32 protein-coding genes and 1 pseudogene (1 of these 33 running past the window's edge) are annotated in these 51,115 nt (G+C 52.0%); 12 read left to right on the top strand and 21 right to left on the bottom strand.

What is annotated here, in order from left to right; translation table 11 throughout:
* Positions 1-224: 224 nt before the first annotated feature.
* Both CSR04_RS24945 and CSR04_RS25235 read left to right on the top strand, forming a co-directional pair.
* The gene (locus tag CSR04_RS24945) at positions 225-365 is read left to right on the top strand and encodes a hypothetical protein (protein WP_172449340.1); all 141 of its coding nucleotides are present in this window, start codon (positions 225-227) and stop codon (positions 363-365) included.
* A 301-nt stretch (positions 366-666) separates the two neighbouring features.
* Positions 667-813, top strand: a pseudogene (locus tag CSR04_RS25235) (IS4 family transposase); the annotation flags it as partial.
* 70 nt (positions 814-883) lie between these two features.
* Here the strand turns inward: CSR04_RS25235 and CSR04_RS11995 are convergent.
* Together CSR04_RS11995 and CSR04_RS11990 are read right to left on the bottom strand one after the other, a co-directional pair.
* Positions 884-2,638 (bottom strand): caspase family protein, encoded by a 1,755-nt coding sequence (locus CSR04_RS11995; protein WP_102796532.1) that lies wholly within the window; start codon positions 2,636-2,638, stop codon positions 884-886.
* Positions 2,639-2,726: 88 nt separating this feature from the next.
* Entirely contained in the window at positions 2,727-4,514 is a 1,788-nt protein-coding gene (locus CSR04_RS11990; protein ID WP_102796531.1) for an ATP-binding protein, read from the bottom strand.
* Between the two features lie 946 nt (positions 4,515-5,460).
* On the opposite strand from CSR04_RS11990, the gene CSR04_RS11980 reads away from it, so the two are divergent.
* Positions 5,461-6,615: a P1 family peptidase gene (locus CSR04_RS11980; RefSeq protein WP_102796529.1), complete on the top strand. Its 1,155-nt coding sequence runs from the start codon at positions 5,461-5,463 to the stop codon at positions 6,613-6,615.
* Between the two features lie 750 nt (positions 6,616-7,365).
* Positions 7,366-7,821: a DUF6998 domain-containing protein gene (locus CSR04_RS11975; RefSeq protein WP_102796528.1), complete on the top strand. Its 456-nt coding sequence runs from the start codon at positions 7,366-7,368 to the stop codon at positions 7,819-7,821.
* A 276-nt stretch (positions 7,822-8,097) separates the two neighbouring features.
* Here CSR04_RS11975 and CSR04_RS11970 read toward each other — a convergent pair whose 3' ends face one another.
* The 5 genes from CSR04_RS11970 to CSR04_RS11950 form a co-directional block, all read right to left on the bottom strand.
* Positions 8,098-9,132, bottom strand: coding sequence for a FecR family protein (locus tag CSR04_RS11970; RefSeq protein WP_102796527.1), 1,035 nt, complete (start codon positions 9,130-9,132; stop codon positions 8,098-8,100).
* Complete coding sequence (locus CSR04_RS11965; RefSeq protein WP_102796526.1) at positions 9,119-9,688, bottom strand: RNA polymerase sigma factor; 570 nt, start codon at positions 9,686-9,688, stop codon at positions 9,119-9,121. The genes CSR04_RS11970 and CSR04_RS11965 overlap by 14 nt, the downstream gene beginning before the upstream one ends.
* Positions 9,663-10,970: an aminotransferase class V-fold PLP-dependent enzyme gene (locus CSR04_RS11960; RefSeq protein WP_102796525.1), complete on the bottom strand. Its 1,308-nt coding sequence runs from the start codon at positions 10,968-10,970 to the stop codon at positions 9,663-9,665. Before CSR04_RS11960 ends, CSR04_RS11965 begins: the two co-directional genes overlap by 26 nt.
* A gap of 126 nt (positions 10,971-11,096) precedes the next feature.
* Positions 11,097-13,514 (bottom strand): TonB-dependent receptor plug domain-containing protein, encoded by a 2,418-nt coding sequence (locus tag CSR04_RS11955; protein ID WP_102796524.1) that lies wholly within the window; start codon positions 13,512-13,514, stop codon positions 11,097-11,099.
* A gap of 165 nt (positions 13,515-13,679) precedes the next feature.
* Complete coding sequence (locus CSR04_RS11950; protein ID WP_245921571.1) at positions 13,680-16,343, bottom strand: TonB-dependent receptor plug domain-containing protein; 2,664 nt, start codon at positions 16,341-16,343, stop codon at positions 13,680-13,682.
* A 193-nt stretch (positions 16,344-16,536) separates the two neighbouring features.
* Here CSR04_RS11950 and CSR04_RS11945 point away from each other — a divergent pair, with 193 nt between their 5' ends.
* Positions 16,537-18,909, top strand: coding sequence for a heavy metal translocating P-type ATPase (locus CSR04_RS11945; RefSeq protein ID WP_102796522.1), 2,373 nt, complete (start codon positions 16,537-16,539; stop codon positions 18,907-18,909).
* A complete protein-coding gene (gene cueR, locus CSR04_RS11940; protein WP_102796521.1) occupies positions 18,902-19,309 on the top strand; it encodes a Cu(I)-responsive transcriptional regulator in 408 nt (135 codons plus the stop codon). Before CSR04_RS11945 ends, cueR begins: the two co-directional genes overlap by 8 nt.
* A 68-nt stretch (positions 19,310-19,377) precedes the next feature.
* On the opposite strand, the gene katG is transcribed toward cueR, so the two are convergent.
* From katG to CSR04_RS11920, 4 genes are all read right to left on the bottom strand, one after another.
* Positions 19,378-21,603, bottom strand: coding sequence for a catalase/peroxidase HPI (katG, locus tag CSR04_RS11935; protein WP_102796520.1), 2,226 nt, complete (start codon positions 21,601-21,603; stop codon positions 19,378-19,380).
* A gap of 134 nt (positions 21,604-21,737) precedes the next feature.
* Positions 21,738-24,584: a TonB-dependent receptor gene (locus CSR04_RS11930; RefSeq protein ID WP_102796519.1), complete on the bottom strand. Its 2,847-nt coding sequence runs from the start codon at positions 24,582-24,584 to the stop codon at positions 21,738-21,740.
* 46 nt (positions 24,585-24,630) lie between these two features.
* On the bottom strand, positions 24,631-25,521 hold the full coding sequence (locus CSR04_RS11925) for a FecR family protein (protein WP_172449339.1): 891 nt from the start codon (positions 25,519-25,521) through the stop codon (positions 24,631-24,633).
* Positions 25,522-25,527: 6 nt separating this feature from the next.
* Positions 25,528-26,109 carry an RNA polymerase sigma factor gene (locus CSR04_RS11920; RefSeq protein ID WP_102796517.1) on the bottom strand — a complete coding sequence of 194 codons (582 nt, stop codon included), beginning with the start codon at positions 26,107-26,109 and terminating at the stop codon, positions 25,528-25,530.
* Positions 26,110-26,326: 217 nt separating this feature from the next.
* Here CSR04_RS11920 and CSR04_RS11915 point away from each other — a divergent pair, with 217 nt between their 5' ends.
* From CSR04_RS11915 to CSR04_RS25390, 3 genes are all read left to right on the top strand, one after another.
* Positions 26,327-29,083 carry a TonB-dependent receptor gene (locus tag CSR04_RS11915; RefSeq protein ID WP_102796516.1) on the top strand — a complete coding sequence of 919 codons (2,757 nt, stop codon included), beginning with the start codon at positions 26,327-26,329 and terminating at the stop codon, positions 29,081-29,083.
* Positions 29,084-29,139: 56 nt separating this feature from the next.
* A complete protein-coding gene (locus CSR04_RS11910) occupies positions 29,140-31,107 on the top strand; it encodes a metallophosphoesterase (protein ID WP_102796515.1) in 1,968 nt (655 codons plus the stop codon).
* Positions 31,108-31,195: 88 nt separating this feature from the next.
* Positions 31,196-33,646: a helix-turn-helix domain-containing protein gene (locus CSR04_RS25390; RefSeq protein WP_172449338.1), complete on the top strand. Its 2,451-nt coding sequence runs from the start codon at positions 31,196-31,198 to the stop codon at positions 33,644-33,646.
* Positions 33,647-33,673: 27 nt separating this feature from the next.
* On the opposite strand, the gene CSR04_RS11900 is transcribed toward CSR04_RS25390, so the two are convergent.
* The 8 genes from CSR04_RS11900 to CSR04_RS11865 form a co-directional block, all read right to left on the bottom strand.
* Entirely contained in the window at positions 33,674-34,033 is a 360-nt protein-coding gene (locus CSR04_RS11900) for a VOC family protein (protein WP_102796513.1), read from the bottom strand.
* Between the two features lie 59 nt (positions 34,034-34,092).
* Entirely contained in the window at positions 34,093-34,524 is a 432-nt protein-coding gene (locus CSR04_RS11895; protein WP_102796512.1) for an AraC family transcriptional regulator, read from the bottom strand.
* A gap of 125 nt (positions 34,525-34,649) precedes the next feature.
* Positions 34,650-35,282 carry a peptidylprolyl isomerase gene (locus CSR04_RS11890; RefSeq protein WP_216362558.1) on the bottom strand — a complete coding sequence of 211 codons (633 nt, stop codon included), beginning with the start codon at positions 35,280-35,282 and terminating at the stop codon, positions 34,650-34,652.
* Between the two features lie 2 nt (positions 35,283-35,284).
* A complete protein-coding gene (locus tag CSR04_RS11885; protein WP_102796511.1) occupies positions 35,285-37,642 on the bottom strand; it encodes a S9 family peptidase in 2,358 nt (785 codons plus the stop codon).
* A 54-nt stretch (positions 37,643-37,696) separates the two neighbouring features.
* A complete protein-coding gene (locus tag CSR04_RS11880) occupies positions 37,697-40,786 on the bottom strand; it encodes a TonB-dependent receptor (RefSeq protein WP_102796510.1) in 3,090 nt (1,029 codons plus the stop codon).
* A 96-nt stretch (positions 40,787-40,882) separates the two neighbouring features.
* Positions 40,883-41,890 (bottom strand): FecR family protein, encoded by a 1,008-nt coding sequence (locus CSR04_RS11875; protein WP_102796509.1) that lies wholly within the window; start codon positions 41,888-41,890, stop codon positions 40,883-40,885.
* Positions 41,887-42,441, bottom strand: coding sequence for an RNA polymerase sigma factor (locus CSR04_RS11870; RefSeq protein WP_172449337.1), 555 nt, complete (start codon positions 42,439-42,441; stop codon positions 41,887-41,889). Before CSR04_RS11870 ends, CSR04_RS11875 begins: the two co-directional genes overlap by 4 nt.
* Positions 42,442-42,539: 98 nt before the next feature.
* Positions 42,540-42,989 carry a MarR family winged helix-turn-helix transcriptional regulator gene (locus tag CSR04_RS11865; RefSeq protein ID WP_216362557.1) on the bottom strand — a complete coding sequence of 150 codons (450 nt, stop codon included), beginning with the start codon at positions 42,987-42,989 and terminating at the stop codon, positions 42,540-42,542.
* A 126-nt stretch (positions 42,990-43,115) separates the two neighbouring features.
* On the opposite strand from CSR04_RS11865, the gene hppD reads away from it, so the two are divergent.
* From hppD to CSR04_RS11850, 3 genes are read left to right on the top strand one after another with little or no spacing between them, the layout of a single operon-like run.
* Complete coding sequence (gene hppD, locus CSR04_RS11860; RefSeq protein ID WP_102796506.1) at positions 43,116-44,204, top strand: 4-hydroxyphenylpyruvate dioxygenase; 1,089 nt, start codon at positions 43,116-43,118, stop codon at positions 44,202-44,204.
* A gap of 22 nt (positions 44,205-44,226) precedes the next feature.
* Complete coding sequence (locus CSR04_RS11855; protein ID WP_102796505.1) at positions 44,227-44,775, top strand: VOC family protein; 549 nt, start codon at positions 44,227-44,229, stop codon at positions 44,773-44,775.
* Positions 44,772-45,779 carry a fumarylacetoacetate hydrolase family protein gene (locus tag CSR04_RS11850; RefSeq protein ID WP_102796504.1) on the top strand — a complete coding sequence of 336 codons (1,008 nt, stop codon included), beginning with the start codon at positions 44,772-44,774 and terminating at the stop codon, positions 45,777-45,779. The genes CSR04_RS11855 and CSR04_RS11850 overlap by 4 nt, the downstream gene beginning before the upstream one ends.
* 767 nt (positions 45,780-46,546) lie before the next feature.
* Here CSR04_RS11850 and gabT read toward each other — a convergent pair.
* A complete protein-coding gene (gene gabT, locus CSR04_RS11835) occupies positions 46,547-47,845 on the bottom strand; it encodes a 4-aminobutyrate--2-oxoglutarate transaminase (protein WP_102796501.1) in 1,299 nt (432 codons plus the stop codon).
* A 383-nt stretch (positions 47,846-48,228) separates the two neighbouring features.
* On the bottom strand, positions 48,229-51,115 hold the 3' portion of the coding sequence (locus CSR04_RS11830) for an efflux RND transporter permease subunit (protein ID WP_102796500.1). The gene runs 266 nt beyond the window's last position; 2,887 of the gene's 3,153 nt are visible here — the last part of the coding sequence; the start codon falls outside the window, past its right edge; its stop codon occupies positions 48,229-48,231.

Raw genomic sequence — 51,115 nt, 5'->3', positions numbered from 1 at the left:
CACAGTTTTAATGCGGGGCTGCCACCAGTGAAAGCAGAACAACCTAAACTGGTGTCTGGAAATAGTTGACCACTACACTTGATGTTTGGAGGTATAAATATTGACAAAACCAACTCTCACATTCTTGTAGGGGATCACGGGGCTAACAACTAACGAATGATATGGACTCCCCCTTTCCCGGAGTTTTGCCAAACTTATATGGCAACCATTGAGGAGAACTGTCCATGTCTGATTTCAACTATTTCTATGGCATTGATTTAGCCAAACTGAGTTTCAGTATCCATGGTGAAGACTGTCGTGGCAAGGCGGGGGTTATTTATTGTAGATTAGGACAACAAACAGGCGCTTTTGCAGCCCTGACTTAGTACCTCCATGTTCTTTATGACACGCCGTCCGTGGCGCGCCAGTCCCATTTCTTTACTACGCGGTAAAGAAACGAGACGCAAAGAAAGCGCGCCCGCTGGATTCCAAACAACGTCAGTCCAGGCCACTACTAAAAGGCGGTCGTGAAAACGACGTTCCAGACGCGTCTTCCACTCAATTTGCTCCCAGCAAATTGCCCACCTTTTAGCAGCACCCTGAACCGACCGGGAATTTTTAAGCGGGGTCAAAGCGGCTTGGGCCGCTTAGGGGGAATGTTTCAACAACACTGACCCTTTGATTCCCGTATCTCATCGTCTGGTGTTATCGGTGGTCAGACTCGGCAAAGAAGTCAGGAAACGCGCCAACTACCCCATTCCTGCACAACGATTGTGCTGGGCACTACAGGAGTATTCCCGACTTGTACATTCGTTGGGGAGACCTGAATTATGAGGGGATCCTCCAGCGCCCGCATAATAGGCGCGCGCTTGCGAGCGTCCTAATTGACGCGTTTGTTAGAGCTCTACCACCAATTAAGGCGCCCAAGAACACCTTTGAATTCGTTTGCAGCTTTTTCATAGCGTTCGTATGAGCCTCCAAACATGCCTGCTTTTATCGGTGGCCAATGTTCTTTTAAATTAGCGGCTTCAGTCGCAAGCATTACAAAAGGAGAATTTTCTCCTCTGCTAGAAAACTTCCATCCAAACCTACCTATCGGCCCCCACATACCGTGTCCATCTTGCAGTCTGAGGTCCGCTACTACTAAGGCGTACAATATTTCAAACTCATCAAAGCTGGATTCATATCCCTTACCCAAAAAAAACAAGTCATCTATTACAGGCTGAACTTGCTTAAACAAATATTCGCTTATAGGTGTATATTGTCGCTCATGCCCCGGAATCCGCTTAAATATATCAGTTCTTGTAAGCTCAAGAATTCCGCTAGATAGCTTTTGGGCAAAATAAGGATTACTATTGCCATAGTTTGACTCGCCCAATTTCGTGTAAAGGATTGCCGATAGAGCTTGGTAGTTTTTACTTTCTACAGCCGCGATTCCAGCTTGATAAAGCAGTAATAACAAAGGGTACCACCGGAGATTTAACCAGATAGTCAGTCCCCCTTGCGATTCAATCAGCCTATCGCTAGCTCTTGATATAATTTTACGTAACACCTCAAATTCTGCCTCAGTCGCCCAATATGCCATTACGGCAAATATTGCGCCAAGGTCTCTGGTGTACTTCTCGTAAGAAGATATTCGATCCAAGAACTCTTCGTCAGAATAGCTACCACTTACTGCAAAATTATCTTCGCTAGTTCTTGAGAGAAATAAGCGCACTTCTTCAATTCCAAAATCATGGAGCTTGATGTGCGACTTTTGGGAAGATAAAAGCTCTTTAACGTAATCGACTTTTTCTTCTAGCGTTACAATACTCCTCGCCACCTCCGTATAAGGCACTGATATAAGCTCATCTATATCCTTCTTCTCATCACCTGAAAGCTCATCAATATTCGGCGCAACAATTATAAAGTCGCCATCTCCATCAAACTGCCCATAATGTGGAGTTTGCTCAGAGTTTAGATCGTTGGCTACTTTTGTGTACACATAGGCCATAAGACCGCTAGCTGTAATTACACCATGTTCATTTGCAGCTTTGCCGCGAATGCCCTCAATTAGATGGCCTGTGAAGACAGAGTGATCAGGTATCGGGCCTCCTGAGTCAGAAACAACTTCATTTGCTTTTCCCGCTGTTATTACTTGGCGAGAAAATCTTTGGTACATATCTTTTAGAAATCGACTACTTCCAGCTTGGATGTCTCTATTAACGGCCAAGCCGCCGTAGCATGCATCCATAATAAATAATATATGCTTCGCTCTGATAAGCTCTGCATTTCTCGTAAGCTCGTCCCAGCGTATGAATGAAGAGTAATCATTCATATCTGCATCGTAAGGGACTAAATAACCAACTTCTCCTCGAAACCCTGCTTTAGTGTGTCCGTGACCAGCAAAAAAAACGAGTAACCTGTCATCGACCTTCACACGTTCTGATGTGAAAGAAAGGAATGATTTTAGGATGTTTGATTTGGTTGCATCACTATCAGTAAGGTAAGTAACATTTTCGGCTTCAAAGCCCAGCTCTCCAATGAGAATGTCCCTTATTTCTTTTGCGTCATTTACGGCATATCCAAGTGGAGAGACATTCTGATATTTATTTATGCCTATAATCAAAGCTCTGCTGCTTTCATAGCTCTGCTTTAATACGTATTTTAAATCTCGCATCCACTCTCTCCTAGAGCTTTAACGCCGCGCTCTGCGGCAAGTTTGTAGCGCAGCGAAAAACTTGTCCGACAGCAGCGTCTTGTTAGACTTAGCTGCATCTCTGCAATATTTCATTAAACCAGCCAAGTATTTCACCATTTTGGTCTCTTTCATCAAGCCTTTCTTTAGTCATTTTCTTGGCTGCAACTCGATTTAGTCTTCTTTTTGCGGTTCTATCATTCACTCCAAGCGCAGCGCCTACGAGTGACGGCACATCACAGTCATCTGTGTATGTAACACTTATATTTAAGGCTTCTTGAATCGCATCTGGATGGAGATAGTTTTCGGCTTCTCGCTTGGTCGTAATAAATGCTATGGAACCATCGCCTCTAGCATTTACTGCATCACAAGTTTCTTGATATTTGGGTGGATTCTGATCATCCCGATCATAAATATGTACTTCTGGCTTCCCGATATTTTTAAGGTAGTGGCCATTGACCCAATCTCTAAGAGTGTCTCCACCCAAGGGAAGTAATACTATTCTTGGATCATTTTCAAAGTCAGGGGCCATATGGCCTTCATCGAGTAAAAGTGCTGATAGATTTTTAAAGAACGCTATGTCATTTGGACCTTCAACGCAAACTATCACCTGCGCTCTGCTATCAGGAAGAACACCTAAGTCTTTAGCTATAAGCTTAAATACATCCTCTTGGTTAAAGTTGACCTCAATCTCGCCTTCTTTGTTCTTGAAAATATGCCTTATGCATTTGATAGGTAATTGCTCAGCGAGTGCTGGAACATGAGTGGTAATAACTATTTGGCACCCATCTTTATCAGCCATTTCAGAAAAGGCTTCAACGAGAAGCTTTTGCTTATCGGGATGTTGAGATGTTTCGGGTTCTTCAATAGCGTAGATTACACCTCGATCCTGATATTCTCGCTTAATGCGTTCTGCCTCTGCTTTGAAAAAGCTAATCAGTACTAATCGTCTTACTCCGCTACCTCTTTTATTTATGGGGATATCATCGTCGCCAGCTAATGACAACTTAAAAATACCTTCCCATTTTGGATCTGCCTTAAAGTCTGGAGTTAGTGACATAGCGAGTTCAGGGTCTAAATCGGCCAAATGCGACAAAGTACTATTTGCGACAGCAAGAGCTCTTTGTTTAACTTGATCTTTAATGTCTTCTAGCTGTGGGGATATATCTTCAATTGCTTGAGATATTGCAACTTTCATTGGATCTTGAACTTCGGCTTCTTCATCAGTGCTAGGTCTATCTGCTCTAAATAGTGCGAAGTGCGGCAAGTGATTTTGAATTTGTTCTAAAATAGCTTTTCCATCTTCTTTCGATAAAGCTACAGATTGTTCCTTAAGCTTTAGGTCACCAACAGAACCATAGATAGCTTCTCGCAAGCTTACATTAGATCGATTGTCTTCCGCTGCAATTCCAAGCGACTGAGCAATAGATTTCAATTCATCATTCTTTTTTAAAAGAATTCCCTTAGCGTTTCTGGCGCTCGGATGAACACAATTAGCTACGTAGGCTCCGACTCCCTTTCCTTTTTTGAATACTTTCGATAACGAAAGTGTCCCCTCATCGGTTAACAAAAACTCACGATCTAAGCTTGTTACAGATGTGGCATCTAGGACTATTTCTTGTGGCAGTTCCTCAAACTCACAGGTGATGATTACATCATCATTTTCACCGGCATAAACACATTTATCCCCAGCTTCATATTTGCATAGCTTATGGCCAAAAAATATTCCCAGCGCATCGAGTATTGATGTTTTTCCAACATCATTTCTGCCAATGAGGCCTGTCATATTGCCGAAGGATATTTCCGTTTCTGTCTGGTAGGCTCGAAAATTCTGAACTTTAAGATTCTTGAGCTTCATATATCTTCCTTGGGGCTGAATTCTTTTTAGGGGCTAACGTTATTAGACGGAACTTATCCGTGTTTAAACACGGATAAGTTCCGTACTTTTACATAGCTATTTTGTAGCATGCTTCTAACCCTTTGCCTAGCAAGCGCTTTTTAGTTTGCTCCAAAATGGTGCCGGGGAAGGCGGATGTGTTCCGTACCATTGCTGTTATACGGCATCGTCTATGAAATCCTTGCATCTGTGATTGATAAAAGCAGTCTGCCCTTTGATGGATTCACTTCATACCAAGTCAACCTATGCCCCCCTTAAGCGGCCCGAGCCGCTTTGACCCCCGCTTAAAAATTCCGGGTCGGTTCAGGGCGCTGCTAAAAGGTGGGCAATTTGCTGGGAGAAAATTGAGTAGAAGACGCGTCTGGAACGTCGTTTTCACGACCGCCTTTTAGTGGTGGCCTGAGCTGACGTTGTTGGGAATCCAGCGGGCGTGTTTCTTTTGGTTACTTTGATTTGCACGATCAAAGACAATCTGGTCTGGAACCAGATTGAACAGCTTTAGCTGGCCTGCAAGGCAACAGGCAGGATGCTTGTTGTAAAAGTGACTGGCGCGCCACGGACGGCGTGTCATATAGGACAAGGAAGTCACATACCCAAACTTTTTACAGGTGACTATTTCTCTACCACGAAGATCAGAAGAACACGAAGAGTGGTCAATCGGTGTTGTCCTTCGAGCACTTCGCGCCCTTCGTGGTGAATATATTTGGGAAAAGTCTGGTCTGGAACCAATTTGAACAGCTTTAGCTCGCCAGCAAGGCAACAGGCAGGATGCTTGTTGTAAAAGTGACTGGCGCTCCACGGATGGAGTGTCATAGAAGCTAGGACGGCGACTCCGTTGTTTCACCCCTTTAGACTTGCAACAAATGATTCCCTCAATTAGCGTAAATCCACAACTAAAGGAGCATTTATGCAGAACAAAGCGGCTTTGGCCTTGTTAGTGGGCGGTTTGTTGGTGGCGGCGCAGGCGCTGGCCGATGATGCCAAACCCCGCAGCCGGGACTTAGGTATAGCACCAGGTATTCTTAAAACCGGCCAGCATAATGCCATTACCGATGTGCAAGGGGTGCTGGTCGGGCAGGTGACTTTGGTGGACGGGCAGGATGTGCGTACCGGCGTCACGGCGATTTTGCCCCATGGCGGCAACCTGTATCAGGACAAAGTGCCCGCCGGGCTGTATGTGGCCAATGGCTATGGCAAGCTCACCGGCATTTCACAAATACAAGAGCTGGGGGAGATTGAAACCCCGATTCTGCTCACCAATACCCTGTCGGTGCCACTGGCCGCCGAGGCCATTATTGGCTGGACCTTAAAGCAACCTGGCAATGAACAGGTGGTGTCGGTAAATGCGGTGGTGGGGGAAACCAACGACAGCCGCTTAAATGATATTCGCAAGCGCGCCCTTAAGGCCGAACATGGTCTGAAAGCTATCTCAAATGCCAGTGACGGGCCGGTGGCCGAAGGGGCGGTGGGGGCTGGCACCGGCACGGTAGCCTTTGGCTGGAAAGGCGGTATTGGCACCAGTTCCCGTGTGCTGCCAGCCAAACTGGGCGGCTATACGGTAGGGGTGTTGGTGCAGTCTAACTACGGCGGGGTATTGCAGATTGCCGGTCAGCCTGTGGGTGAGGCGCTTGGCCAGTATTATCTGAAAGATGCGCTGGACTCTGAGGTGGCCGACGGCTCCATTATGTTGATTGTGGCGACCGATGCGCCTTTGTCGGATCGCAATCTAACCCGTTTAGCTAAAAGAGCGGTGGCAGGCCTAGCCCGCACCGGGGCGTCTTTTACCAATGGCTCAGGGGATTATGTGCTGAGTTTCTCCACCGCCGCGTCGGTACGTCGCACCGCTGAGCGCCGCGGTGAGGTATCCAGCACCGAGTCTGTGCCAAACGGCAGTATGTCGCCCCTGTTCCAGGCGGTTATCGAGGCCAGCGAAGAAGCGATCTATAACTCCATGCTAAAAGCCACCGACACCTGCGGTACCCGCAGTGACACAGGCAAAGCCAACTGCGTAAAAGCCCTGCCGCTAGAGCAACTCAAAGCCCTGCTAACGACATCCAATTAAGGATATCGCCAGCGGTTTTGGCCAGACGCCCAGTGTAAATAGGACCGGCGCGCAATGGAGGGCGTCATATAAGATATGGAGGCCAGTTATTCAAACCTTGTCAGGTAAACTGTCGCCATGGATACTAAAACTCTGTTTGGCTAAATCAATGCCATAGACATAGTTGTCATCGGACATGGTTGGTTCTTCTCAATGGTTGCCAATTAGACGTGGTAGAACTTTGGGAAAAGGGAGTCCATATGATTCGTTATACATTATGGAGGGATAGGTCATTTTAATTAAATCGATAAAGAGCCAGCTCAATCTCAAGCCATACTTCTATGAGAAATCAGCGAAAGTTGGTACTGCCGGTTGCATTCTAGGTGGATTAGTAGCTTATCTTTTGTTTATGAGAGCGTTACCAGTATTCGGCGTCGATCTTGACGTTCCATTAAAGGAATACAGTGATCAAATCGTTTACTCTGTTTTTGGTTGTGGCGCACTGTTACTGTTACTTTGCATATACTTATTTTGTTCGTTCTGTGCAGCGATATACTTTTTCCCCATGGTCAAAAATGGCAGCCTTGAGTTGGAAGATTATATAAATATTGTTTTTAAAAGCCGTTACCCGGCTCACTGGCAGAAAATGTGAAGGTCCGAATGTATAAAAATAGTTATAGTCGCTAACTGGGGCTCTTACACATGGGCGGCGTTACTCCGTTCAGATTCTAGCCTTCGTATTTTTGCCCCTAAGCAGGGTATTAAGCGACAATGATAGATCACGAGAAATTCCAAAATCTTGTAAAGCAGCTCTACACGACAGTGGATGAGCTAGAGGATATGTTTCCTGGCAGGCATTTTACTCCTGATGGCCATATGGTTGGCAGTATTGGCGAGTGTTTGGTTGCCGACGCTTATGGTTTAGAACTTATGCCTGCGTCAAATAAGGGCTTCGATGCCGTTACAAGCTCGGGAGTTAAGGTTGAAATTAAGGCGACTCAATCAAAGTCAGTAGCATTTCGTGGTGAACCAGAGCATACAATTATCATTAAAATATTACCGGACGGTACGTTCGAAGAAGTATTTAATGGCCCTGGCGCTATGGTATGGCAGCAGTTCAGCGGTAAAGCATTACCCTCAAATGGCCAGTATCAAATATCAATTCATAAACTTAAAATACTGAACCAGCAAGTAAAGGTGTTTCAACGTGTGCCAAAAATCGCCTAACAAGGGTGGACAAATCGCCCGAAAGGAGCGTGGGCTGGACTCGCTGGCGCTCCATGGATGGAGTGTCATATAGGACAAGGAAGTCACGTATCCAAGCCTTTTGCAGGTGCCTGTTTCTTTACCACGAAGATCAGAAGAACACGAAGAGTGGCTGGTCTCTTTTGAGCCTTCGTGCGCTTCGTGTCCTTCGTGGTGACGCTATTCTTTTGCCTGTAGTAGCTAATAAATCTGCGCCGAGACCAGCTCGAACAGCTTTGGTTGGCCCGAGAGGCTTACTCAGTCATCAGCCCCCCGTGGCAAACCCAATAAAATCCCCTCAGGGGTTTTCACGCTACGGGTTTGGGTCAACCCCTCCACGCTTTGTACAAAGTCCTCCACATCCTGCAGGTTAAACACCCCGGAAATGGCAAACCCGGCCAGGTCTTTATCCTGTAACACCAGCGGCTGCAGGCTATAGCGGTTGATCTGGCGGATGGCCTGCTCCAGCCGGGTATCATCAAACTGAATACGATGACTGCTCCAGTCCGGTTGACCGGCCTGTAAACCGGGGGGCAGGCGATATCGGCTGAGTTTATTGTCCTGATATTTCAGGCCCCAACCGGCATGCACCGGCGCGGTGCCGCTGAGCGCTCCGCCGCGTACCCCAACCACGCCCTGATAGACCTCCAGCGTCCAGGCGCTGGCCAGCTTTTCCACTGAGTAGGCGGTGCCCAGAGCCACAAACTCGGTACTCTGATTTAGCATCACCACAAACTCCCTGGGCTGATGGGCGACCTGGCTGAAGACCCGGCCCTGGATCAGCTCCACTTCACGGCGGTGTTCCTGCATCTGCACCCGTACCCGGCTGCTGCTGTCCAGATAGAGCGCACTGCTATCGCTAAGCTGCAGCTGTTGAATCTCGCCTTGTTGGGTTTGGTAGGCCAGTATATTGTTTGATGCTGGTGTAGTTGGCAGCAGCGACAGGCTGAACACCAACAGGCACACCGTAGCGGCCAGGGCGGTCAGTACTTTGCTCAGGCTTTTGGCCGGGCGACGTTCTGCTATTGAAATCACCTGGGGCGACGGCGGCACGATTGGCTGGTCCAGGCTGTTTGCGTCAAGGTTTAGCACACCGCCCAGTTGCCAGGTATTGGCCGCATGATTAAAGGCGCGCACATGCTCGGGATGGGCGCGTAACCAGGCTTCAAATTTGGCGGAGGTCAGTATGGCGGGGCTGGCTTCAATATCCAGCAGCCAGTCACAGGCCTCGGCCAGGATCTGTGGGTCGATAACCCTGTTTGGATGGCTATAGCCTTGGTTACTGCTGTTCACGTTGCATACGCCTCTGGGTCAAATGCATCAGAGCGTCGCGCAAATGCCGTCTGACCACCATCACGCCGATGTTCAGTTGGGTGGCAATGTCCTCATAGGACAGGCTCTGGATTCGGTTAAGTAAAAATATCCGCCGGGTCAGGGCGGGGAGTTGTGCAAGATCGGCCTCGGCCTGGGCCACGGCCTGTTGCTGGCTAAGCTGGGCCTCCGGCTCTGGCACCAGGCAGTGGTGCTCATGGTTTGATTCGTCATATTCCACCCACTGGGGCGCATGCTGGTTGCGCCGGTGACGGTCGCGCAACAGATTGACTACCACAGTGCGTAAAAAGGCCATTTCATTATGCAGTTGCGGCAGGTTGTCGTAGTGGGACAAGCGAATAAACAGCTCCTGCACCAGCTCTTCGGCGTCGTGCTGGGAAGCGCCTTTGCTACAGGCGTAGCGCAGCAGCGCCGGGGCATGGCTTTGGTAGAGGCGCTCAAGGTTGCGCTTAGTGCCAGCTGCTGCGCCGGGCCCGGTCAGCGCTGCGTGGTTAAGCAGCAAATCGGCTGACGGCATGGGCAATGGCCTTGGCGGTAAGTTTCAGATCTTCGGCGCTGTTATACAGGCTTGGGGTAATGCGCACGCAACTACCGTTTTGAAGTCCGTCGCGATGTACGCAAAACACTTGGTGCTCGGCCAGCAGATATTCGGCAATGGCGCGGTTTTGTGCGCTGCTGGTGTGGCCCTTAATGCGAAACGAGGTAATACCGGCATGCAGACGCGGGTCTTGCGGGGTGAGAATATCAATGCCCTCAAGCTGGCGTACCTCATCAACCCACAGATTACGTAAGTATTGCAGCCGTGCGGCTTTGGCCCTGGCGCCTATTTGGTCATGAAAGGCAAAGGCATCGGGTACGCTAAGAAAGGCGGCAAAGTTACTGGTGCCGGAGTGAAATTTACCCCAGATGCTGTGTTCCTGACCCGGTGCGGCCGACATATTGGCAGCAATCTGCTCAAGTTTGCCCTGGCGGATATACATCACGCCAACCCCAAGCGGCGCGCCCATCCATTTATGCAGGTTAAAGCCGATAAAATCGGCGCCAAGGTCTGCTACACCAAAGTCCATCTGCCCCCAGGAATGGGCGGCATCCACAATCACGGCGATACCACGCTCCCGTGCGGCGGCAGTGATTTCTTTTACCGGCATCACCAGCCCGGTGCGGTGGCTGATATGGGTAAGCAGCAGCAGTTTGCAATTAGGATGGCGGGCGAAAGCCGCCTGATAAAAGGCTATCAGCCCCTGATGGTCAGCCGGTTCGGGTATGGCCAGCTCGATCACCTCGGCGCCGCATTGGGCGGCCTTAGTGCGCATGGCATCCTGCATGGCGCCATAATCCAGGTCGGCGTACATCAGGGCATCACCTTTTGTTAAGCCGATGAAGCCGCCAATCAGATTTTGCAGGGCTTCGGTGGCTCCGCGGGTTAAGCCGATTTCCTCGGGTTTGGCAGCCAGACGGTCGGCCACGCTGGCGACTATATCTTTTAACAGCGGCCAGTACTGGCGGCGGGAGAAATAGGAGTTATCACGATTGACCCGCTCGGTATGTTTGAAATAGGCCTGCATCACCGGCCTTGCCATAATGCCCCAGTTGCCGTTTTCCACATTGATAATCCCGGGTCGCACATCATACTGGCTGGCAACTTGTGCCCAATAGGCTTCGTCCTGGGCTTGTGCCAGGGCCGATTGTGCAGAGCTTGGCAGTGGCGCTGACCAGCCGGCCGGGGAGGCCAAAAGTGAACCGGCGGCGGCCGATGCCAGACTGGTGGTAAGAAACTGACGCCGGGTAAAGCTGCTCATGATGATACCTCTTGCTTACAACATAATGCCCGGTCAAGGCCGGGCTAATCAGCCTGTCCGGCGCTTGGGCCGGACAGGCGGGTACTCTAGCCAGATAAGGTCACAGTTTTGTGACCATGCCTGGAGTTAGAACTTCATATCCACACGCAGTGAATAGTTGCCGCCGTCTGAGTCGTACGGCGCATTACGCGAGTAAATCAAGCCACGGTTGGCCTGAAAGGTGGCCTCTTCTGGGTAGTTGTCGAACAGGTTTTCCACGTTCAGGCTCAGGGCAATGGCGGGGGTGATATCGTAGTTCAAACCGATATCAAAGAAGGTCTCGGCACCGAACTGCTGGAAAATATCGCCGTCGGCATTGCCGGAGCTGTCTTTCCAGCTACCGTAGTAACGCAGCTTGGCATTCAAGGTGATGTCTGCCCAGCTATAACTGGCGCTGAGGTTACCGGCCTGTTTGGGCAGCCGTTCTTCCAACAGAATGCGCTGGGTTTCATTGCGGCTGATATCGCCGCCGGTTACTTCGGTTTTGTTGTAGTTGTAAGCCGCCACCAGATTCAGGTTGCCTTCGCCCAGTTCGAACTTGCGGCTCAGTACCAGGTCCACACCGGTGGTTTTGGTGTCGTAGTCATTCTGGAAGAAGTTCACACTGGTGATGCTTTCGGCCCCAGTCACTCCCAGTGCGATAAGCTTGGCGCGCTCGTCTGTGGTCAGGCTAAAGGTGGTGGACGTGCCGAAGCGGTCCGAGATGCTGATACGGTAGAAGTCGATGCTGGCGTTCAGGCCGCTGGCATCCTGATAGGTGAAGCCCAGTGACAGGTTGTTGGACTCTTCAGGGGTCAGTGAGGCAATGTTGGCGTCGCTGCGCGCATTAATAATCTGTGCAATCTCGCCCTGCGGGCTGTAACGTCCACGGGTAAAGACTTCCAGGGTATTGGTATCTAAGCCCTGAGACACCCGTTCGCTAAACAGCTGGCCTGGGGTTGGGGCACGAAAGCCGGTGGAGTAAGTAGCACGCAAGGCGGCATGGTCCGACAGGGCATAACGGGTGGAAATCTTACCGTTCTGGGTATCGCCGAATTCGGAGAAGTCTTCGTAACGGGCCGCCAGGCCAATTGTCCAGGCGCTGCTTAGCATGGTTTCCATATCCACATACAAGGCCACGCTGTCCTGATCAAAGTCACCCGACTGGGCCGGGCTGAAACCGAAGAAGCCGTTGGAGCCGGATGGCAGGCCTTCCTTGGCGGCCGGGCCAACCAGATAAGAGGCTTCGTCACCTGAGGATACTTTGTAGGTTTCCTGGCGGTACTCGGCACCGAAGGCAATATTCAGATCATCGGCAAACCAATCGTTTTGCAACAGATAGCTGGCATCCAGGTTGGCGGTAAACTCGTCCTGTTCCAGGCTACCGGCATAAAACGCTGTGGGGCTGTCAGAGCCTAATGAGGCGTTGATGGTATTGGACAACTGATAGTCGATTTTATTGTTGCCCTGGCTGACGGAGGCATCCCAGCTTAACTGGCCCACAATGCCCTTTGCACCCACATAAATCGACAAATCACGATCATCCTGGCCAAAATGTGGGGCGAAACCAGCTGGATACAGATCTTTCAAATCAAAATTCGGGTAGGTTTCGCTTTTGTTGAATACCGAAGACTCAGGATTACGCCAGTTAAAGTCGCTCATGCCGCTGCCTTGGTTGTAGGTACCAAACAGGTAGGCATCGGTGTTGTCGGTCAGGCTGTATTGGGAATTCAGGGCAAAACGCAGGGCATCGCGATCTGGCTGGCCCCAATCCTGTACCGGGTTACGTAAGGTTACTTCCGGGTGAGCGGCCTGATAGGCTTCGGCATCCGGGCGCTGACGGGAACGGGCAGTGCGCTCGGCATCATAGTATTCAAAGGTGGTGGCCAGGTAGCCGCGGTTATTCAGATCCCATCCGCCCTGTACCCCGGCGCGGTAGGCGGTACCGTCCCCTTCAAAATATTGGGAAAACTGACTGAAGGCCTGATAACCGGCCTTGTCATCCAGGATAATATTAATCACCCCGGCAATGGCATCTGAGCCATACTGGGCCGAAGCGCCGTCGCGCAGCACTTCGATACGCTTAATGGCGTAGGAGGGAATAGACGCCAGGTCAGCCGACTGGGCGCCGTTGCTGCCCAGCAGTGCGGCGCGGTGCAGACGTTTGCCATTGACCAGCACCAGCGTATGGTCGGCGGATAAGCCACGTAAGGAGGCCGGGCGCACAAACACCTGACCGTCGGCCATAGGTAAACGCTGCACCTTAAAAGACGGCACTATTTGCGCCACGCTGTCGAGCAAATCTTCTGAGGTGGTGCTGTCGATGGCGGAGGCGTCAATCAAATCAATCGGCGCCATGGAGTCGAATACGGTGCGGTTGGCCTGACGGGTGCCGGTCACAATAATGCTTTCCAGATTAGCGGGGGCTGCACCAGCCACCTCTTGCGCGTGGGCAGACAGGGCCAGGGTGGAGCTGGACGCCAAGACAAGGCAGCCATAGGTGGCGGTTTTATTCAGGTGTTTCATGGTGTTTCCCAGTGTGTGTGGCACAGTTTATTGCGTTGCCGCCCATTGCCTTATGCAAGGGCTTCCTGGGTAAAGACGCAGCGGTGTCAGGCATCTGTTGGCAGATTGGCAATGTTCATAAAAGTTTCATATAAACAGCGCCCTTTCCTCTCGCTAGCATGTTGATTAAAAAGCAAAGTTGGTGCGCAGATACCACTGCCCCCCATCGGTGTCGTAGGGCGAATTACGTGAATAACGCAGCCCGCGGTTGGATTGCAGGCTGGCTTCGTCGGGGTAAGTGTCAAACAGGTTTTCAATGCCGAATTTCACGCTGAGCGCCGCGTCGATGACATAGGTCAGCGACAGATCAAACAGCTGCAAGGGCGAAAACTGCTGGAATTGCTCCGAATCGCTGATGGCCTGATCCTGCCAGCTACCGATATAGCGCCAACCGGCCCGCCATTCCCAGGGACCGCTCAGATAGCTGGCCGACAGGCTGGCGCGGTGCTGGGGCACGCCTTGTTCCTGTTGGGTGCGGCGGATTAGATTATCCTTCAGCTCGCCGCCTGTTACTTGGGTACGGTTGTAGTTATAGGCTGCCGAGATAAATAACTGGCCGCTGCCGAGCAGACTGCTGTGGGTCAGCACCAGATCCACGCCGCTGGTGCGGGTATTAAATATATTCTGGAAAAAGCGCACATTGGCTACCTGATACTGGCTGTATGTTGCCAGTCGTTGCTGCTCGTCGCTGGTCAGACTGTAAGTGGGAGACAGGCCAAATCTGTCGCTCAGATCAATACGATACAAATCCAGGGTTAAATCAAAGTCCCCGGGCAGGCTGAAGCCTACACCGGCACTGATATTCACCGACTTTTCGGCCCGCAACGGGCGAATAGTCACGTCGGGGCGCTCGGATAATACTGCCGCTACCTCTGCATTGGGGGAAAAGCGGCCGCTGGTGGTGATGGCATCAAAGCTGCTGTTCAGGGATTGCGAGGTACGTTCACTGAATACCTGGCCAGCGGTGGGCGCGCGAAAGCCATTAGACAGGGTGCTACGCAGTATAATGCCAGGAGCGAGCTGGTACCACAGGGCCAGTTTGCCGCGCAGCATGGACGAAAACAGCGAGTAGCTTTCATAACGGGCAGCAAGGTTCAGGCGTAGCGGCGCGCTTAAGGTGATATCCATATCGGCATAGGCCGATACCCCCTGCTGGGTAAAGCTACCCGCTTGCAGTGGTGAATAGCCGGGAAAGCCGTTGGCGCCCGAGGGCAGGCCTTCGATGGCTGCAGGACCCACCGCATAGGACGCGGGATCGCCGGCCTGCACCCGGTAACGCTCGCGGCGCAATTGCAAGCCGGTGGCCAGATTAATTGGTAGCCGTTTAGCCGACCAGTTGGTTTGCTGGTTGATGCTGGCGTCCAGGGTCACTTCCTGCTGGGTTAAGTCGCCGGGATGAAAGGCCGTGGGGCTGTGTGGGCCTAAGGAGGCATTGATGCTGTTAGTTAAAAAGTAGCGGATGCGGTTTTGCCCAAAGCCCAGGCTGAGTTCGGCCAGCGGGCGCGCTTCAGCCAGGGTGCTGATACCAGTATGCAGCGACACATCCGACTCTCGCTGGCCAAATCTGGGGGTAAAGCCGACCGGATAAATATCCAACAGGTTGAAATCCGGATACTGGCTGCTGGGTTGATAGACCAGATTGGTATCCGGGTTACGCCAGTTAAAATCTGACACGCCATAAGCATGTGCCAGAGTGCCAAAGGCAAAGGCACTGATGTGCTCACTGAGGTGCTGCTGAGTATTAAACGCCAGCTGCAGTCCTTCCTGCTCTGGCAGTCCCCAGCGTTGTACCGGGTTGGGCACCTTCAGCTCGGGATGCTGCTGGGCAAATATTCTGGCATCTTGCGGCTGCGTGCCTCTGGATGTGGGTGCATTACGATAACCGGACAGGCTCAACATCGAGAAATCCTCGTCGTCCTGCCAGCCTAAACGCATACCACTGCGCCAGTTGACGCCATCCCCCTGAAAATACTGGCCGTACTGAGCGAAGCCAGCGCTTTGCTCGCCGTCTTCCAGGATCACATTAATGACTCCGGCCAGGGCATCAGAGCCGTACTGGGCGGAGGCACCGTCGCGCATAACCTCAATTCGTTTAATGGCGTTGCTGGGGATTTTTGACAGGTCGATGGGGTGGCCGTCCTCGGTTTCCACAAAGGCCGAGCGGTGGCGGCGTTTACCGTTGACCAGGATCAGGGTGTGGTCTGAATTCAGCCCGCGTAAGCCAAAGGAACGGTTAAAGATCCGTCCGTCATTCAGTGGCAGGCGAAAGGCGGTAAAGCTGGGCAGGTAAAAGGCCAGGGTATTGAGCAAGTCTTCTGAGCCGGTGCCATCTGGCGTGGTCAGAATATCGATGGCCGACATGGAGTCGTAACGGGTACGGGCAGCAACCCGGGTGCCGGTGACGATGATTTCATCCATGGCCTGAGCGTTTTGCTGCGGGCTGACGTCAGAGCGCGGTTGTTTGTCCTGTGCTGTGGCGGTAAGGATCACGCTTTTTGTGTTAAGCCATTGCACCTGCACCGGCTGTTTGCTCAGTAATAGCGCCAGTACCTGCCTAAAGTTGTACTGCCCGTTGATAGCGGGGGGGTGCTGCTGCGAAAGCAGCCCGGCCGGGTAGAGGATATTGGCATTGAAGAGTTCGGAGACTTGTTTGAGTGCTTGCTCAACAGAACCGGCGGTGATAGTCACCCGAATGGCTGAGGAGTCGGCCGCATCAGGCGGGGCCGCAACAACGCTTCGGGTAACCAGACACAGACTGTACAGCCAAAGCTGCCATCGCCGACTCAACACGATTATCAAAGGCCTTGCAGTGGCGGCCAGCTAACTCTGGCCTGAATAAGGCAAGGCGCTATGGTGCGACAGCAGCATGACAAATTGTTTACAGTCGGCGGGATGTTTTTAAGGAAGATGAAAATACAACCTTGACCTTCCCATAAGGTTAAACTTTAGCCTTGAGCTATCTAAGCTGGTGTTGGAGATTAACATGGCAAATAGCATGCAGTTACCTATTAGTGGTATGGGCTGCGCGTCCTGCGTGGGGCGTATTGAAAAAGCCCTGATGCAAGTGCAAGGGGTCAGCCAGGCGCAGGTTAATCTGGCTGCTGAAACCGCCACCGTGCAGGGCGAGGCTGATGCGGCATCGTTAATTGCCGCCATCGACTCGGCCGGCTACAAGGTGCCCACCCAGACCTGCCAGTTTGGGGTAGAGGGCATGACCTGTGCATCCTGTGCCGGTACAGTGGAAAAGGCGCTAAACGCGGTCAGCGGGGTTATTCAGGCCTCGGTTAATCTGGCCAGCGAGCAGGTCAGCATCGAGCATCTGGCGGGACTGGATGTCTCGCTGTTGTTTGCCGCCGTTGAGCAGGCTGGTTACCAACTGTTGGATGCGGACAAATCCGCCAGCGAGAGAACAACCAGTGAACCAGGTTTTTTCCAGCGCGAAAGCTGGCCAGTGACAGGGGCAAGCTTATTCACCCTGCCACTGGTGCTGCCCATGGTCGGCATGTTGTTTGGCAGCGACTGGATGCTACCGCCCTTGTGGCAGTGGTTGCTGGCCACACCGGTACAATTTTACTTCGGTGCGCGTTTTTATTCTGCGGGCTGGCGGGCCATAAAAGCCGGTAGCGGCAATATGGACCTGCTGGTGGCCATTGGTACTTCGGCGGCCTATGGTCTGTCGTTGTATTTATGGGCGGTGTTCGAGGGCCAGGGCATGCCAAATCTGTATTTTGAAAGCAGTGCAGCGGTATTAACCCTGGTACTGCTGGGTAAATACCTGGAACGCCGAGCCAAACGGCGCACTACAGACGCACTGAAGGCGCTGGAAAATCTGCAGCCCATTGAAGCCCGATTATGGCGGGACGGTAGCTGGCAATCCGTGCCTGCCGCCAGCCTGAAAAGCGGTGACAAGGTCAAGGTGTTGCCCGGTGAGCGCATTCCGGTGGATGGCGAAATTCAGTCCGGTGACAGTCAGGTAGATGAGTCCATGATCAGTGGCGAGAGCCTGCCGCTGCATAAAAAAGTTGGCGATAACGCCATTGGCGGCTCTGTCAATCTGGATGGGGTGCTGGAGCTGGTGGCCACCAAAGTGGGCGCTGAGTCGACCCTGGCGAAGATTATCCGCTTGGTTGAGCAGGCCCAGGGGGCCAAGGCGCCGGTGCAAGCCTTGGTGGATCGCATCAGCGCGGTATTTGTGCCGGTGGTGCTGTTGGTCGCGCTGGTGGCGCTGTCAGGCTGGGGCCTGGCAACCGGCGACTGGACGGTGGGAATATTAAACGCCGTGGCAGTATTGGTGATTGCTTGCCCTTGTGCCCTTGGCTTGGCAACCCCGGCGGCGATTATGGCCGGCACCGGCACGGCCGCCAAACAGGGGATTCTGGTTAAGGATGCGCGCGCCCTGGAACAGGCTCAGGGCATTGATTTAGTGGTGTTTGATAAAACCGGCACACTCACCGAAGGTAAGCCGCAGCTCAGTCAGTTAACGGCCTTGCAGGACAGTTCCCAAGATTTACTGCAACTGGCGTATTCGCTGCAGCAAAACAGTGAGCATCCTCTGGCTAAAGCCGTGGTACAAAAAGCCGAGCAGCAAGATATAAGCGCGCTGGCGGTAGACAACTTTAAGGTGGTGGCAGGTAAAGGTGTGAGTGGCGAGATGCAAGGGCAGACCTGGCTGCTGGGTAGCAGTCACTGGATGCGTGAGCACAAACTGGACCTGCCCACCGACAAGGTCAATGTGAAAGGGGCATCCATTTCCTGGCTGGCGGTGCTCAACGATGGTGGCGCTAAGCTGATGGGGCTGTTGTGTTTTTCCGACACTATCAAAGCCAGCAGCAAAAGTGCGGTGCAGCGTTTGCAGCGCCAGGGCATAAAAGTAGCCATGTTAACCGGCGACAGTAAAGCCAGCGCCGAGCAGGTGGCCGCTGAACTAGGCCTGGATACTGTTGAAGCGGAAGTATTGCCGGCGGACAAAGCAGCCAGGGTAAAACGCTATCAGCAGCAGGGCTTTAAGGTGGCCATGGTGGGGGACGGTATCAACGATGCACCGGCGCTGGCTCAGGCCGATCTGGGCATGGCCATGGCCACCGGCACCGAAGTGGCAGTGAGCGCATCGGCCATGACCTTAATGCGCGGTGAGCCAAACCTGGTGGCAACTGCACTGGTGTTGGCGCGTAAGACCTATCAGAAGATCCGCCAGAATCTGTTCTGGGCATTTATTTTCAATGTGATTGGTATACCCGCTGCGGCGCTGGGGTATCTTAATCCGATTATTGCCGGTGCGGCGATGGCCAGCAGCAGTCTGTTGGTGGTCAGCAACGCCCTGTTGTTACAGCGTTGGAGGGCAAAAAAGCATGACTAAGTTACTGACCATTGGTGAGGCAGCGAAGGCCAGTGGCCTGTCGGCTAAAATGATCCGCCATTATGAACAATCCGGATTATTGGAGAAAACCCCGCGTACCGAATCCGGTTACCGTTTGTATAATGCCCAGCAACTGCGCCAGTTACATTTTATCCGCCGTGGCCGCCAACTGGGCTTTTCGCTGGAAGAGATCCACTCGTTGCTGAACCTGTGGCGTGACCCTGGCAGAGAAAGCCGGGAAGTGAAGCAGATTGCTGAACAACATCTACAGGATGTGGCCCAAAAAATCGCCGAGTTACAGCAGATCCATGGGGTGCTTCAGAAGCTGGCCAGTCAGTGCTGCGGTGACAGTCACCCGGACTGCGCGATTCTGGACTCTCTGGCCGGGCCGGAGACCTGACCATCGCCTGGTATATCGGCATTCCAACAGATAACAAGCGGCGCAATCGCGCCGCTTGCTGCTGAATACTACATTAGATCAAAACGATCCGCCGTCATCACTTTACTCCAGGCATCGACAAAGTCCTGCACAAACTTCTGCTTGGCATCGTCGCTGGCATAGACTTCGGCCACTGCTCTTAACTCGGAGTGGGAGCCGAAAATCAAATCAACCGGGGTGGCGGTCCAACGGGCTTTGCCGGTTTTGCGGTCTGAGCCTTCATATAAGCCTTCCATTTTGGCTGACTTAACCCATTGGGTGGACATGTCCAGCAGGTTGACAAAAAAGTCGTTACTTAAGACCCCGGGCCTGTCGGTCAGCACGCCGTGCTGACTGTTGCCACTGTTGGCCCCTAATACCCGCATACCCCCCAACAGCACAGTCATTTCCGGTACGCTCAGATTGAGCAGACTGGCTCTGTCCACCAGGCTTTCGGTAGGCGGTAGACGATTGTCTGCGCTGTAGTAATTTCTGAAGGCATCGGCTTTAGGCTCCAGTACCGCAAAGGAGTCGGCATCGGTTTGTGCCTGGCTGGCATCCACGCGACCGGGTTTAAACGGCACTGTTACGCTGTGTCCGCCTTGTTTAGCCGCCTGTTCAATAGCGGCTGCGCCGCCCAGCACAATCAGATCGGCCAGAGAGACCTGCTTGCCGCCCTTATGTTTGCGATTAAAGTCTTTTTGTATCTCTTCCAGGCGTTTAAGGACTTTGGCCAGAGATTTAGGGTCGTTAACCGCCCAGTCTTTTTGTGGGGCCAGGCGCAATCTGGCACCGTTGGCTCCGCCGCGTAAATCAGTGGCCCGGAATGACGCTGCTGCAGCCCAGGCGGTGCGAACCAAGTCCGCTGTGCTCAGTTTGGATTTCAGGATCTCGGCTTTGAGGCTGGCCACATCACCGTCGTCGATCATGGGATAGTCCGCTGTGGGCAAAGGATCCTGCCAGATCAGGGCTTCAGCCGGGACTTCATTGCCCAGATAACGGACCTTGGGGCCCATATCCCGGTGCGTCAGTTTGAACCAGGCTTTGGAAAATGCCAGTTGATACTCGGCAGGGTTTTTATGGAAACGTTCGGCAATTTTGCGGTACGCCGGGTCAAACTTAAGGGCCAGATCGGTGGTAAACATAATAGGTGCATGGCGTTTGGATTGATCATGGGCATCGGGCACCAAGCCTTGTCCCTGACCATCCTTAGGCACCCACTGAGTGGCACCGGCCGGGCTTTTGCTTTTAACCCACTCGAAGCCAAACAGGTTGTCCAGATACTGGCTGGTCCAGGCAATGGGGTTGGCGGACCAGGCGCCTTCCAAACCACTGGTGATGGTATCCTCGGCATTGCCTTTACCGCATTTATTTTTCCAGCCAAAGCCCTGCTCCTCCAGGCCTGCGGCGGCGGGTTCTGCTTCAAGGCATTCCTCCGGTTTATGCGCTCCATGAGCTTTACCAAAGGTATGACCACCGGCGATCAGGGCCACGGTTTCTTCATCATTCATGGCCATGCGGCCAAAGGTTTCACGAATGTCTTTGGCGGCCAGCAGCGGGTCGGGGTTGCCATTAGGCCCTTCTGGATTGACATAAATCAGGCCCATTTGCACCGCTGCCAAGGGTTTTTCTAACTGACGGTCACCATGGTAGCGTTTATCGTCCAGCCATTTCTGCTCGGGACCCCAGTAAACAATATCGGCTTCCCAGTCGTCTTCACGGCCTCCGGCAAAACCGAAGGTTTTAAAGCCCATGGACTCCAGCGCTACGTTGCCGGTCAGCACCATCAGGTCGGCCCAGGAGATACTGCGGCCGTATTTTTGCTTAATTGGCCATAATAAGCGCCGGGCTTTGTCCAGACTGACGTTATCCGGCCAGGAATTTAACGGTTCGAAACGCTGCTGGCCGCCACCGGCGCCGCCACGTCCATCTGCGACTCGGTAGGTGCCGGCGCTATGCCAGGCCATGCGGATAAAAAACGGACCATAGTGACCATAATCCGCCGGCCACCAATCCTGAGACTGAGTCATTAAGGCTTGAATTTCCGCTTTCAGCGCTTGCAAATCCAACTGCTTAAAAGCTGCGGCATAATCAAAATTATCACCGAGGGGATCAGACTTTGCTGCGTGCTGGCGCAGCGGCGCCAGGTCGAGTTTTTCTGGCCACCAGAACTGGTTGGATTTAGCCATGGGATCCGCGGCCACCTGACCGGCAGACAGTGCCAGGGTGACGGCCAGAGCTGCGGCCGAGAACAGGGGAAGGGGTTTGCTCAGCATAATAGTGTCCTTTTGTTATCAGGTTGTTTTTGCCCTGGGTAACTATAGGTGGCTTTTATCGGTACACCAGATGGTTGGCTATGAAGAAAACTGATTGATGCAATAGGTTGGCTGAATCAAAGGTATGCTGGGCCTTACCACTGCAGTTGCAGGGAAAAGGCGAAACGGACACCAAAGTCTTCCACTTTCATTAATGCCTGGGCATGGCCGTCTTGTGCATAGCGGCGTTTGTTCTGATTGAGCAGGTTGTAAATATCCAGTCGCAACAATACCTGCTCCAGTGGTGTGAAGGACAGGCTGGTATCCAGGCTGGTAAAGTCATCCACCCAGACGTCTGCGCGATTGGTATTGTCCAGTTGTTCCAGGTAGCGGCTGCGAAAATTCATGTTCACTGCGCCCTGCCAGGGGCCGCCACGCAGTACCATACGCAGATTGGCGCTACGCTTTGATACACCTTCCAATGGGCGTACCTTTGGCTGGCCTGCCACCTGATATTCGCCTTCGTGGTCAAGTTGGGTGATGCTGGTGGACAGCCCCAGACTGTCTAACCCGTTTATCGGCAGGGGAATATCCAGTGACAAACTGGCCACAATGCCAGAAACAGCCCCCTGTCCTTGGTTGGTTTTACTGCGCAGGTTGTATTGCTGGCCCATATAGGTCAATTGGCTAACCTGCTCGCTGATAAAATGACTCAACTGTTTGTCAAACCAGAGTAGCGATAGCTGACCGCCTGCTGCGGTGTAGCTCAGGGAACTGGACAGATTCCTCGATTCCACCGGCCGTAGGGCCGGATTTCCGCCCTCTGCATAAGGCTGACCGCCAGAATGGGCATGAATTTTAGGGTTCAGATCGGAATAGTTGGGCAGCGCCATGCTGCGCGATATCGCACTGCGCCATTGCCAGTTTGTGCCGGGTTGCCACAGTAAGCTTAATGACGGTAACCAGTGGCGGTAACGGCTACGACTGTGTCTGGGCACGACCTGCTGGTCGTCGAACAGGCTAAATCCCTGAGATTGGCTTTGGGTGGCACTGTACCGTAGGCCACCCTGTAACTGCACGCCTGTTATGCCGGCAAGCTGCCATTGGCCGTTAACAAAGGCTTCGGTGGTACGAAAATCGACGCGGTAGCTGTTCAGTTTATCGCTTTGTGACATCGCGCCGAATGTCAGCAGATGGCGCTGGTCGCTTTGCAGCTGAAGGCTGGGAATCAGCCACTGACTGGCAACCTGGGCGGCAAAGTCAGCCTCAAAAGGGGTAGGCAAAGCCTGATAATAAAGGGCATTGTGTGCATCTATGGCGGCCAGTTGTTCAGTGTTGAGTTCAATATCCTGACGATGGTATTGGTGATGATGCCTGCTCAGCATTAGCCCCAGGTCTAACTGACTGCGCTGAGAAAGCTCAATTGTGGCATCCGCTCCTGTCTCCTGCACCTGATTATCCACCCGAATATGCCGTTCACTGATGCCGCTGATACGGGAAAAACTGTCGGGGCTCAGTGCCGGGTTACTGAGCGTGAATTGCCCTAATCTTTGCGCATCAATGGCAAACTCCAGATCCGTCCTGGCTATTTCGCTGCGTAGCCGGGTAATGGGAGAGGTGGTCCGGCTGATGGCCTGGCTCAGGCTCAGATAGGGCTGAATAAGCAGCGGCCAACCTAAAAAGCTAGCCTGGTGTTCACCACTGGCCTGCCAGGTTTGATGCTGGTAATTCAACCCTGACACTTCTCGGGCACTTTTAATATCGGCATCGCGGTATGTCACGGCGGACAGGGCATTGTCCGCAGAAATCAAATGTGGAATCGCTGTTTTACTTGCGGGGTTTACCGACAACCTGTGCTCATCAAAGGCATAGTCGGTATCCGACAAAAAGCCGCTTACCAGCCAACTGGTGTGTGAAGTTGGTTGCCACTGGGCAGTTAACAGGGCACTGAGCCGGGTTCTGTCTTCGTTTTCTATGGTCAGCGCCAGCCCATCAACAGGTACCAATGTGGTGTCATCGAGCTGAGGGTAGTGATACTGGGCGGGGGCATCGGCATTGCGGCCCCAGTGCCAGGTCTCGTACTGAAACTGCCGCTGGACCCGGCTCTGATAGTTCAGTTTGGCCAGCCAGGCCCATTGGCGTTGAGCGCTAAACCCATTGCTGGCGATGGTCATATTGGGTTGCACCTGGTTGTCACCTGACAGGTTAGTACCGGATAAGGTCAATTGCGTTTGCTGGCTGGGCAGGGCAAGTGGCTTTTCATTGATAATATTGGCTACCGCGCCTATGGCTCCGGCGGGTAAAGCGCTGTCGGCGGTTTTATGCAATTCCACCGCAGAAAATACCCCGGCGCTTAGTGTGTCGAAGCGATATTCCTGGCCATACTGATTACTGTTTCTGACATTTTCTGTGTTGGCAATGCGCCTGCCATTTAACAGAGTTAACTGGTAGGCAGGCCCCAGACCACCTGCGTTAATATTCAGGCCTTCACCCCGGTCACGGCTGATACTGAGGCCCGGCAGGGCCTGCATGGACTCGGCCAGGTTTTCTGCTGGCAGCCCCTTTAGCATCGCGCCAAGTAAATAATCACTGTCGCCAATCTGCTGTTGTTTGAGTTGACGGCTGGCGCGGGTAGCGGCCTGATAATCCCGCTCAAGTTGCTGGGGATTTGCTGTCAGGGCAGTGCCGGTGACCCGGACTTCTTCCAGTATTTTGGTTGCTTCGGCTTGGTTTTTTGCGCTTTGACTGCGCTGGCGGATCACAACTCCGTTGTCGCTGATCTCCAGATCAAGAGGTAAGTCGACAAGTAGCTGTTGTAAAACCACCTGCAGTGGTAATTCGGTATCCGGCATATCAACCTGGATATCCGTCAGCTCGGCCTGGTTAAACACGATGGCGACCTGGTGCTGGCGGGCCAATGCGCTTAATACCTCTGCCAGTGGTGCGGCCATCAGACAGCCTGGTGCCAGCAACATCAATAAGGCCGACAGTGTTTTAAGCATTTGGCAGACGAGTCAGTTGTGGCTGAAACTGGCCTGTAAGCCTGTATTATTCAGGTGACGTTTTTATGACAGGGGCCTTACTCAGCAGATAACTGTCGCTGAAATTGTCAGTCTTCAGGCCATATAGCTTGCTAATCAGGTCCAGTGCTCCTGGAATATCACCGGTGCGAAAACGGCCACTGACTGGCAGGTTGCTGAGCTCATCGCTGACTAATACCGGCTTGTCACTGTAACGGGACAACTGCAATACCACGCGGGACAATGCTTGATTGTCTATATTCAGCCAACCCGACTGCCAGGCCGGTGCATCTCCAGTTACCTGCCCGCTATGCATGCCCAAAGCGTCAATACTGAGCTGCTGGCCAACACTAAGCTGCACACTTTGCTGACTGGAAAGCTGAGTCACGGCCACTTTGCCATGAAATACCTGTACCTCGACCTGGTTGGCTAAGCGATTGATATTAAAACGGGTGCCCAATACGGTGACCTGCGTATCACCGACTTTAACACTAAAGGGTTTGGATTCATTGCGAGCCACATCAAAGTAAGCCTCTCCTTTGGACAGAATGACTTCACGGCTGTCAGCATGTTCGACAAAGGTCAGATGGCTGTCGCGATTCATGGCCACCTGGGTTTGGTCACTCAAAACAATGTCTCTGGCTTGTTGGCTTTGAAACTGAATGGGTTTGGCCTGGCTGTTTGTATGCGCGAGTGGGATATTCTCTGTGGCTGGCATCAGTAGATAGACACTCAACACACAAACCAAAATGGTCGCTGCCAGGGCATACAGTGCAGGCGGCATAAGGCGTTTTTTCAGCGGCGCTTCAGCCGGTTGCTGAGTCTGCCACTGCTGCAAAGCCTCCGTCAGGGCATCGTCCTGCCAAATGGCTTGTTCCAGTTTTTGGCGGTGCTGGGTGTGGCGTGGCTTGTCTGACATCTGCATCTACCTGAATGACTTATTGCTATGACCGCCCGACTGACTATTTGGGGACAGGTCAGGGTCGAGTTTTTCCATTGCCTGGCGCAGGTCATCCATGGCCCGGCTCAGATGCTTCTTGATCGCCTCTTCGCTCAGGCCCATGGCTCTGGCAATAGTGTCACGACTTTCACTGTGCAGGCGACGGCGGATAAACACTTCTCGTCGCAGTGCCGGCATGGTGGCTATCACTTGTTTGTACAAGGTGATGCGCTGTTGGTGGTCGAGCAAAGTGTCCAGGCACAGTGACGGGGCTTCGGGCTCATGCACCAGCTCATCAGGTTGGCGTTGAGACTCCCGCAGATGATCGATGATCAGGCTCTGGGCCATTTTGTAGCCATAAGCCAAGGGGTTGTCGATACCCTGTTGGTTGTCCATACGCAGCGCCTTTAACAGCAACTTCTGGAACAGATCCTCCACATCGGCTTCTTCCGGCAGGGCCCGGCGAATATAGGCCTTAAGTGCAGTCTGATTGGCCATCAGGCAGGTCAGCAGCGGGGCTGATGAACCTGGGGTAACGGCTTTGGCTCGGCGAAAGGGCAACTGCATGATGAAATCTGATAGGTGGGCCTATTAGCGTTAAGACGCGCATTGTAGCCAAAGGGGGACGAACATTTTTATGAAGTTTTCATGACAGCGATGTGATGTCTGACTGACACAAAAACTTCATAAAAAAACGCGTCCCCATCGGTGTTCTTCCTGACGTCTAGAGGGACGACATTGCAGCACTGGCTGTCACACATAACCAACTCAGGAAGCTGAAAACATGAAATCCTCCTTGTTTGTTTTTTCCCCCCTGGCTCTGGCTTTGGGCTCCGTTTTGTCTGTTCCCGTTATGGCTCAGGATGAGGCTGCAGCGATTGAAGAAATTGTGGTCACCGGCAGTTACGCCAAAAGCCTGGAACGGGCAGTGGATATTAAACGCAACAATATTGGTTTTTCTGACTCTATTGTGGCTACCGACATTGCCGATTTCCCGGAGCAAAACCTGGCCGAAGCCCTGCAACGTATGCCAGGGGTAACAATCGAGCGTAACAAGGGCCTGGGCAGTAAAGTGAATGTGCGCAGTTTGCCCAGTGAGTTCACCCATGTGTCCATCAACGGTCTGGCTACCGCCTCTGGCAGTGGTGGCCGCGATGTGGAATTTGATATTTTCGCCTCAGAAATTATTCAGGGCGTTACAGTGCAAAAATCCCCGACCGCCGCCGATGAGGAAGGCGGTATTGCCGGTTCGGTGCTGATTTCCACCGCCAGGCCCTTTGACTACAACGAACGCCAGCTTGTGGTGTCGGCTGATGCCGCCTATAACTCCATTTCTGAAAAGACCGATCCAAAATTCTCTTTCCTGGCCAGTGACACCTTTGGTGACTGGGGGGCGCTGGTGTCTTTCTCCAAAGCCAGCCGCACCAACCGCACCGATTCTAATTCGGGCATCAATTTCCGTCCCCTGTCCCGCTGGACCGAGAAAAAAGGTTCTTCACAGTGGCAGTCAGACCAGACCATTGAGGTGCTGGCGCGCGATACCGGCGTGGTGATCAGCGATCCATTTGATACCGAGCAAACCAATCGCGTGGTGTTTCTGGATAAAGTCGGCGACCGTGCCTATCTCAATGACCAGGACAAATGGGGAGCCACTGCGTCATTACAATTTAAGCCCAGTGAAACGCTGAGCCTGACCTTTGATGCCATGCTGGGAGGATACGACAACACCGAGGATGAATACGATGCTGCCGCTTATTCCGCCTCCAGCATCAGCGCACTGGAACAGGTACATAGCTATGACAATACCACCCTGGCTGATTATGGGGTGGTGGTGCTGACCGATGTATCTTACGCCGCCACTCAGCATGAATTCCTCAGTAAAGAAAATGTGCACGAAACCGACTACAGCCAATACAGCCTGAGTCTGGACTGGGATGTGGCTAACTGGCAAATCACCGGCCTGCTGGGCTATTCCGGTGCAGAAAAACTGTCAGATACCAGCAATCTCAAGCATGTGGCCTTTGCCCCGTCCCGCAGCCGCTATACCGACACAGGTGGTGAGACTATTGTCAGCGCCAACCCCCAAAGCATCGATATGTACAACTCGCCGGACAAATACCTGTTTGATTCCTACGAGGTTAATCTGGAAGAAATACAGGATGACAAATATGCTGCGCAGTTGGATTTTGCCCGCCCTTTGAGTCTGGATTTTCTGCCGTCCCTGGCTAAGGTGCAGTTTGGCGTGCGTTACACCGACAAATCCAAACAGCGTAACCGCGGCAGCAATACGGTGCGTGGACCGGCCGAGGGAGACAGCTCCTGGCGTAACACCCGCACATTACAAGACAGCGACATTCAGTTAATTTCCGACCTGGTACCCGGTGGGCGCTATATGAAGCAGCTCGACGGCAGCCCGCAGTGGTCGCAGGTGGGTAACGATTACGCCAGAGACACCTTCCGCTACAGCGGCTTTAACGTGGACTTTGCCGACAGTGAATTTTATCAGGTGGACGAGGAGGTCCTGAGCCTGTATGCCATGACAGATTTCCTGTTTGATATTGGGCATATGCCGGTCACCCTTAATGCCGGTGTGCGTTACGTAGACACCTCGGTGTTGTCCTTTGGTTACCACCAGGTGCAAAACAGTGACGGCTCCACAGGCTATACCCCTGAGCCTGTGTCCAAGGATGGGGGATATCAGGAAGTGCTGCCCAGTGCCAACCTGATGATGGAATTGTCTGATGACTTGATGCTGCGCGCGGCCTATTCCGAAACCCTGATGCGCCCGGCGCTGGGCGATATTGCTTATAAGCGCACCGTCAGCGTTAACGAATTTAAATACCGTGACGGTAACCCGGACCTGAAACCCACCTATGCCGATCAGTGGGAAATTGGCCTGGAGTACTATCTGGAAAATGGTGGTCTGCTGGCAGTGTCTTACTTCGAAAAAACCATTGAAGGGGTGGTGCGCGAGAGCCTGACCGGTGTGGTTAAGGATGTGACCAAATATAATGCCAATGGCACGGTTGATGGCGTGTATGACTTTGACGTGTATCAGAAGGTCAATGCCGAAGGCGCCTATGATGTGTCAGGAGTGGAACTGATTGCCCAATTCCCGCTCAGTATGCTGCATCCTGTGCTGGAAGGTTTTGGCATCAACGCCAACTACACCATGCTGGACAATTCTCTGACCGGTGCCTCTGATCTGGCTATTCCTACGCCACCCGAAGGCCTGTCAGATAAAACCTGGAACGCCACCCTCTACTACGAAAATGCCGCCTTCGATGCACGTTTGTCTTACAACTACAAAGATAAATACGTAGAAGTCATTGAGCGGGATATGTATCCGGTGTATCGCGATGCCTATGGTCAGTTGGATCTATCACTGGGTTATCACCTGACCGACGACATCAAGTTGTCGCTGGAAGGTATTAACATTACCGATGAGGAAACTCGTGCCTACACCATCGCACCGGTGTTCCCCAGCATGTATGAGTTCTCAGGCCGTCGCTTCAGTTTAGGTGTACGCGCCAGCTTCTAAGTCGTTGTGGCCCGCCCTGTGCGGGCCTTTATATTGGCATTTTTCAGGAGCGGCTTATGTTCAGGCTAATCATTGGCGTGCTGCTTTTTCTGACCCTGTTGCCGGGTGGGGCAGGGGCGGATAGTGCACCGGCTGCTGAGCCGCTGCAAATCGCCTTTATGCCGGATGTGCATTTTCATGATGTTTACGGCGAGTTTCGCGATGGTGCATTTGCAGGCCTGCCCAACAGTAAAAGTGGCCGTAAGGCTACCATTCGCAGTATGCGGGCACAGTTACATTCAACCCGGCTGTTTAATGAAAACTACTTTGCCCTGCTGGCGGCCCTTGACGATGCAGCGCGCCGTGGTGTCAAGCTGGTGGCGCTGCCGGGGGATTTCAGTGACGACGGTCAGCCAGTGCATATTCGCGGCTTGCGGCGAATTCTGGATAACTACAGTCAAACCTACGGCATGCGTTTTTTTGCCACGCCGGGCAATCACGATCCAGTGCGGCCCTTTGACTCACCTGGCGGTGAACCGGATTTTCTGGGCGCAGGGGGCCATCAGCAGGCCATATTCAGTCGTGGGGCGGACAAGTGTCTGGCGTATCAAGGGATCTGGGCGGTGATCAAGGGCGATAATGCGCCTGACACGATTTGTAGCGAGGAAATACGCCATCTGGGGTATGGCGGTATTCTTGCCGAACTTGCCAGCTTTGGTTTTTTCCCGGATAGCAGAGACCTTTACTGGGAATCGCCTTATTCCGATTATCAGACAGATACATACAGTTTCCACAAGGCAAGCCAGCAGGCTGAGCTGGACCAGCGTAATTATGAAATCTGCGCTCAGGGTACAGGCGGGGCTTATAAACAGGCTGGCTACAGCCAATGTCGGCAGGTGGCGGATGCCAGCTATCTGGTTGAACCTGTGCCGGGCCTTTGGTTACTGGCCATTGATGCCAATGTGTATGTGCCAAAAGCAGCTAGCGGCGAGTTTGCCGGTTCCGGGAATGCGGGATACAACAAGCTGGTCAGCCATAAAACCCAGGTGCTGGATTGGATCCGCACAGTGGTGAAACGTGCAGCCAGCCAAGGTAAAACCTTGCTGGCCTTCAGCCATTTTCCGATGACCGAGTTTTATGATGGTCAGTCCCAGGGGATGGCCGATTTATTTGGAGCAGAGGCACAACAATTGGCCAGGCGCCCAACAGACAGGGTGGGGCAGTTATTGGCAGATACCGGCCTGACCCTGCATGTGGGCGGACATATGCATTTTAACGATACTGGCAGAATCAAAGGCTCGCAGGGCAATACGCTGATCAATATTCAGGCACCGTCACTGGCCGCTTATGTGCCAGCTTACAAACTGCTGACCCTGCACAGCGACAGGCAAGTGCAGGTCGACACTATCGTGCTGAACAAGGTGCCACGCTTTGACGAGTTGTTTGAACATTATGCCCTGGAATACCAGGTCAGCAGCCACAACGCCCCGCCCTGGGATAAGGGCATTCTAACGGCTAAAAGCTACCGGGAGTTTACCCTCTGGCATTTACAGGAACTGACCCGGCTGCGCTTTTTGCCGGGGGAATGGCCAAAGGACTTACGTGAGGCGTTACTGGCTCTCAATGGTTGGCAACTGATGGTGCTCAGTGGCTTTAATGGCGACCGGGGGCAGGCCCTTAATGCACTGATGCAAAGTAAAGCCTGGCAGTCTGCCGATATCAGCCTGCGCAACAGCTGGCCGTCTCCGTCTGTGATGCCGGAGGAGCTTAGCCGCTGGACGGGCTTTGAGCTGGCGCTGGATTTTTATCGTTTGCGTAATGCTGGCAGTCTGGCCCTGGCGGATATCCCTGCGAAGCGTATCTTGGCCTATCAGCTGCTGGCCCAGCGACTTAACCACTCTGAGCAGCCAGAGGGTTCGCCGCAATGGGCGCTAAGAAGCAGGCTAAGCCAACTGCTGGCAATATTCCAGGCCTTGCAGCAAGGGGAACCAGACAAACGCTTCCGTGTAAATCTAGATAACGGGCAAGTTATCCAAGGCAATTAAGCATGAAAGCATGTCCCTGACTGGACCTTGGCCCAGGCTGTTCTAAATTAATGATAGGATGGCACCACAGAATCCAGGCAGGGATAATATGACCAACCCCAATCTCCAATTACACACAGCCAGAACGCTGGTGGAACAAACCGGCATACATGTGTTTTTAACCGGTAAGGCCGGGACCGGTAAAACCACCTTCCTGCGTGAACTAAAAACGCATAGCCCTAAACGTATGATGGTCACCGCGCCAACCGGTGTGGCAGCCATTAATGCCGGTGGCGTAACCCTGCATTCGTTTTTCCAGCTCCCCTTCGGGCCCTATATACCTGGCACCAGACAGGCCGAGCACAACCGTTTCAGCAAAGAAAAGATCAATATCATCCGCAGCCTGCACTTGCTGGTGATTGACGAGATCAGTATGGTGCGGGCCGATATGCTGGACGCCGTGGATGCGGTACTAAGGCGTTTTCGCGATCGCAACAAGCCCTTTGGCGGCGTGCAGTTGCTGCTGATCGGCGATTTATACCAGTTGCCGCCGGTGGTGAAAGACAGTGACTGGCAACTGCTACAACAACATTATGCCAACCCTTACTTCTTTGCCAGCCAGGCCCTGGCGCAAAGCCAGTGGGTGCAGGTGGAATTGCAGCAGGTCTACCGTCAGTCCGACCCGGCCTTTATCAGTCTGCTGAATCAGGTGCGCAATAACCAGTTGGATGACCAGGCGCTTGACGCCCTGAACCGGCGCTATCAGCCGGATTTTCATGATGACGATTATATTGTGCTGAGCACCCATAACCACAGCGCGGACAAGCTGAATAACAGCAAACTGGCGGCGCTGCCTGGCGAACTTCAATATTTCGAGGCGCGGGTTAACGGTGAGTACCCTGAGCAAAGCTATCCGGCCGCCGCGCAACTGGCACTGAAAGTTGGCGCTCAGGTGATGTTTATCCGCAATGACCAGGGTGAGCTGCGGCGCTATTTTAACGGCAAACGCGGGGTGGTCAGCCGTGTACAGGCCGACAAGGTCTGGGTGCAATGTGCGGATGAGCCTGAACCCATTGAGGTAGAAGCGGCCACCTGGGAAAACATCAAATATGGATTGGACGGTGAACAGCAGATTAGCGAGGACGTCATCGGCAGTTTCAGTCAGATACCGCTGCGCCTGGCCTGGGCAATTACCATTCATAAGAGCCAGGGGCTGACCTTCGACAAGGCCATAATCGACGGTCAGGCAGCCTTTTCCCACGGGCAGATTTATGTGGCGCTAAGTCGTTGTCGCCAATTAGATGGTCTGGTGTTGCAAAGCCCACTGCGTCCCCAGGCCGTGCGTTGTGACGAGCTGATTATACATTTCAGCCAGCATTGTCCGGCGCCGGATGCAGCCATGCTGGAGCAGGCCAAAGGTGAGTATCAGCAGGGACTGTTGCTGGAAAGTTTTGATTTTAGTGGGCTGGGGTTTGCACTAAATCGACTGGAAAGGGAATTGGCGGATGGCGGAGACAGGGTGCAAAGCCATAACAGTGCAGCTTTGCCTGAATTAAAGCAGGCCATCCAGAATAACGTGGTCGCAGTGGCAACGAAATTCCAGCGCCAGTTACACAGCCTGTTTGCTAACGCGCCGTTACCGGAGCAGGATAACGCAGTGCAGGAGCGGGTCAGTAAAGCCAGCGGCTATTTCGGCCAGGCCCTGGCTGAGCTGATAGCTTGGCGAGCAGCATTTCACTATGCCACCGACAACAAACAGCTTAACAAGCAGATTAAAAAGGCCCTGGAACGACTGGATAGGGTTTTGGCCGAGAAGCAGGCCATTGTGGCTTGCAGCGCCGCGGGGTTCAATCTGGCCATCTGGTTACAAGCCCTGGCCAAAGCGGGTATTCAGGAAAGTAAAAGCGCTGCGGTGAAAAGCCCCCCGGCAGAAGAACTGAGCATTGATGACCTGGCGCATCCGGCGCTGTTTCAGCGCTTGCGGGACTGGCGCAGTGGGCAGGCCGAACACCAGCAGGTACCCGCTTACCGCATTGCTCACCAGCAAGTCCTGTTGCAAATTGCCAAGCATTTGCCGGGCAGTCGCCAGACGTTATTAAAAGTGCATAAAGTTGGCCCGAGCACGGTGGAAAAATATGGCGAGGATATACTTAAGCTGGTGGCCGAGTACTGCGCTGAGCAGGGTCTGGAGACCGATCCTGCGCCCTTATCCAGTGCCGACACCAGAGCCGCTTTGGCATCCGGCCAGGAAAACAGTGCAGAAGATGCCACCGAAAAGCGCAGCACGCGCGATATCACCCTGGATCTTTACCGCCAGGGCTTAAACCTGGCGCAGATTGCCGAGCAGCGCGGCCTGGTGCCTGGAACGGTGGCCAATCACTTATGCCACTTTATTCAGTCCGGTGAGATTGAGGTGCAGGAGTTACTGCCAGCAGAACGTATTGAGGCTATTCGTCAGGCCGCCGCTGCTCAACAGGACAATAGCCTGACAGCCGTCAAAACGGCACTGGGGGATGAGGTGAGCTGGGAAGACATTCGACTGGCCCTGGCGGGACAGTAGGGCCAGTCCCGCCCTACTGTCATATCGCTATTGGCTGGAAAGCAGATGGATGATGTTACTGGGACTGGTGATCCAAAAGCCCTTAAAGTCTGCCGGTAACGGCTCGATATCATCGCAGCGCTGAATTCCTGCTTTGTTGAAATACTCGGCTGCCGCCTGCGGATTATCGGTGACAATTTCCAGCCAGATTTCCGCCTGACTGATGGTGGCAACCTTGTCCAGCCATAAGGTTTTATCGCCAAACGCAAACCTGGGCGTTGAGCCGGGCTCCGGGCTGGTTATTTCAGTTAAGGCCAGCACCTCACGATAAAAAGCCAGCGTAGCCTGATATTCATGGCTGGGTATTTTCATGGCCATGTTATTTCCGGGTGTAAATTGGGGTTTCATGCGTTGCTCCTGGTTTGCCTGAACCCCTATCATAAGAAAAATACCCGGCAGTTTTTTCTTCAGAATTGCTGTTTTATGCCATTCTGCAAAGTGGCAAAACAAGCCGGGATAACGCAAGAAGGGCCTATAGCCTGCTGTCTGGCTCTTGCTTTGTGGGCCTGCAGATACTTATGGGGTGACTGGTCATAAGCGGATTTAAATAAGCCGCTGAATGAGGAAAGACTGATGTAACCTACCAGAAAGCACACCTCCTGCACGGAATATTGCCCGCTTCTAAGCAGTATGGCGGCCCGGTGTAGCCGGATAAATTTCAGATACTGATAAGGTGTTCTGTGATAGGTTTTTTTGAACTGGCGGATAAAGTTGTATTTGCTGAAACAGGCTTGATTGGCAATCTGATCTATGTCCAGCTCTTCGGCGAAATGCTGGTCCATATACTGCTTGGCCAGACAGATTTTCCTGTAGAAATAGGCTTTGCAACGTGTTGGCATAGGCTTGGTCAGAGATTAAACCTTGGCCTTATGTTAACCATTTGGCACAGAAAAGACTTAACATATTGTTAATGTGCGTAAGTGCGAGGGGCAGCATAAAGCCATATGCTGCCTGAATATGGTGGCTAGCGTTTCGCCGTTGCTAACAAATAGGCGCGGGTGATGCGCACCGGCTCGGCCAGAATCTGTCCGTCTACATAATCATCCTGACCTGTGCTAATCCCTTGTAGGGCATTGATTTTACGCACTACATCCATGCCGCTGAGCACCTTGCCAAAGGCGGCAAAGCCCTGACGGTCGGGGTTACGCTTGGCGGAAAAATCCAGGGCCGGTTGATCGCCCACGCAGATAAAAAAGTCGCTACCGCCGCCGCTGCCAGGCTCTGCGCGGGCAATAGACAAGGTACCATCCAGATGTTTTAAACCAGTCCGCTCAGTGGTTTCATGGGCAATAGGGGCTCTGCGCGGCGCACCGTCTGGTAAACCAGCCTGGATCACCGAGATAACCGGCTGGCCGTGGTCATTGTCTGGCCTCACCACGCGATGGAACCTGAGTCTATTGTCAAACAGTCCTTGTTGCACGTAGGCCAGAAAGTCCCCGGCGGACAGTGGCGCTTTGTCGGTATAAAGCTCCACCTGAATATTGCCCATGGACGTTTCCAGCATAACCTGAGGATATGCCTGCTCGGCTTGTGCCTTTGTAATTACCAACCACAGAACAATGGCCAAGCTGATTGTTTTTATTATATTTTTGAACATTATTACTCCCTCGGGTAATCAGACGATGACTTCAGTCGAAACTCTTCAGGAGGCTGCATTTTGGCTAAATGGCGGACAAAGTAATCCCACATCTGTCGCATGGGATAACCTGGCAACGCGTGCCCCTGTTTCGGCATTATTAGTAAGTCGAAATCTTTGTTGTTGTCTATCAATGCCTGGCTTAATTGAAACACTTGAGCAGGATGTACTCCAATATCCTGCAATCCATGAATCAGCATCAGCTTACCTTTCAACTGTCCTGCATGCTTAAGATTGGCCTGTTGTTGGTAATTATCTGCGTCGGGTAAGCCCTGATAACGCTCTCCCCACCCATGCCAGAATAAACGTTGGTCGTGGTTGCCCGACCAAGCGACACCAACGCTAAAATTGTCTGGATAACGCAGCATCGCACTAGCAGCCATATACCCGCCACCAGAGAATCCATAGATACCTAAACGAGTCAGATCCATTTGCGGATACAGCTTATGCAATTGTTGCAACGCGGCCAGGTGATCTTCGAGGTTACTGGCCGTTTCCAGCTTGCCATAAGACGCATTACGAAAAGCTTTGTCCCGCAATGCTGTGCCTTTGCCGTCAATCACCGTAACAATAAAACCAAGTTCTGCCAAAGAGGCGGAATTAATAAATGCATTTCCGCCAAAGCGTTGTGGCACATGCGCCACTTGTGGCCCGCCGTAGATGTGGTCGATTACCGGATAGCGCTTGGCGGGGTCGAAATCACTGGGACGAAATACCAGGGCATCAATGGAAGTTGTCCCATCGGCAGCCAGTAAAGTGGCAGGTTGGGGCCAGTGCCAGTCTTCAGGAAATGCATGCATTTGTGCCGTGAGTAAATTCATCTGTATTCGGCCATCGCGGGCCAGGATACGTGTCTGGGAAGGTTTATCAGCCCGGTACAATGTCTCTACCAAATAGTTGCCGCTGGGTGCTACGCCATTGATATTGCTTATATCTTCACCACCATAGCTAAGGCCTTTTACCTGAAAGCTCTTGTTGTGGTGTACCTGATGGTCATGTTCGGAGCGACTGAGCAAACTGAGCTCGCCGCTGTCCAGATTGACCCTGGCGATTTGTCGATGGTAAGGACTGGTGGCATCCTGCCGTTGTGCTATGGCGATGATCGCTTCTCGGCGTGTTTGATCCACCCGGATAAGATCTCTGACCAACCAATTTCCTTGAGTAATTGGGTGCTTGAGCTTGCCGCTGGACAGGTCATACAGGTATAAGTGTGCATAGCCTGTTCGCTCGGAATACCATATCAGTTCATTGCTTTCAGACAATAACTGCATGGTGGCAGAAGCGTAAATAACAGGGCTGAGCTCAAGATAGCTGTCACTGCTTTCTTCAAATAACACCCGGGTCTGGCCGTTTTCACTGTTTACCTCCACCACGGCGGCATGCTGCTCTCCCCGGGCCAGATCGACAAAATATAAGGTTTTGCTGTTGCTGTGCCAAAACGCCCGTTCCCCTGAAATAGGGCTGTCGTTCATGCGTACAGAGGGGATTGGCGGGTATTTTATCGCTTGTTTTTCCCCCGTAAGCACATCAATCAGCCAAAAGGTGAAAGTTGGCACATGAGCATCGCCCGGTAATGCAGTACGAGAAGAGTAAGCGGTGGGGCGAACCTGCTTGTCCGGTACAAAATTGATGAATGGGAATTCCTTCACCTGGCGCTCGTCGGTTTGTACCACCAGTATTTTTTTGCCGTCAGGCGACCACAATGCCTGAGGTGTACCTTGACGAAGATAAGCATCAGGTATAGTGCCGTAAGCAAAAAACTGCAGGCCGTCATCGGTCAGTGCCCGTTCCTCTGCGCGTTGAATATCGTAGAGCCACAGATTATGGTTGCGGATAAATAGTCCTGATTGTCTGTCCGGTGAAAGTAACAGGTTGGTAGGGCGTTCGGCCAGTTGTTGCAACCTTGAGCCATCTAGCTGATAGCGCCAATGTTGTTTGTTATGCACAAAACTGAGGGTTTTCTCATCTGGGCTGACGTGAAGTTGCTTAATCGGTAGCTTGTCGGCGTTGACGTCTTGTTTACTGGCCAACTGCAGTGCCTTGGCTAAAGCGTGATGATCGAATAGTGGACGTACTTTGCTTTTAGCCGCATCCACTACCCGGAATTGGTGACCTTTTGCGGTTTCATGCAGATACCAGAAGATATCTTTTTCTGCATACCAGTGCGGGTATATATCGTTATTTAACAACCAGCGGTCAGTTTGATATCGTTGAATATCTGCGGCTCGCTGATAAGCGAGCTCGATCTCTGCGGCCTGGCAGGGATAAACAAAGACAAAAAGTGAAAACAGGCAGGCGATTATGCCAGCGCATCGTTGCATGGGATACTCCTGGAGCTTAGCGGGCCTGCAGGCCCGCGCGGGGGATTGATGTGATCAGAACTTGTATCTGGCACCCAGATATGCAAAACGACCGACAGTGTCGTAAAAACTGCCAGCTACTCCCTGACCAGAAAAGACATCCGCTCTGCGGGGGGGGGCTTCATCCAGTAAATTGTTGAGGCCCAGATAGACTTCCATCTGCTCATCAAACCGGTGTCTGACTTGCATGGAGTGCAAAGTGTAAGAGGGTATTTGCCGATGATAGCCGGGGTTTTGTTCGGCGGCGTCAACCTGGGATGAACCAACATAACGACTTTGCAAACTAATATTCCAAGGGCCGTTTTGATAGCCCAGCATCAGCATACCTTGCCATTGCGGATTTTCCAGATTGCCAGCCTGACGAAGCGGCTCGCTGGCATCCGGGGTTTCAAAATAATTTTTACGGCGTAGGTGGGAGCCAATCAGGTTCAAAGACAGATCACTTTCACCCCACTGCCACTGGTAGTGGGCTTCAAAATCGGTGCCTGCCGCTTCAAAATTGGCAATGTTAATTTGTTTTACACTGATACCAGTGATCTGCCCGTCCGTGTCGCGGGATACCAGGCGACAAAATTCATTGTCCAGTGAAGCCAGATCCACACAGTTGTTCAGGATATTGTTGGCATCAAATGCCTGGATAGCGTCTGAGATGTTGATGTCCCAGCTATCCACCGACAGAGTTAGTCCATCTAACCAGGCCGGCGTATAAACCAACCCCATAGTAGTGGTCAGAGAAGATTCGGGTTTTAGATCCCGACTTCCAGATGTCAGTACTGTGCGCACTGAGGTCTCAGCATCGGAATGAAAATCAGGGCCTAGGCCCAACGCCTGACAGTTGGCTTCCCGGTTTGTTGGGGCACCACCTAGGGCACGATTTTCAAAATGACAAGGGTCTTCTACAAAAGCAAACCCTGGTTGCTCAGGCTGAAACATTTCAGCTATGTTTGCAGCGCGAACAGATTTTGAGCGGTTAAAGCGGAATTTTATGTCGTCCACTGGCTCCCAGCTCAGGCCTAACTTCCAGGCAGTGGATGAACCTGACAGGGAATAATCCGATACCCGGACCGCAGCTTCAAGATTGAGAAGATTGGCCCAGCTTTGTTCAGCCAGCAACGGAACAAGGGTTTCAACAAAAGCTTCTTTTACATCATACTTGCCTTGGCTGGCTAATAGTGCTCCAGAGTTGGTGCGATACGTTGTGCCAAGTTGATGAGCCATAGAAGGAGCAAATTCGCTGCGCTCCTGGCGATATTCCAAACCTGCGGCCAGGGCAAGCCTGCCCGCAGGGAGATCAAATGCTTCGCCGCTGATCTGGGCGTTAAAGGCTTTTTGAGTCAGATAATTCTTATCAATTTCACGAAACATCATGAAGTTTATTACGTCATCCGACAAAGATTGACGGCCAAATAAGTTCATGGGTACACAAGCATGGCTCTGGTCACGGCAGCGAATTTCGCCTTGTTCATCTCGAATGACATCTATGGCTTGTTGGGCACGCGCTTCATCACGATCTAGTCCATCTTCCTGGCCTTCACTGCGCCCATATTGATAAGAAAGTGACCAGTTCCAGTCGTAGCCTAATTGCCCTTCCAGTCCGGTAACCAACTGAAACAGGTGGCGGGTATTTACAAAGTCGATTAGTCCAAGCTCCTCGCTCGCCTTTTCGACCCTGATGCTACTCACTCCTTGTTGCTGTAAGTAATCCACCACTTCGGCATGTAAGTATGGATTGTCTATGCTGATATTGGCGGGTCGAGCAAAAGAACCGAATGAACCAAAATAAGCTGGCTGACCATGGATGTTGGCTTTGGTGAAGGCGTACTTACCCTCGATAAAAAGTGCCGTATCTGGCAGTACTTCGTAACGCAGGTTGCCATTGAACAACAAACGTTCTGTGGCAGGACGAGGTTGGGCATAGTCAGCTGTACGTAAGCCGATTCCACCTTGCTGACTGGCAAAGCCGAAGATTGGGTCACCGCTGGGGTCGAGAAAATTACCGTCCTCAGTCCAGGCTACTATCCCTCCAGGTACTGGGCCAAGGGTGATGCCGGTCGGTCCCTGCACACGGATAACGTTGTCGTCATAGGCTTCAAATATGCCGTCTTTGTTTACATCCTGGAAGGTCAGGCTGGTTTTGGAGAAATCTCTATCGGTCGCAAGGTGGCCGTTGTTTTTGGCATAGTTAAAATGCAGCGTGAGATTCCCCAGCTCCTGATTGAAGTTGGTACCTGCTGTGATACTGAATGCTTGATCCTCTGCTGCACCATGCTCAGCTGCACCGATTTGACCGTCTAATTGCAGGCCTTCAAAGTCTTTCTTCATAATGAAGTTCACGACACCTGAAACTGCATCGGCACCATATACGGCTGATGCACCGCCGGTAATAGTTTCAATCCGTTCAATCAAGGCTGGTGAGATAGTGGAAATGTCTACCGAGCTGTTGCCTGCCTGACTGCCCACATGACGACGCCCATTTACCAGAACTAAGGTTCGGGTATAACCCAAGGCGCGCAGATCCAGCAAGTTTAGTCCTGCGTTTCCCATATTCAGGTTATTATTCTGACCGTTAATGCCAGGGTTGATTGCCGGAAGTTCGGTCATCATGTCGCCTAGGCTGGTGATCCCTTTAGCATCAATATAGGCAGAACTTAGTACCGTCGTTGGTATGGGGGCGTCTGCACCTCTGCGACGTAAACGCGAACCTGTGATGGAAATTTTCTCTACATCTGTAGCTGCTTCGCTAGGTGGTGCTGGGGTTTCAACCTGACGGTTAGAAATATCGGTTTCCGCGGTAGAGCCTGGTTCATCGGCTAGTACAACGTAGACATTTTCGGTGACTTTTCGATAGTTCAGGCTCGTGCCTTGTAGCATCTGAGTCAATTTTTGCTCGATGGTGCCAGAGACTGGTGGGTCATTTAGTGTGACACCCTTGACCGTATCTGCGGCGAACATAATTTGTATTCCCTGTTCCTTTGCAAGAGACAGAAGATGTTGTTCGGTGCGAGTGACATCAGATGCAGCAACGGCGGATACGGACGATGCCAGGCAGGCAACGGCTATGGCACGGCTGATAGTGGTTTTTATCATTGTTTTAGAAACCGGCATATATGAACTCCTAAACTGAGAGAGTAGTCTCAAGAAGTAAATACGCAGCTTGGGTTGAACACCTCATGAATTGTGAAAAAAATATTTCAAATTTGTTTATTGTTTGTTTTTCTCGATAAATATCATGTCGTTCTCGTAGCGAATCTGCAGAGCAAAAGTTGCTTGCAAGCCACTAAGTACATGTTCTAATTGTTGCAGATGGAATACGCCTGAAACTTTTAAGTGCATCAGATGTGGATCTTGTATCAGGATTCGCCGGGGGGAATAACGGTTAAGTTCGGCTACGACCTCCTTAAGTGGTGTATCTTCAAAAGTCACAACGCCACTGCGCCAGTTAAGTTGGCGTGATAGATTGGTCGGTTCACTGGCTGACACTTTGTAACTGTCATCTGCAAAAGTCATGACTTCACCAGCAAGTAAACGATACTGACCGTGCTGCTCTCCTGTATTTCCACTGCTCTTGAAGTTGGTCAATTGCAGAGGAACTTCTTTACGATGCACTGCTACTATCCCTTCTTCAACGGCCACTGTGAATTGATTGCCGCGCTTACGTACATTAAAACGGGTACCTAGCACGCTGATGGATTGTGAACCGGTTTGAACACTAAACGGCCGTTTTGGATCACGGGTTACTGAAAAAAAAGCTTCGCCTTTGTCGAGCATAATTCGGCGCTGAGGGCCAGAAAAGTCAACCAATAGACTGGAATTGGTGTTCATCTGTACATCGCTGCCATCCGGTAGAGTGATGTGCCGTTGTTCGCCAATTTCTGTGTTGTAACGCACTATAGGCTGCGGTGTCTGTACTGGCCAGAAGAAAAAAAGACTCATTGAACAGATCAGGGTAAAAGTAGCTGCCAGGCTATACCAAACGAATTTACGTGAGCGACGCGGGTGTGCATGGCGCAATAACTCAGGCTCCAGCTGTACCGCTCCGAACTCGTCCCACACTTGCTGTAATGCATCAAACTCACGTTTATTGGCCGGAGATTGCTGTAACCACTGATATAATGCCTGTAACTGTGCATCACTTAAGGTTTGGGTGTTTAAGCGGCTGACCCAAATTGCCGCCTGATGAGCAGGGTCATTTTTGATTGGCATAGTCATAGCAATTCCTTACGGAGTGCATTGAGGGCTTCGGCTATATATTTTTCAACAGTGCTGACCGATACATTCATGTATTCAGATATATCTCTGTAGCTGTAATGTTTATAACGGCTGAGGATGAACGCTTGTCGGGGTTTATTTGGTAATCTGCCTATCGCTCGCCTCATTTTCTGGTATTGCTGTATGCCAGTTAACCATTCTTCTGGTCCATTGTGTTGCAAATGGCACTGTTGTTCTTCAAAGGGTTCGTGTTGTTCTTGATGACGGGTTTTAGCGCGGCGCAATCGATCACGAATGAGGTTGGTGGCAATGGTGAACAAATAGCTACGCAAGGTGTCGGGTTGTTTACTTAGTTGTTCAATAGGATTAGGTAAGCGCACCAGACGTAAAAAAACCTCCTGCTGGATATCCTCAATCTCCATTCCGGCAGGTGCCCGCACCTGTAAAAATAGCCTTAATGACGGCCCATGTTCTGTGACAATGCGTTCCAGTATCGCTTCGTTACTGGCTGGCTCTTGTCGGAGGGGGATAATTCTAGCAATAAGTGACAAAATACAGATCTTATTCTGGTCTTGATATCTGCTATTACGCAGTGTAATGCAATGACCTCAAAAATTTTTATTCTGACTGCAAAAAATTAGCTATTGAGCTATTTCAGGATCACACTGTCCAGGTGGTTAAACAGTTTGTCCATATTGTCGATTTCTTCATGGCTGAGCTGCGCAATCAGGCGTTTTTCGTAGTCCAGGGCAATGGGGACTACCTCTTCATAAAGGGTTTTACCTGCTTCTGACAATGATAATGCGAAGCGACGGTTGTCATTAGTGTCCTGATTTTTTTCCAGTCTACCCTTTTCCAGCAGCTTTTTAACGGCTCTGGAAACGGCCACTTTGTCCATTGCAGTACGCTGCACAATCTCGGCTGCAGACAGTGCCAATCCCTCGCCAAGTACCGCCACTATGCGCCATTCGGGAATGCTTAAATCAAAACGCTCGCTGTACTGCGCGGCCAAAGCCTGAGAGATTTTATTGGACAAGGTCGTCAGCCTGTAAGGCAGGAAACGCTGCAACAGCAGTGGAGAGTTTGGTTTACAGGGCAAGTTCGGCTCCGCCATTGTCAATGGTTTCAATTGAAACTAACATGCTTTCAACTGAAACAAAACACTTGGGTAACATTGTGTCAAAGGTTGCCCAAAATGCAGCAAAGAGTAAATAAGGGGATTGAAATGGCGGATTTGTTTGAGAACCCGATGGGCTTGGACGGTTTCGAGTTTGTCGAGTTTACCGCTCCGCAGAAAGGTGTGCTGGAGCCCATTTTTGCAGCCATGGGCTTCACCCTGGTAGCGCGTCATAAGTCGAAGGATGTGGAGCTGTGGCGTCAGGGCGACATTAACTTTATCACCAACTATGAACCTAAAAGTCATGCCCACTACTATGCCATTGAGCATGGACCGTCAGCCTGTGGTATGGCGTTCAGAGTTAAAGACTCGCAAAAAGCCTATGCAGCCGCACTGAAAAAGGGTGCGCAGCCAGTGGATACTCAGACTGGTGCCATGGAATTACGCCTGCCAGCCATTAAGGGGATTGGCGGGGCTACCTTGTACCTGATTGATCGCTACAAAGAAGGTCAGACGATTTACGATATTGACTTTAACTGGATTGAAGGTGTGGATCGTCACCCTGAAGGTTGTGGCTTCCATACTCTGGATCACCTGACCCACAACGTTTACCGTGGTCGTATGCAGTACTGGGCCGACTACTATACGAACCTGTTCAACTTCCGTGAAATTCGTTATTTCGATATCAAGGGCGAGTACACAGGTTTGCTGTCCAAGGCCATGACAGCCCCTGACGGCAAAATTCGTATTCCGCTGAATGAAGAAGCCAGCGCGGGTGGTCAGATTGAAGAGTTCCTGATGAAATACAACGGTGAAGGTATACAGCATATTGCCTTTGCCTGTGACGACCTGTTGGCCTGTTGGGACAAGCTAAAAGCCAAAGGCGTGAAGTTTATGACCGCGCCCCCGGCCACCTACTACGAGATGCTGGAAGAACGTCTGCCAGGCCATGGTGAGCCGGTAGACCAGTTGCAGGCCCGTGGTATTTTGCTGGACGGCACCACCGAAGGTGGCAAACCACGTTTGTTGTTGCAAATCTTCTCTGAAGCTGCACTTGGGCCGGTATTTTTTGAGTTTATTCAGCGTAAAGAAGACGAAGGCTTCGGTGAAGGTAACTTTAAAGCACTGTTTGAATCTATTGAACGTGATCAGGTCGCCCGTGGCGTGGTCGGCAGCTCAGCCAAAGAAAACGCCTAAGGCAACGGCATAAGGAGTAACGATGAAAATTCAACGCATTCACCACGTAGCTTACCGCTGCAAGGATGCCAAGCAGACCGTGGAATTTTACCGCGACCTGCTGGATATGGACTTTCTGCTGGCTATCGCTGAAAACGAAGTGCCTTCCACCAAGGCCCCGGACCCTTATATGCATGTGTTTCTGGATGCCGGTCAGGGCAATGTGTTGGCATTCTTTGAGCTGCCAAACTCGCCGGATATGGATCGCGATCAGAATACCCCGGCCTGGGTACAGCATATTGCGTTTGAAGTGGCCTCAATGGATGAGTTGCTGGCCGCCAAACAGCGCCTGGAAAATGCCGGTCTGAAGGTGCTGGGCCCTACAGAGCACACCATCTTTAAGTCCATCTACTTCTTTGATCCTAATGGTCACCGGATTGAACTGGCGGCCAATACCGCCAAACCCGGTATGCTGGAAGAGCTGAAACGCGTTGCTCCGGCCATGTTGGACGAATGGGCACAAACCAAAAAGGCGCCTAAACACGCCGCCTGGCTGCACGGCGAAGGTGAATTTCCAGGAGGTCAGCAATGAAGCTGGCCAGTCTGAAATCCGGTCGTGACGGTAAGTTGGTACTGGTCAGCAAAGATCTGAGCCGTATGCTGTCAGTCTCTGATATCGCGCCGACGCTGCAATTTGCCCTGGACAACTGGGCCGAGCTGGAAGCGCCGCTGCGCGAGCGCTATCAGGCCCTGGAACAGGGTGATGTGAGCGGGGAACCCTTTAATCAGGCAGACTGCACATCGCCACTGCCTCGTGCATATCATTGGGCCGACGGCAGTGCTTACGTGAACCACGTTGAGTTGGTGCGTAAGGCGCGTAATGCCGAGATGCCTGATACCTTCTGGACCGACCCGCTGATTTATCAGGGCGGCTCAGATACCTTCCTTGCCCCTCATGCCCCAGTGCTGATGCCGCAAAGTGAAGGTTTTGGTATCGACTTTGAAGCCGAAGTCGCCGTGATTGTTGATGACGTGCCCATGGGCGTATCGGCTGAGCAGGCGTTGTCCTATATTCGCCTGGTAATGCTGGTTAACGATGTGTCGTTACGTGGCCTGATTCCGGCGGAGCTGGCCAAAGGCTTTGGTTTTTACCAGTCCAAACCCTCCAGTGCCTTTTCACCGGTATGCGTAACGCTGGATGAACTGGGTGATGCCTGGCAAGCCGGCAAACTGCATTTGCCGCTGATCAGCCATTTAAATGGAGAGCTGTTTGGTAAGCCTAATGCCGGAGTGGATATGACCTTTCACTTTGGCCAGTTAATTGCCCATGCCGCTAAAACCCGTCCGCTGGTGGCTGGCACCATTATCGGTTCCGGTACGGTATCGAATAAACTCAATGATGGTCCAGGTAAACCTGTAGCAGAAGGCGGTGTCGGTTATAGCTGTATTGCTGAAATTCGTATGATTGAAACCATTCAGCAAGGTCAGCCCAGTACGCCTTTTATGGACTTTGGTAACAGTATCCGCATTGAGATGCTGGACCAGAACGGCCAGTCTATATTTGGTTGTATTGATCAGGTTGTGCAGCAGGCATAAGCCCGACTTTATATTGCCGATGTCTGCGTTTAGCTGCATCGGCTATGCAAAGCGCCCTGGTTGGCGCTTTTTGTTTTTCTGGTTATTAGAATATGGATAACAGAATTTACCACGAAGATAACGAAAGACACGAAGTGAAGTTTGCGGTGACTCCGTTATACAGACACTAAATGATTACTCTGTAAGAATTGTCTAGTGTCACCAATCTGCGTAATTAACAGGTATTTATGGCGGTTGCAGGAGAGCAGCCATCATAAGCTTAGTCAAAAAACTTAACAGGAATTACTGTTTTTGTTTAAGTAGACATAGACTAAAATCCCGATTATCGGTAAAGCTAGAAATACAATAATCCAGCGTACCGTTTTTTCAATACTCTTATGCTGCCGATATACAACCAGGCCGGGTATAGCGACAAATATCAGAATAAAGGAAGTCATATAAGTGAATGTTTCCATTTCTTAAACTCCTTTGCATATGGATAAGATACTAAATCTGGTTAGGTGTATATTTTTCCGAATTATATTCTTCGTAACTAACTTCCAAGTAATTTTTGAACTGACCGTTGATACTGATACTGTCGGTATTTTCAGTACAGGCTGTTGAAAATCCCACAACTGCAATGAAAGTCGCTAGGTTACGAAGCAACGTTAGTTCCTCATTGCGTTCATGTGCGTTCATGTGCGTTTATAAGCGGCAATGAGGCCTAATTAGGTCCATCATCGAATTGAGTGCTGGGGGCAAGGCCCCCAACTTTCGTGGTGCAAAAACTAAGCCGCCAATGCTGCTACAGCCAGTTCCCGGAACAGTTTGTCAAACGCATCCAGGCCTTCCTGCAAATGCGCCTCAGGGATGGTTAGGGCTGGCAGGAAACGGATCACATTGGCGTAAAAGCCGCAGGACAGCAGAATCAGCCCATGGGCCGGTGCATTGGCTACCAAGGCTTTGGTCAGATCCATATTGGGTTGGTGGGCATCACCGTTTTTCACCAGTTCCAGGGCTACCATCGCGCCTTTGACTCTGACCTCGCCAACCAGTTGGGGAAACTCACCCTGCAGGGCATGCAGGCGTGCCTTAAACTGCTCACCTATCCAGTTAGCCCGTTCAATCAGCCGTTCTTCTTCAAGTACATCCATTACTGCCAGAGCTGCGGCACAGCCAATCGGTGAACCACCATAGGTGCCACCCAGGCCGCCGGGTAGTGGTGCATCCATAATATCTGCCTTGCCCACCACAGCGGCCAGCGGGTAGCCGCCGGCAATACCTTTGGCAGCTGTCATTAAATCCGCCTCAATGCCGGCCTGTTGATGACAGAACATACTGCCGGTACGGCCAAAGCCGCTCTGAATTTCGTCCAGAATCAGCACAATACCGTGCTGGTCACAAAGCTGACGCAGCGCCTGTAAAAAGGCGGTCGAGGCCATATAAAAGCCGCCTTCACCCTGCACCGGCTCGATAATAATGGCGGCTACATCGGTGGGGGCAATGGCCACTTTAAACAGGGTTTCAATGGCCTTTAGGCTGTCGATTTCACTGATACCATGCAAAGCGGTGGGGAAGGGCACATGGTAAATATCGGCAGGAAAGGGGCCAAACTGGTATTTATACGGGCTGACCTTACCGGTCAGGGCCATGGCCAGATTGGTACGGCCATGAAAGCCGCCATTAAATGCAATCACCCCACGACGACCGGTATGAGCACGGGCAATCTTAATGCAATTTTCCACCGCTTCGGCGCCGGTGGTAACAAAAATGGCCTTCTTGGCAGAGGGACCGGGGGTATGGCGTACAAGTTGTTCGGCCAGAGCCACGGCTTCTTCGTAGGGGTTGATCATCACACAGCTATGGGAAAAGTCATCGATCTGGGCCTTGGCCGCAGCGCTGACTTTAGGGTGATTATGACCGGTATTGCATACCGCAATACCGGTGCCGAAGTCGATATAACGCTGGCCGTCTTCGTCCCATAGCTCGGCATTGAGGGCCTTTTTCACGTAGATGGGGTAAAGATTGCCCTGGCCACGGGCGATGACCTGTTCTTTTCTGGCCTGAAGTTGTGCATTGCGGGTCATGATAATGTCCTTCAAAGTGGCCCCATGCCAAGCAGGCACAGGTACTTGATTGTATTGGCCGATCGTTCATTTGTGCTGTTCTGCAACATAGTCTGGCGGCTGGAAAGTTGTCAACTCGCCGACAGGCAATATATAGGATTTCGGCTAGTTGCTTTTTGCATAAGCAATAGCAGGTCTGGAATCAGGAACTAAGCTATGTTTGAGGTTATGATACAGTGATCTGCAGAACAGTCTTGTCATTGAACCGCGCATGTTGCTGGCTTTGTGCTGGCTGGTTATTCCCTCGCTATATCGCAGAGCCACTGCCTATGCGTATTGACTCGCTGGCGGCCACGCTGAGCCTTGAAAACCAATAAAAAGCCCGTCGTTTGACGGGCTTGGAATTAGTGGCTTTCGCTCAAAGCCGGGTCAGGGCTCTCCTGCGAGGCGGGCTTGCCACCCAGCTTTGTGCGGATATATCTGAAGGGCTTACGCAGGTCCTCCAGAATCAGATACAGGCAAGGTACCAACAGTAAGGTCACCAGGGTGGCGTACATCACCGCGAAGCCCAGCGCGACCGCCATGGGAATCACAAACCTGGCCTGCAGACTGGTTTCAAACATAATCGGCAGTACCCCGGCAAAGGTGGTGATCGACGTCAGGGTGATAGCCCTGAATCTGGCACAACCTGCTTCGAGCACCGCATCCAATATGCGGTGTCCTTCGGCGCGGCGCTGATTGATAAAATCGGTCATTACCAGACTGTCGTTGATCACCACCCCGGCCGCCGCGATCAGGCCAAAAGTAGACATCATGCTTAAATCCAGCCCGAACAGGAAGTGCCCCCAAATGGCGCCGGTCAGGCTGAAAGGGATCACCGACATAATAATAATGGGCTGGCCGTAACTCTTCAGCGGCACAGCCAACAGGATGTAGACGATAATCATGCCAGCAATGAAGAACATCATCTGTTCGTTTTGCTGGGCCTGCTGTTCGGCAATATCGCCACCCAGTTCGGTTTTCACAGAGGGGAACATCGCCTGCATATCTGGCAGCAGTTTATCCTCAATGGTTTTGACCACGGCATTGGGCTCAATCTTTTCTTCGTCAATATTGCCCCACACATACACGCTGCGATAGCCACCTTCGCGGCGGATATAGCTGATGCCTGGCTGTTCGCTCAGGGTCACGACGTCGCCCAGCATGACTTCCTTACCGGATGGCGTCTGGATAATGGCATATTTCAGTTCGGCAAACTGTTCGCGGGTCAGCTTGGGATAGCGCACCATCACGCGCACTTCTTCGGTGCCCCGAATGACCCGCTGCGCTTCGCTGCCATAGAAACTGTCGCCAATCTGGTTGGCAATACTGGTTAAATCCAGGCCCAGGTCATAGGCAACCGGCAACAACTGCATCTGGATTTCTTTGCTGGCCGGGTCAATGGTGGAACTGACATCGAACAAGCCTTCCTGTTCCTGCAACTTGCCAATGAAATAACGACCGGCTTCATTCAGGGTTTTGATATCCGAACCAAATAACAGATAACCAAATTCTCCGTCGTCACCGCCACCGTTCACATCATCCTGAATGGTAAAGGACTTCATACCGGGAATCTCCGGAATCTTCTCGCGCCAGCGGCGGGCCAGCTCAAAGGCGGTGAAGTGACGTTGGTCTTCGTCTACCAGTGGCACTACTATACGCGCTTCGGTGCGACCCTGGTTAAAGGCCAGCAGGTCCTTAACCATGCCGCTACCGTATTCGGCGGCAATCTCTTTATCCACCTGCCAGATAGCCGCTTCCACTATTTTCAATGCATCGATAGTGGCTTCGTCAGATACCGTCTCATTCATTTCGATGCTGACCGACGGGAAATCGTGCGGCACTTTTGGGGTGGGCACCATACGCACGTGGTTGGCGGAAATCAGCGCCCAACTGATGATCAGCATGGCAATAAAACCGCATAAGGTCAGCCAGCGCCACTCCACACAGCGGGTCACAAAGTTGCGGTAACGGCCATTCACGAAACCGAAGAAACGCTGGTTAAAGCGGTCACGCCAACTGCCAGGTTTTACCGGCTTAAAATCGATGTGGGCAATGTGCGCAGGCAGAATCAGCTTAGATTCAATCAGGCTGAAACTCAGACACAAGATCACCATAGTGGCGATAATGACAAAGAACGTGCCTTCTGGTCCCTTACTGAACACAAAGGGGGCAAATACGGCAATAGTGGTCAGTACGCCGAAGGTGGCAGGCGTGGCCACCCGTTTGGCGCCGCGGATAACGTTCTCCACCCCCGGCCCTTTGTTTTCTATTTCGGTGTAGGCACTTTCCCCTATCACGATGGCGTCATCCACCACGATCCCCAGTACCATAATAAAGGCGAACAGCGACAGAATATTGATGGTAACCCCGAACACCGGCATCATCATTACCGCCCCGAGGAAACATACCGGCAGACCCACCATAACCCAGAATGCCAGGCGGAAGCGCAGGAACAGCGTCAGCATCAGCGCAACCAGAATGGCACCCTGCCACAGGTTGTTGAGCATCATATCCAAACGGGCATTGAGGTAATAGGTCATATCCACCAGCACGCGCATTTCCACTCCATGTGGCAGCGTCTGGTTACGATGCTCGATAAAGTCTTTCACCGATTTGGCCACCGGCACCATATTCTGGTCCTTGGTGGCTTTGACCGACATAAAGATGGCGTTTTCACCCGAGTATTTGAAATAGCGTTCGCCTTCCGTCAGGTCGTCCTGAATAAACGCGACGTCCTGTAGCAATACCTTGGCTCCGTTTGCACCTATTTTGACCGGTATATTGCGGAACTCGTCACCATTGTAATATTGATTTTCCACCCGCACGGCAATAATGCCTGAATCGGTGCGGATCTGGCCGGCCGAGATATTGGCCGAGTAACGACGAATAGCGGTGGCCACATCGTCCAGGGTCAGATTGTAGCGGCGCAGCATCTCGGGTTTGATTTCCACCGCGATTTCATCATCCGGTGCATCCAGATTCACCAGCGACACATTGCCTAGTTGTAACAGTTCGCGCTCCATCTGAATGGCAATGGTTTTCAGGTCTTTGAGGGGCAGGTCGCCCACCACCGCCATTTCAATCACGTCCTGGCGGAATTCTTCCTGTGAAACCGTGACAGGTTCCATGCCGGCCGGGAAGGTGGCAATACTGTCGACCCGCAGTTTGACCTTGTCCAGCACGTCGGTGATATCTTCCTTGGTATGAATCTCCAGAGTAACCCGACCGCTGTTGCGAAAGGCACGGGAC

The sequence above is a fragment of the Bowmanella denitrificans genome (assembly GCF_002887595.1).
GTDB lineage: Bacteria > Pseudomonadota > Gammaproteobacteria > Enterobacterales > Alteromonadaceae > Bowmanella > Bowmanella denitrificans.
The sequence above is the reverse complement of the archived record's forward strand: the minus strand, read 5'-3'. Positions and strand labels throughout refer to the sequence as shown.

What these genes read in the sequence shown, in the direction of transcription:
- CSR04_RS11925 (WP_172449339.1), bottom strand. Translation starts at nt 25,521, where the DNA reads ATGTCAGACAAGCCACGCCACACCCAGCACCGCCAAAAACTGGAACAA.
- CSR04_RS11885 (WP_102796511.1), bottom strand. Translation starts at nt 37,642, where the DNA reads ATGCAACGATGCGCTGGCATAATCGCCTGCCTGTTTTCACTTTTTGTC.
- gabT (WP_102796501.1), bottom strand. Translation starts at nt 47,845, where the DNA reads ATGACCCGCAATGCACAACTTCAGGCCAGAAAAGAACAGGTCATCGCC.
- CSR04_RS11915 (WP_102796516.1), top strand. Translation starts at nt 26,327, where the DNA reads ATGAAATCCTCCTTGTTTGTTTTTTCCCCCCTGGCTCTGGCTTTGGGC.
- CSR04_RS11895 (WP_102796512.1), bottom strand. Translation starts at nt 34,524, where the DNA reads ATGCCAACACGTTGCAAAGCCTATTTCTACAGGAAAATCTGTCTGGCC.
- CSR04_RS11965 (WP_102796526.1), bottom strand. Translation starts at nt 9,688, where the DNA reads ATGCCGTCAGCCGATTTGCTGCTTAACCACGCAGCGCTGACCGGGCCC.
- cueR (WP_102796521.1), top strand. Translation starts at nt 18,902, where the DNA reads ATGACTAAGTTACTGACCATTGGTGAGGCAGCGAAGGCCAGTGGCCTG.
- CSR04_RS11995 (WP_102796532.1), bottom strand. Translation starts at nt 2,638, where the DNA reads ATGCGAGATTTAAAATACGTATTAAAGCAGAGCTATGAAAGCAGCAGA.
- CSR04_RS11945 (WP_102796522.1), top strand. Translation starts at nt 16,537, where the DNA reads ATGGCAAATAGCATGCAGTTACCTATTAGTGGTATGGGCTGCGCGTCC.
- CSR04_RS11960 (WP_102796525.1), bottom strand. Translation starts at nt 10,970, where the DNA reads ATGAGCAGCTTTACCCGGCGTCAGTTTCTTACCACCAGTCTGGCATCG.
- CSR04_RS11875 (WP_102796509.1), bottom strand. Translation starts at nt 41,890, where the DNA reads ATGACTATGCCAATCAAAAATGACCCTGCTCATCAGGCGGCAATTTGG.
- CSR04_RS11975 (WP_102796528.1), top strand. Translation starts at nt 7,366, where the DNA reads ATGATAGATCACGAGAAATTCCAAAATCTTGTAAAGCAGCTCTACACG.
- CSR04_RS11955 (WP_102796524.1), bottom strand. Translation starts at nt 13,514, where the DNA reads ATGAAACACCTGAATAAAACCGCCACCTATGGCTGCCTTGTCTTGGCG.
- CSR04_RS11855 (WP_102796505.1), top strand. Translation starts at nt 44,227, where the DNA reads ATGAAAATTCAACGCATTCACCACGTAGCTTACCGCTGCAAGGATGCC.
- katG (WP_102796520.1), bottom strand. Translation starts at nt 21,603, where the DNA reads ATGCTGAGCAAACCCCTTCCCCTGTTCTCGGCCGCAGCTCTGGCCGTC.
- CSR04_RS11990 (WP_102796531.1), bottom strand. Translation starts at nt 4,514, where the DNA reads ATGAAGCTCAAGAATCTTAAAGTTCAGAATTTTCGAGCCTACCAGACA.
- CSR04_RS11880 (WP_102796510.1), bottom strand. Translation starts at nt 40,786, where the DNA reads ATGCCGGTTTCTAAAACAATGATAAAAACCACTATCAGCCGTGCCATA.
- CSR04_RS11980 (WP_102796529.1), top strand. Translation starts at nt 5,461, where the DNA reads ATGCAGAACAAAGCGGCTTTGGCCTTGTTAGTGGGCGGTTTGTTGGTG.
- CSR04_RS11930 (WP_102796519.1), bottom strand. Translation starts at nt 24,584, where the DNA reads ATGCTTAAAACACTGTCGGCCTTATTGATGTTGCTGGCACCAGGCTGT.
- hppD (WP_102796506.1), top strand. Translation starts at nt 43,116, where the DNA reads ATGGCGGATTTGTTTGAGAACCCGATGGGCTTGGACGGTTTCGAGTTT.
- CSR04_RS24945 (WP_172449340.1), top strand. Translation starts at nt 225, where the DNA reads ATGTCTGATTTCAACTATTTCTATGGCATTGATTTAGCCAAACTGAGT.
- CSR04_RS11850 (WP_102796504.1), top strand. Translation starts at nt 44,772, where the DNA reads ATGAAGCTGGCCAGTCTGAAATCCGGTCGTGACGGTAAGTTGGTACTG.
- CSR04_RS11890 (WP_216362558.1), bottom strand. Translation starts at nt 35,282, where the DNA reads ATGTTCAAAAATATAATAAAAACAATCAGCTTGGCCATTGTTCTGTGG.
- CSR04_RS11910 (WP_102796515.1), top strand. Translation starts at nt 29,140, where the DNA reads ATGTTCAGGCTAATCATTGGCGTGCTGCTTTTTCTGACCCTGTTGCCG.
- CSR04_RS25390 (WP_172449338.1), top strand. Translation starts at nt 31,196, where the DNA reads ATGACCAACCCCAATCTCCAATTACACACAGCCAGAACGCTGGTGGAA.
- CSR04_RS11920 (WP_102796517.1), bottom strand. Translation starts at nt 26,109, where the DNA reads ATGCAGTTGCCCTTTCGCCGAGCCAAAGCCGTTACCCCAGGTTCATCA.
- CSR04_RS11900 (WP_102796513.1), bottom strand. Translation starts at nt 34,033, where the DNA reads ATGAAACCCCAATTTACACCCGGAAATAACATGGCCATGAAAATACCC.